At 44.7% G+C, this 57,671-nt stretch carries 56 protein-coding genes (1 of these 56 running past the window's edge); 29 read left to right on the top strand and 27 right to left on the bottom strand.

Annotated elements, in window-relative coordinates; all coding sequences use genetic code 11:
* The 9 genes from R7Z10_RS19945 to R7Z10_RS19905 all read left to right on the top strand — a co-directional run.
* A protein-coding gene (locus R7Z10_RS19945; RefSeq protein ID WP_318105691.1) for a YjbH domain-containing protein crosses the window boundary here: on the top strand, nt 1-2,167 show its 3' portion. The gene continues 26 nt to the left of window position 1, outside the view; the window shows 2,167 of its 2,193 coding nt (coding positions 27-2,193); its start codon lies beyond the left edge, outside the window; it ends in the stop codon at nt 2,165-2,167.
* Nucleotides 2,168-2,315: 148 nt separating this feature from the next.
* A complete protein-coding gene (rfaD, locus tag R7Z10_RS19940) occupies nt 2,316-3,257 on the top strand; it encodes an ADP-glyceromanno-heptose 6-epimerase (protein ID WP_017634969.1) in 942 nt (313 codons plus the stop codon).
* A gap of 127 nt (nt 3,258-3,384) precedes the next feature.
* The gene (gene lpxM / locus R7Z10_RS19935; protein ID WP_017634970.1) at nt 3,385-4,371 is read left to right on the top strand and encodes a lauroyl-Kdo(2)-lipid IV(A) myristoyltransferase; all 987 of its coding nucleotides are present in this window, start codon (nt 3,385-3,387) and stop codon (nt 4,369-4,371) included.
* A complete protein-coding gene (locus R7Z10_RS19930; RefSeq protein ID WP_005379459.1) occupies nt 4,368-5,090 on the top strand; it encodes a glycosyltransferase family 25 protein in 723 nt (240 codons plus the stop codon). The genes lpxM and R7Z10_RS19930 overlap by 4 nt, the downstream gene beginning before the upstream one ends.
* Nucleotides 5,087-6,142 (top strand): lipopolysaccharide heptosyltransferase II, encoded by a 1,056-nt coding sequence (gene waaF, locus R7Z10_RS19925; RefSeq protein WP_025768326.1) that lies wholly within the window; start codon nt 5,087-5,089, stop codon nt 6,140-6,142. Before R7Z10_RS19930 ends, waaF begins: the two co-directional genes overlap by 4 nt.
* Nucleotides 6,136-7,410, top strand: a complete 1,275-nt coding sequence (gene waaA, locus R7Z10_RS19920; RefSeq protein ID WP_213971431.1) for a lipid IV(A) 3-deoxy-D-manno-octulosonic acid transferase — start codon at nt 6,136-6,138, stop codon at nt 7,408-7,410. The genes waaF and waaA overlap by 7 nt, the downstream gene beginning before the upstream one ends.
* Before the next feature lie 103 nt (nt 7,411-7,513).
* The gene (locus R7Z10_RS19915) at nt 7,514-9,124 is read left to right on the top strand and encodes an aldolase catalytic domain-containing protein (protein WP_213971432.1); all 1,611 of its coding nucleotides are present in this window, start codon (nt 7,514-7,516) and stop codon (nt 9,122-9,124) included.
* Nucleotides 9,108-9,743, top strand: a complete 636-nt coding sequence (locus tag R7Z10_RS19910; RefSeq protein ID WP_017820717.1) for an HAD family hydrolase — start codon at nt 9,108-9,110, stop codon at nt 9,741-9,743. The genes R7Z10_RS19915 and R7Z10_RS19910 overlap by 17 nt, the downstream gene beginning before the upstream one ends.
* Before the next feature lie 2 nt (nt 9,744-9,745).
* Nucleotides 9,746-10,426, top strand: coding sequence for an acylneuraminate cytidylyltransferase (locus tag R7Z10_RS19905; protein WP_017634976.1), 681 nt, complete (start codon nt 9,746-9,748; stop codon nt 10,424-10,426).
* 48 nt (nt 10,427-10,474) lie between these two features.
* On the opposite strand, the gene R7Z10_RS19900 is transcribed toward R7Z10_RS19905, so the two are convergent.
* From R7Z10_RS19900 to R7Z10_RS19860, 9 genes are all read right to left on the bottom strand, one after another.
* The gene (locus R7Z10_RS19900; RefSeq protein ID WP_017820716.1) at nt 10,475-11,338 is read right to left on the bottom strand and encodes a hypothetical protein; all 864 of its coding nucleotides are present in this window, start codon (nt 11,336-11,338) and stop codon (nt 10,475-10,477) included.
* Nucleotides 11,335-12,267, bottom strand: coding sequence for a glycosyltransferase family 2 protein (locus tag R7Z10_RS19895; protein WP_017820715.1), 933 nt, complete (start codon nt 12,265-12,267; stop codon nt 11,335-11,337). Before R7Z10_RS19895 ends, R7Z10_RS19900 begins: the two co-directional genes overlap by 4 nt.
* A complete protein-coding gene (locus R7Z10_RS19890; RefSeq protein WP_017634981.1) occupies nt 12,267-13,376 on the bottom strand; it encodes a DegT/DnrJ/EryC1/StrS aminotransferase family protein in 1,110 nt (369 codons plus the stop codon). The genes R7Z10_RS19895 and R7Z10_RS19890 overlap by 1 nt, the downstream gene beginning before the upstream one ends.
* Entirely contained in the window at nt 13,376-13,897 is a 522-nt protein-coding gene (locus R7Z10_RS19885) for a GNAT family N-acetyltransferase (protein WP_017634982.1), read from the bottom strand. Before R7Z10_RS19885 ends, R7Z10_RS19890 begins: the two co-directional genes overlap by 1 nt.
* Entirely contained in the window at nt 13,884-14,297 is a 414-nt protein-coding gene (locus R7Z10_RS19880; protein WP_005489486.1) for an FdtA/QdtA family cupin domain-containing protein, read from the bottom strand. Before R7Z10_RS19880 ends, R7Z10_RS19885 begins: the two co-directional genes overlap by 14 nt.
* Nucleotides 14,298-15,164 (bottom strand): glucose-1-phosphate thymidylyltransferase RfbA, encoded by an 867-nt coding sequence (gene rfbA / locus R7Z10_RS19875; RefSeq protein ID WP_005379428.1) that lies wholly within the window; start codon nt 15,162-15,164, stop codon nt 14,298-14,300.
* Entirely contained in the window at nt 15,164-16,228 is a 1,065-nt protein-coding gene (rfbB, locus tag R7Z10_RS19870; protein ID WP_318075966.1) for a dTDP-glucose 4,6-dehydratase, read from the bottom strand. The genes rfbA and rfbB overlap by 1 nt, the downstream gene beginning before the upstream one ends.
* 144 nt (nt 16,229-16,372) lie before the next feature.
* A complete protein-coding gene (locus R7Z10_RS19865) occupies nt 16,373-17,083 on the bottom strand; it encodes a 3-deoxy-D-manno-octulosonic acid kinase (RefSeq protein WP_170893628.1) in 711 nt (236 codons plus the stop codon).
* A gap of 11 nt (nt 17,084-17,094) precedes the next feature.
* Complete coding sequence (locus R7Z10_RS19860; RefSeq protein ID WP_005395798.1) at nt 17,095-17,502, bottom strand: diacylglycerol kinase; 408 nt, start codon at nt 17,500-17,502, stop codon at nt 17,095-17,097.
* 107 nt (nt 17,503-17,609) lie between these two features.
* On the opposite strand from R7Z10_RS19860, the gene R7Z10_RS19855 reads away from it, so the two are divergent.
* From R7Z10_RS19855 to R7Z10_RS19845, 3 genes are read left to right on the top strand one after another with little or no spacing between them, the layout of a single operon-like run.
* Nucleotides 17,610-18,665, top strand: a complete 1,056-nt coding sequence (locus R7Z10_RS19855) for a glycosyltransferase family 9 protein (RefSeq protein ID WP_170893627.1) — start codon at nt 17,610-17,612, stop codon at nt 18,663-18,665.
* A 35-nt stretch (nt 18,666-18,700) separates the two neighbouring features.
* Nucleotides 18,701-19,468, top strand: a complete 768-nt coding sequence (locus tag R7Z10_RS19850; RefSeq protein WP_005395793.1) for a glycosyltransferase family 2 protein — start codon at nt 18,701-18,703, stop codon at nt 19,466-19,468.
* A complete protein-coding gene (locus R7Z10_RS19845; protein WP_213971433.1) occupies nt 19,465-20,253 on the top strand; it encodes a glycosyltransferase family 2 protein in 789 nt (262 codons plus the stop codon). Before R7Z10_RS19850 ends, R7Z10_RS19845 begins: the two co-directional genes overlap by 4 nt.
* Before the next feature lie 30 nt (nt 20,254-20,283).
* Here the strand turns inward: R7Z10_RS19845 and R7Z10_RS19840 are convergent, their stop codons facing one another.
* The 8 genes from R7Z10_RS19840 to R7Z10_RS19805 all read right to left on the bottom strand — a co-directional run bounded on the left by R7Z10_RS19840 (nt 20,284) and on the right by R7Z10_RS19805 (nt 26,625).
* Entirely contained in the window at nt 20,284-21,219 is a 936-nt protein-coding gene (locus R7Z10_RS19840) for a glycosyl transferase family 90 (protein WP_005379412.1), read from the bottom strand.
* Nucleotides 21,206-21,688, bottom strand: coding sequence for a pantetheine-phosphate adenylyltransferase (gene coaD, locus R7Z10_RS19835; protein WP_005379411.1), 483 nt, complete (start codon nt 21,686-21,688; stop codon nt 21,206-21,208). Before coaD ends, R7Z10_RS19840 begins: the two co-directional genes overlap by 14 nt.
* A gap of 86 nt (nt 21,689-21,774) precedes the next feature.
* Nucleotides 21,775-22,584, bottom strand: a complete 810-nt coding sequence (gene mutM / locus R7Z10_RS19830) for a bifunctional DNA-formamidopyrimidine glycosylase/DNA-(apurinic or apyrimidinic site) lyase (RefSeq protein ID WP_042522608.1) — start codon at nt 22,582-22,584, stop codon at nt 21,775-21,777.
* A 102-nt stretch (nt 22,585-22,686) separates the two neighbouring features.
* Nucleotides 22,687-23,163, bottom strand: coding sequence for a hypothetical protein (locus tag R7Z10_RS19825; protein ID WP_031777180.1), 477 nt, complete (start codon nt 23,161-23,163; stop codon nt 22,687-22,689).
* 276 nt (nt 23,164-23,439) lie between these two features.
* Nucleotides 23,440-23,610 carry a 50S ribosomal protein L33 gene (gene rpmG / locus R7Z10_RS19820; protein WP_004410866.1) on the bottom strand — a complete coding sequence of 57 codons (171 nt, stop codon included), beginning with the start codon at nt 23,608-23,610 and terminating at the stop codon, nt 23,440-23,442.
* A 13-nt stretch (nt 23,611-23,623) separates the two neighbouring features.
* Nucleotides 23,624-23,860: a 50S ribosomal protein L28 gene (gene rpmB / locus R7Z10_RS19815; protein WP_005384783.1), complete on the bottom strand. Its 237-nt coding sequence runs from the start codon at nt 23,858-23,860 to the stop codon at nt 23,624-23,626.
* A gap of 302 nt (nt 23,861-24,162) precedes the next feature.
* The gene (radC, locus tag R7Z10_RS19810) at nt 24,163-24,837 is read right to left on the bottom strand and encodes a DNA repair protein RadC (protein WP_017820707.1); all 675 of its coding nucleotides are present in this window, start codon (nt 24,835-24,837) and stop codon (nt 24,163-24,165) included.
* A 114-nt stretch (nt 24,838-24,951) separates the two neighbouring features.
* Nucleotides 24,952-26,625: a methyl-accepting chemotaxis protein gene (locus tag R7Z10_RS19805; protein ID WP_213885627.1), complete on the bottom strand. Its 1,674-nt coding sequence runs from the start codon at nt 26,623-26,625 to the stop codon at nt 24,952-24,954.
* Between the two features lie 193 nt (nt 26,626-26,818).
* On the opposite strand from R7Z10_RS19805, the gene coaBC reads away from it, so the two are divergent.
* From coaBC to R7Z10_RS19790, 3 genes are all read left to right on the top strand, one after another.
* Nucleotides 26,819-28,018 (top strand): bifunctional phosphopantothenoylcysteine decarboxylase/phosphopantothenate--cysteine ligase CoaBC, encoded by a 1,200-nt coding sequence (coaBC, locus tag R7Z10_RS19800; RefSeq protein ID WP_017820705.1) that lies wholly within the window; start codon nt 26,819-26,821, stop codon nt 28,016-28,018.
* Between the two features lie 171 nt (nt 28,019-28,189).
* Nucleotides 28,190-28,780: a nucleoid occlusion factor SlmA gene (gene slmA / locus R7Z10_RS19795; RefSeq protein WP_005379386.1), complete on the top strand. Its 591-nt coding sequence runs from the start codon at nt 28,190-28,192 to the stop codon at nt 28,778-28,780.
* Between the two features lie 6 nt (nt 28,781-28,786).
* On the top strand, nt 28,787-29,737 hold the full coding sequence (locus R7Z10_RS19790) for a Kdo(2)-lipid IV(A) acyltransferase (RefSeq protein ID WP_213971434.1): 951 nt from the start codon (nt 28,787-28,789) through the stop codon (nt 29,735-29,737).
* Nucleotides 29,738-29,821: 84 nt separating this feature from the next.
* On the opposite strand, the gene pyrE is transcribed toward R7Z10_RS19790, so the two are convergent.
* Both pyrE and rph read right to left on the bottom strand, forming a co-directional pair.
* A complete protein-coding gene (gene pyrE / locus R7Z10_RS19785; protein WP_104979943.1) occupies nt 29,822-30,463 on the bottom strand; it encodes an orotate phosphoribosyltransferase in 642 nt (213 codons plus the stop codon).
* A 104-nt stretch (nt 30,464-30,567) separates the two neighbouring features.
* Nucleotides 30,568-31,284, bottom strand: a complete 717-nt coding sequence (gene rph, locus R7Z10_RS19780; RefSeq protein ID WP_031780917.1) for a ribonuclease PH — start codon at nt 31,282-31,284, stop codon at nt 30,568-30,570.
* A 184-nt stretch (nt 31,285-31,468) separates the two neighbouring features.
* On the opposite strand from rph, the gene R7Z10_RS19775 reads away from it, so the two are divergent.
* A complete protein-coding gene (locus R7Z10_RS19775) occupies nt 31,469-32,335 on the top strand; it encodes a YicC/YloC family endoribonuclease (protein WP_047103771.1) in 867 nt (288 codons plus the stop codon).
* Between the two features lie 55 nt (nt 32,336-32,390).
* Here R7Z10_RS19775 and R7Z10_RS19770 read toward each other — a convergent pair whose 3' ends face one another.
* From R7Z10_RS19770 to R7Z10_RS19745, 6 genes are all read right to left on the bottom strand, one after another.
* Entirely contained in the window at nt 32,391-32,816 is a 426-nt protein-coding gene (locus R7Z10_RS19770) for a phosphate-starvation-inducible protein PsiE (protein WP_025768316.1), read from the bottom strand.
* A gap of 168 nt (nt 32,817-32,984) precedes the next feature.
* Complete coding sequence (locus R7Z10_RS19765; RefSeq protein ID WP_005379372.1) at nt 32,985-33,824, bottom strand: ABC transporter ATP-binding protein; 840 nt, start codon at nt 33,822-33,824, stop codon at nt 32,985-32,987.
* Between the two features lie 35 nt (nt 33,825-33,859).
* A complete protein-coding gene (locus tag R7Z10_RS19760; protein ID WP_005379371.1) occupies nt 33,860-34,717 on the bottom strand; it encodes an ABC transporter ATP-binding protein in 858 nt (285 codons plus the stop codon).
* A 9-nt stretch (nt 34,718-34,726) separates the two neighbouring features.
* On the bottom strand, nt 34,727-36,553 hold the full coding sequence (locus R7Z10_RS19755; protein WP_017634997.1) for an extracellular solute-binding protein: 1,827 nt from the start codon (nt 36,551-36,553) through the stop codon (nt 34,727-34,729).
* Nucleotides 36,554-36,591: 38 nt separating this feature from the next.
* Entirely contained in the window at nt 36,592-37,635 is a 1,044-nt protein-coding gene (locus R7Z10_RS19750) for an ABC transporter permease (protein WP_005379369.1), read from the bottom strand.
* Between the two features lies 1 nt (nt 37,636).
* Nucleotides 37,637-38,662 (bottom strand): ABC transporter permease subunit, encoded by a 1,026-nt coding sequence (locus tag R7Z10_RS19745; protein ID WP_005384771.1) that lies wholly within the window; start codon nt 38,660-38,662, stop codon nt 37,637-37,639.
* Between the two features lie 820 nt (nt 38,663-39,482).
* Here R7Z10_RS19745 and R7Z10_RS19740 point away from each other — a divergent pair.
* The 13 genes from R7Z10_RS19740 to R7Z10_RS19680 all read left to right on the top strand — a co-directional run bounded on the left by R7Z10_RS19740 (nt 39,483) and on the right by R7Z10_RS19680 (nt 55,496).
* Nucleotides 39,483-42,083 carry a TonB-dependent siderophore receptor gene (locus tag R7Z10_RS19740; protein WP_137281641.1) on the top strand — a complete coding sequence of 867 codons (2,601 nt, stop codon included), beginning with the start codon at nt 39,483-39,485 and terminating at the stop codon, nt 42,081-42,083.
* Nucleotides 42,084-42,148: 65 nt separating this feature from the next.
* The gene (locus tag R7Z10_RS19735) at nt 42,149-42,913 is read left to right on the top strand and encodes a DUF3450 domain-containing protein (protein ID WP_005379365.1); all 765 of its coding nucleotides are present in this window, start codon (nt 42,149-42,151) and stop codon (nt 42,911-42,913) included.
* Nucleotides 42,914-42,916: 3 nt separating this feature from the next.
* The gene (locus R7Z10_RS19730; RefSeq protein ID WP_017634999.1) at nt 42,917-44,278 is read left to right on the top strand and encodes a MotA/TolQ/ExbB proton channel family protein; all 1,362 of its coding nucleotides are present in this window, start codon (nt 42,917-42,919) and stop codon (nt 44,276-44,278) included.
* Between the two features lie 9 nt (nt 44,279-44,287).
* Entirely contained in the window at nt 44,288-44,815 is a 528-nt protein-coding gene (locus tag R7Z10_RS19725) for a MotA/TolQ/ExbB proton channel family protein (protein WP_005379363.1), read from the top strand.
* 25 nt (nt 44,816-44,840) lie between these two features.
* Complete coding sequence (locus R7Z10_RS19720) at nt 44,841-45,248, top strand: biopolymer transporter ExbD (RefSeq protein ID WP_005379359.1); 408 nt, start codon at nt 44,841-44,843, stop codon at nt 45,246-45,248.
* A 4-nt stretch (nt 45,249-45,252) separates the two neighbouring features.
* Nucleotides 45,253-45,885 (top strand): energy transducer TonB, encoded by a 633-nt coding sequence (locus R7Z10_RS19715; RefSeq protein WP_005379353.1) that lies wholly within the window; start codon nt 45,253-45,255, stop codon nt 45,883-45,885.
* A 9-nt stretch (nt 45,886-45,894) separates the two neighbouring features.
* The gene (locus tag R7Z10_RS19710) at nt 45,895-47,118 is read left to right on the top strand and encodes a lipopolysaccharide assembly protein LapB (RefSeq protein WP_005379348.1); all 1,224 of its coding nucleotides are present in this window, start codon (nt 45,895-45,897) and stop codon (nt 47,116-47,118) included.
* A gap of 448 nt (nt 47,119-47,566) precedes the next feature.
* Nucleotides 47,567-48,190: a guanylate kinase gene (gene gmk, locus R7Z10_RS19705; RefSeq protein ID WP_005379347.1), complete on the top strand. Its 624-nt coding sequence runs from the start codon at nt 47,567-47,569 to the stop codon at nt 48,188-48,190.
* 181 nt (nt 48,191-48,371) lie between these two features.
* Nucleotides 48,372-48,644, top strand: coding sequence for a DNA-directed RNA polymerase subunit omega (rpoZ, locus tag R7Z10_RS19700; RefSeq protein ID WP_005379346.1), 273 nt, complete (start codon nt 48,372-48,374; stop codon nt 48,642-48,644).
* A gap of 39 nt (nt 48,645-48,683) precedes the next feature.
* Nucleotides 48,684-50,804: a bifunctional GTP diphosphokinase/guanosine-3',5'-bis pyrophosphate 3'-pyrophosphohydrolase gene (gene spoT / locus R7Z10_RS19695; protein ID WP_005379340.1), complete on the top strand. Its 2,121-nt coding sequence runs from the start codon at nt 48,684-48,686 to the stop codon at nt 50,802-50,804.
* 52 nt (nt 50,805-50,856) lie between these two features.
* Complete coding sequence (gene trmH, locus R7Z10_RS19690) at nt 50,857-51,540, top strand: tRNA (guanosine(18)-2'-O)-methyltransferase TrmH (RefSeq protein WP_017635001.1); 684 nt, start codon at nt 50,857-50,859, stop codon at nt 51,538-51,540.
* A 253-nt stretch (nt 51,541-51,793) separates the two neighbouring features.
* The gene (gene recG / locus R7Z10_RS19685; RefSeq protein ID WP_033905919.1) at nt 51,794-53,875 is read left to right on the top strand and encodes an ATP-dependent DNA helicase RecG; all 2,082 of its coding nucleotides are present in this window, start codon (nt 51,794-51,796) and stop codon (nt 53,873-53,875) included.
* A 232-nt stretch (nt 53,876-54,107) separates the two neighbouring features.
* Nucleotides 54,108-55,496 (top strand): uracil-xanthine permease family protein, encoded by a 1,389-nt coding sequence (locus tag R7Z10_RS19680; RefSeq protein ID WP_033905917.1) that lies wholly within the window; start codon nt 54,108-54,110, stop codon nt 55,494-55,496.
* A 72-nt stretch (nt 55,497-55,568) separates the two neighbouring features.
* On the opposite strand, the gene envZ is transcribed toward R7Z10_RS19680, so the two are convergent.
* Together envZ and ompR are read right to left on the bottom strand one after the other, a co-directional pair.
* Nucleotides 55,569-56,861 (bottom strand): two-component system sensor histidine kinase EnvZ, encoded by a 1,293-nt coding sequence (gene envZ, locus R7Z10_RS19675; RefSeq protein WP_017820700.1) that lies wholly within the window; start codon nt 56,859-56,861, stop codon nt 55,569-55,571.
* A 102-nt stretch (nt 56,862-56,963) separates the two neighbouring features.
* Nucleotides 56,964-57,671, bottom strand: a 708-nt coding sequence (gene ompR, locus R7Z10_RS19670) for a two-component system response regulator OmpR (RefSeq protein ID WP_318105680.1), incomplete at its 5' end; no start/stop codon positions are given.

Raw genomic sequence — 57,671 nt, 5'->3', positions numbered from 1 at the left:
CCTTTCTTTAATGGGCCCAGCATTGGTTTGGGCTCAAGACATGCCGTTTGAAGCTCCCTCTTTACAACCTTCCCAATCTGATTTTGGTGGTGTTGGTTTAATGCAGATGCCAACAGGACGTATGGCACCAGAAGGTGAGTTCAACTTTTCTGTCACCGGAAGTGATGAATACCTTTTTTATAATGCAACATTACAAGTTATGCCTTGGTTGGAGACGACTATTCGTTATACGAGAGTAGCATCAATACCCTACGATCCAACTTTTCCTAATGTTGATAATGAGTACACCGATAAAGGTATAGACTTCAAAGTTCGATTGCTAAAAGAGTCTCAGTATATTCCTGAGGTCTCTCTCGGTGTCCGAGACTTTGCTGGAACAGGACTATTTGATGGTGAATTCATCGCAGCAACAAAACGTTGGTCCAATAGCAATATTGGAACATTCGATTTTACACTGGGGATAGGTTGGGGGTATTTAGGAACTAGAAATAACATATCTAATCCAACATGTAAGCTTTCTGAGAGTTTCTGCGAACGCCCTTCAGACACACTTGCCAGTGGAGGCACCACGAACCTAGATCGTGCTTTTAAAGGCTCAGCAGCTTTGTTCGGTGGGATAGAATATCAAACTCTACATTCCCCTCTTCGTTTGAAATTAGAATATGATAGCAACGACTATAGCGAAGACTTTCCAGCTGTAATGGCGGGTGTAGACATGTCCCCGCACACACCGTGGAACTTTGGAGTGCTCTACCGCCTAGGAATGGCCGATTTTCGTTTAAGCTATGAACGTGGAGACACGTTGGTCGCGGGCTTAACGCTAAACACTAATTTCAATGATATGCCATCATTCTGGCGAGACACACCAACCCCTGAAGTGAAAGATAACCAGCCTGAAGAACTATCTGATGTTGACTGGGAACGTGTAACAGAAGATTTAGATAAAATTGCTGGTTACCAAAACACGCGCATTTATGTCGATGATAATACAGTAACTGTCGTTGGTGAGCAGAAGAAATATCGTGACCGTAACGAAGCACACGAAAAAGCCGCAGCTGTACTCCATAATGAAATGCCTGACGGTATTGATATCTATGCGATCAATGAACGTAACCGAGGCTTAATCAGTGAGCAAACTATTATTTCTAAAGAGAAATATCGCGACTTTGCTCAAGTCAATTATATCAACCCGAAAATAGAAGATACCACCTCCATAGCTACTACTAAGCCAACAGGAGAGTCTGTCTATGATGGATTTGAGCGCTTTGATTGGGGCTTTGCACCAAAGTTAGTTCAAACACTGGGAAGCGCAGAAGACTTTTATTTGTTTAGTATTGGCTTGAGTGGCAGTGCTTCTTATTGGTTAGCTGACAACCTAGAGATCGGTGGCTCACTGTACTGGGATTGGTATAACAACTACGATAAGTTTATCTATGTAACTCCACCTGATGGCACTACAGTTCCTCGTGTTCGCACCATGTTCCGAGCTTACCAAAATGAACATGCTGTAACCATGTCAAACTTACAATTGACTTGGTTCCAAGAGTATTCCAATACGATGGACCAGCAATTCTACGCGGGTTATCTGGAGAGCATGTTTGCCGGAGTAGGTACCGAGTTTCTTTACCGACCACAAGGAGCTAACTGGGCGATTGGCGCTGACGTCAACGTAATTTCTCAACGTGATCCACAAAGTTACTTCGGTGTTTACGATGAGAAATGGCAAAACGTGCCAGAATATGGACGTCCGTTCCAAGTTATTGATAAAGGCTTCACTGGTTTTGTATCTGGTTACTACTACCCTCAATGGGATTTCCTACAAGATTTGATGATCCAAGTCGATGTTGGTCAGTTCCTAGCTGGTGATGTAGGTACACAAATCAATATTTCTAAGCAGTTCAAGAGTGGCGTAATTGCTGGCGCCTTTGCCTCATTTACAGACTTGTCTGCGGACGAATTTGGTGAAGGTAGCTTTACTAAAGGTTTCTACTTGTCGATTCCGTTTGACATCATGACCGTTAAGCCAAGTAACAATCGTGCGAACTTTAGTTGGCAGCCTCTTACTCGTGACGGAGGACAGAAACTCGGACGTAAATACAGCTTGATTGAATTGACCGATGAGCGAAATCCTTGGTATCAAAGGCCTAACCGTTCGGATGTGGAATAATAAAGTAATCAAGGGAGCTGCGGCTCCCTTTTTCATATCTAGATACTGAGTCATAGAAGACTAAAACCTATCTTCCTGCTTCCAATAGCGCTACTTTTCGTTTCTTGCTAGAATTCCTGAGAAAATTTTAATCTATGGTGGAAGTTCTATGATCATCGTAACTGGTGGCGCTGGCATGATCGGCAGCAACATTGTTAAAGCACTAAACGAAGCTGGTATTAACGATATCCTGGTTGTCGACAACCTAAAAAATGGAAAAAAATTTAAGAACTTAGTTGATCTGGACATCACAGATTACATGGATCGTGACGACTTTCTGACCCAAATTATGGCGGGCGATGATTTTGGTCCGATTGAGGCAATTTTCCACGAAGGTGCTTGCTCTGCAACGACTGAGTGGGATGGTAAGTACATGATGCTAAACAACTACGAGTACTCTAAAGAGCTGCTTCATTACTGTTTAGATCGCGAGATTCCATTCCTATACGCTTCTTCAGCAGCCACTTACGGCGATACAGATACTTTCGTTGAAGAACGCGAATACGAAGGCGCACTGAATGTATACGGTTACTCGAAACAGCAGTTTGATAACTACGTTCGTCGCCTATGGCAAGACGCTGAAGAACATGGTGAGACCCTTTCTCAAATCACCGGCTTCCGCTACTTCAACGTATATGGCCCACGTGAAGACCACAAAGGTAGCATGGCATCAGTTGCGTTCCACCTAAACAACCAACTTAACGCAGGTGAAAATCCTAAATTGTTCGCGGGCAGCGAATCATTCAAACGCGACTTCGTTTACGTTGGTGATGTCTGTAAAGTAAACCTGTGGTTCTTAGAAAACGGCGTATCAGGCATTTTTAACTGTGGTACTGGCCGTGCTGAATCTTTTGAAGAGGTAGCAAAAGCAGTTATCAAGCATCATGGCAAAGGCCAAATTGAAACCATCCCATTCCCTGAGCACCTAAAAGGCGCTTACCAAGAATTCACACAAGCGGATCTGACCAAACTGCGCACCGCAGGCTGTGATGTTGAATTCAAGACAGTTGCAGAAGGCGTTGCCGAATACTTGACTATCCAAAACAGTTAAGCACCACAAGGTGGTAGAACCATAACCTGCCACCTTTACTCAAATGCAATAGCCTGTATCATTCCTAACTATCTTTTTTCTCATTTAAACCACTTCGCCCGTACACGAATAGGTAACTAGACACGCCATGACCATAAAACGTGATGACTTCGACCCCAAAGCATATAACCCTGAGTTTAAGCGCCACTTTCTGTCGCCTAAGTACTGGGGCACGTGGTTAGGTGTTATCTTATTTTTACCGTTATCATTAATGCCACTGGGTTTACAAAAGTGGTTGGCGAAAACCATAGCCAAAAAACTGTCTAAATCCCACAAAGGTCCAGCTCATCGAGCGAGGGTTAACTTTGAGCTGTGTTTTCCGGAAAAATCGTTCCAAGAACGTGAAGCTTTGATAGAAAAAACACTCTACACAGCGGCCATGTTCTTTTTTCGCTTCGGGTTACTAAGTTTACGCTCACCAAAATGGCTTCAGAACCGTTGCCAAATTCGCGGCCTAGACATTTTACGACAGCACATTGATAACAACGAAAATGTAATTTTAATGGTTCCCCACTCTTGGGCTATTGATGTGCCTGCTATCTTGCTCGCTTCAATGGGAATGCCAGTTTCTGCAATGGCGAAGAAGCAAAAGAATGATGTTGCTGACTGGCTGATGCACAAGCAAAGGGTCCAATACGGTGGTCGTGTTTATGAACGCTCAGGTGGCATTAAGCCTTTTCTGAAATCCATTCGAGATGGCTATGTAGGGTATTATCTACCTGATCAAGATCACGGCCCAGAGCATAGTGTGTTTGTGGATTTTTTTGCAACACGTAAAGCAACGCTACCTGGTTTAGGCAAAATTGCGAAACTATCACGCTCAAAAGTACTGCCTCTATTTGCGTCGATGAACACTGAAGATGGTACGTTTGATATTGAGATTTTACCAGCGTTTGAGCTGGATAAAGGCGAAGAGCAAGACGCTCGTACCTGTAATGAAGCCATTGAATATTTTGTCGGTGATAAACCCGAACAATATATGTGGGTACTACAGTTGCTGCACTCTCAAGAAGACGGCAATAACTATTACAATTTGTTTAAACCAAGATATAACAGCGACTGGAAAGTGCAGTGAAAGTATTTGTCGTAAGCTTGGCTCGATCGCTAGATCGCCGAGAACGTATTGAAGAAAAGTTAAAACAACAAGACATTACGTTTGAATTTTTTGATGCAGTAGATGGCTCTGTTGACCGTTTTCTTCATTCAGAAAAAAGTCGTCCTACCATTACTCTACGCCGCAAAGGGTATCAATTAAAAACCAGTGAAGTCGCCTGTTTTGCAAGCCATTACGAGTTGTGGGTTCGCTGTGTTGAGCTTGATGAACCGATCGTCATCTTAGAAGACAACGTCGACCCCGTAGAAGGGCTGAAGCAAGTACTCGAACATACCCTTCCATTGACTTCTAATTATGACTACATCAAGTTGTCTGCCACTCAGAAGCGTGTATTCACCCCAATCGTACCGATTGATGATAATCATATGCTAGGGGGATACTCAGCAGGCACTTGTGGTACCACCGCTTATATCGTTACACCTAAAGCAGCCTCAAAGTTTGTTATGCATGCTCAAGAGTTTATTGAACCAGTCGATGACTACATGGAAAAACCATGGAGACATGGTGTTCAAGTCTACAGCGTGTCTCCAGATCTCTTTACTAGAGCAGAGATTGCTTCGACGATTGGTGGTAAAAGAAAAGATAAATCCAAAATGACTCTTGCGAATAAAATATACGCTGAACTTTTTAGAACTTATGAGTCAATTTTGAAATTCCTATACTGGAAAAACAAAGCATGAAGATTTTAGTCATTGGCCCTGCATGGGTCGGCGATATGGTAATGTCGCAATCGTTATATATCGTATTAAAGCAACGCCATCCAGATAGCCAAATTGACGTTATCGCTCCAGGATGGTGTAAACCGATTCTTGAGCGTATGCCAGAAATCCATCAAGCGATTGAAATGCCTATCGGTCATGGTGAGTTTAACTTATTAGGCCGCAGGGAAATTGGCAAATCATTACGTGAAAAGCAATATGACCACGCCTATATCTTGCCTAAATCAGCGAAATCGGCACTGATCCCATGGTTTGCCAACATTCCTCTTCGTACTGGCTGGAAAGGAGAAATGCGCTATGGTTTATTGAATGATTTACGCCCTAACATGAAGTCTTTTCAGTACATGGTAGAGCGCTATGTAGCGTTAGCTTATCCAAAAGCAGAAATGGTGGACTCTAACTCTCTTGGCGGGCTTGAAACCTTACCTCGCCCTCGCCTTGCAATCAACGCGGCAGAGCAACAAGCCACGATCAAAAAGTTCAACTTAGCCCAAGACCAACCAATTATCGGACTGTGCCCAGGAGCAGAGTTTGGTCCTGCCAAAAAATGGCCCGAAACACACTACGCTGAAGTTGCGACGCAAATGGCTCGTTCTGGACATCAAATCTGGTTGTTTGGTTCTCAAAAAGACTTAGAGACTTGTAACAATATTCGCGCACTTGTTCCGACGCAATTCCATGAGCACATTCATGTTCTGGCAGGCCAAACCAGCTTAATTGAAGCGGTCGACCTACTTGCTGCATGTAAGACTGTTGTCGCGAATGACTCAGGCTTAATGCATGTGGCAGCTGCGGTTGGTTGTAATGTTGTTGCAGTGTATGGCTCAACTTCACCGAAGTACACCCCCCCACTCGCAGAAAAAGTGGAGATTGTTCATACCGATATTGATTGTCGCCCTTGTTTCCAGCGTGAATGTCAGTACAAACACCTTAAGTGCTTGACAGAACTTTCGCCTAAGCAAGTGCTAGATAGTATCCAAAAACTTGACGCCATTACGATAAGCTCATGTTAGTTCGCATTATTTATACCTTACTACTCGCCCTAGCGTCACCGCTGCTTTTATTTGGTTTGTACAAGAGCAAACCAAATAAGCCTAAGTTCGGCTCTCGCTGGAAAGAGCACTTTGGCATAACCCCCAAGTTAAAAAGCAACGACAAACCTATTTGGATACATGCCGTATCTGTTGGTGAAAGCATAGCAGCAACACCTTTAATCAAAGCCCTTAAGGAACAAAACCCCGAACAATCTATTCTAGTTACAACAACAACAAGTACGGGAGCTGAACAGATTGCTAAGTTGGGTGATTTAATTGAACACCGCTATATGCCAATTGACTTTGGGTTCGCTATCAAAGGTTTTCTTAAAGCAGTGCAGCCAAAACAGATGTTGATCATTGAGACTGAGCTGTGGCCAAACACGCTTCACAATGTTCACAAAGCGGGTATCCCTATAACTGTCGTGAATGCGCGCCTATCTGAAAAATCGTGTCAGAACTACGCCAAAATACAGCGGCTTTTTAACCAGCTTCATCCATGCCTAACTCAAGTACTCTGCCAAACGGATTCAGATGCAGAGCGCTTCGAACGCTTAGGCGTTGAGAAAAAGAAACTATCCGTTACTGGCTCGATTAAGTTCGATATTCAAATATCAGAGCAAGTGAAACAGCAAGGACAGCAGCTTCGAGCCCAACTTGGAAACGATCGTCCGATTTGGATTGCAGCTAGCACCCACAAAGGCGAGGACGAACAGGTATTAGATGCACATAGACAAGTTTTAAAATCTCATCCAAATGCTTTACTCGTTTTGGTTCCTCGCCATCCAGAACGATTTGATGATGTATTCACGCTTTGCCAACAGCAAGGATTTAAAACTGTGCGTCGTACTTCAACGCATGCAGTAGAGACGAATACTCAAGTATATCTCGGCGATACAATGGGTGAGATGCTAACGTTGATGGGCGCAGCGGACATCTGCTTTATGGGTGGAAGCCTAATTGGAGATAAGGTTGGTGGGCACAATGTGCTAGAGCCTGCCATGTTAGAAAAAGTCATAATCACTGGCCCTAGCTATTTCAACTTTAAGGAGATTGTTGAAAACTTACTAGCTGTGGATGGTATCTTAATTGTGCCAGACTCAACGACCCTTGCCCTAAGGACTACAGAGATCATTTCTCAACAAGATAAATATTTACTCCGAGCTTTGCATGCTAATAAATGGGCCTCATCCAATCAAGGCGCTCTAAACCGAACAATGAGCTTACTCCCCCAAAGTGATAAGTAATAACTTAATAATTAGTTTGATAAATACCTCACTTTTACTATTAAGCTTGTATGTTTTACTGTACTAAGCACTTTACCTGTTTAACTTAAAAAGAATATCCATTATGCAAAAAATTTTAGACTGTACTCTTCGCGATGTTGGCTACTATAACCACTGGGACTTTTCACCAGAAGTCGTTGACGCTTACCTCACAGCAGTTGCAAAAGCTAAAATTGATTATGTTGAGTTAGGGCTTCGTAACTATCCTAAGTCTGTTTACAGTGGTCCATTTGCTTATACGACTGAAGAGTTTCTAAACACGCTACACCTACCGAAAGGTCCGACATACGGCGTAATGGTTGACGCAAAAACTTTGCTAGATGCGGGTAAACCTGTTGTCGCTGCCATCAATGATCTTTTTGTACCAGCACAAGAAAGTAAAGTTGATCTCGTTCGTATCGCGGCACATTTCAATGAAGCAGAGCAGTGTGAAAGCATGATTAAAGCTTTCAAAGAAATGGGGTATATCGTTGGCTTAAATCTGATGCAAGCGGGCGGAAAACCATCCGTGGTTATAGCGGAAAAAGTACAGGCGGTAGCAAAAGCAAACCCTGACGTCATCTATTTTGCTGACTCTCTCGGTAATATGGATAGTGCAGAAGTCACTCGCATTGCCGAAATTGTAAAGCAAAACTGGGATGGCGACATTGGCATCCACACCCATAACAACATGGGTCAAGCAATGTCTAATACGATGACAGCTCGTTCGAATGGTGTTACATGGTTGGATGTGACCGTTACCGGAATGGGACGAGGCGCTGGGAACGCCCAGACCGAAAACCTGCTCGCCGAACTTGATGGACTAGATAAATACTTGCCAACAGCAATATATGAACTAGTTATTCGCCATTTTGAGCCAATGCAAAGAAGATACGGTTGGGGCTCAAGCCTTCTATATTACTTGGGAGCCAAAAACGATATTCACCCAACTTATATTCAGAATATGCTTTCTAATCCTAATTACGGAACAGAAGAAATTGTTGGTGCTATCGAGCATTTAAAAAAGCTAGAAGGTACGACAAGCTATAATGGTGATGTCTTAGAAGAAGCGCTTACTGTAGGGAAAATAAGCCAACCAACTGAAAGCCAATCAGACCTATCAGGGATCTTTTCAGGAAAAGAAATTTTACTGGTCACTAATACGCCTAATGCTGCAACACATAAAATCGCGATCGAGACATACATTAAGACTCGAAAGCCTATCGTAATTGGCATCAATACAAAGCATGAGATTAACACTGAGCTTTTCGATTACTTTGCTGTATCTCATAACTCTAAATACTTGTCAGAAAGCAGCCATTACTCAGAGGTAGCCAAACCCGTATTTTTGCCAAAGAACCGCTTTGACGAAGACGAGCTAAGTAAATTTAGTAATATTTCTATGATTGATTACAGTAGCACCATAGAGAAGGATACTCTCACCGCCCATAAAAACTACTGTACACTACCGTATGATAATACCGCTGCATATGCGTTATGTATCGCTTTTATAGGTCAAGCGCAGAAGATATCTCTCGTTGGTTTTGATGGTTATGATGTGACTGACCGACGCCAAATGGAAATGAATGAGATCTTTAGCATGGTTAGTCAGCAGTTTGGAAGTACATCAATTCAAGCGTTAACCCCAACCACTTATCCAGTAAAAGCAGGGTCTATTTATGCACCCGCTATTTAATGGCTATGATACTGTTATTTTTGACTGCGATGGCGTGATCCTAGACTCAAATAACCTCAAAATTGATGCCATGCGTAATGCTTTACGCATGGCCCAAGTATCAGAGCTCGAAATAGATAAGTGTTGCACTTATTTTAAAGCTAATTTTGGCAAATCGCGTTTTCATCATGTGAGTTACTTTGTTGAACATTTCATCACAAATGCAGATGAAGCATTGTACGAACGTATACTAAACTGCTACTCAAAGCAGTGTGAAGAGCTATACATGGAAGCTCAACTGACGCCTAATTTTATTGCAGCAATTACAGGTTGCCCAGCCAAACTCTATGTAGCGAGTGGATCTGCTCAAGACGAATTACGAGAAGTATTTGTTAAAAGAGAGCTGGCGCAATATTTTACGTTAATTCTAGGATCACCTACCGCGAAAGCAGATAACGTTGCAACCATCCTAAAGGAGTCTTCAGGCGCGGCTCTAATGATCGGTGACGCATTATCAGACTTTCACGCAGCCAAAGAGAATAATATTGATTTTCTTGGCTATCTTCCTTTTTCAAATGTAAAAGAAGAGCTTGAAAGCTTATCAAAAAGTGAAGGTTTCAATATTCTAAGGAGTTGGTAAGCATGAGTGTCCATGTTTTTCTACCATGCCGGAAAGGCAGTGAACGTATCCCAAACAAAAATACCAAAGACTTTGCAGGTGTAAAAGGTGGGTTATTAAAAATCAAACTGGATCAGTTAATCAATATAACTGACCTAGATTCGATAGTCGTATCTTCAAACGATGACTTTGTACTGGATTTTGCTTCAACATATAAAGATTCTCGCATACGAATAGATGAACGCCCAGAGCACCTAGGGGCAAGTTCAACAAGCACTGATGATCTTATTAGATATGTTCCTTCGATTATTACTACGGGTCACGTACTTTGGACTCATGTAACCTCACCATTCTTAGACGAGTCAGGTTATAGCGCTATTATCAAACAGTATAATCAAGCACTCACGGAAGGTTATGATTCATTAATGACGGTCAAAGAACTACGTGGGTTTATTTGGAATAAAGATAAGCCAATTAGCTACGATCGTAATATAGAAAAATGGCCTAGAACTCAGACAATTGAACCTCTTTATGAAATCGATAGCTCAGTCTTTTTAAATAGTGTAGAAAACTACAAAAAGCTAAATGATCGAATTGGACTAAAGCCTTCGATGTACATACAGGATGCAGAGAGCTCAATTGATATAGATTGGCCAGAGGACTTTACTTTCGCTGAATCTATGTGGTTACAGAAAAATAAATGATCATCGGTAAATAGACATTACAATTGTAGCGTCTATTTACCTGTCATTTCATCGTCTAGGATAAGCATCGATCATAGAGAAACTAGACCTATTCACGATTTTTACCCCTTTGAGATCGGCCCATTTATTTAACAGTTGATGTGCATAAAACGTCAAGAAAGTTAATCGCATCAAGTCCGTCATATTAAAAGGTTTGACCTTTTGAGGATTTTCTAGGAGCGGCAACTTCTCTTCTTTTCCATAGAAATGCTTGTAGACCATATAAAGCTGGTTGCTCTCTTGATCAACATGGACATCATTATGGAAGCTCATATCCGCTCCAAATATTTCCACTGAATCATATTCACATAGAATTGCTACATACACAGCAAAGATAAGCACATTGACAGCTGGAGGTGCGACGATACCAGAAGATAGTGCCATTGGGCCATATTTAATATTAGTTACATTACTAGGAATTGCTCGCAGCACTTTTATCGCTATGTTGCTGTTTTTGATATTGCCTTGAATGAACTCTCTGTCAGCAAAGTCAGGAATAATCAATTGCATTTCCCAAGACACAAGTTCATTTAGATCTTTAAACAATTTATCTCTTTTTTCCACCAGAGAGCTATGGGTGGTTTCATCCCAGAAATAGCTATCAATTAAAATATATTTATTAGGTTTCAACGCCGTAAAATGCTCAGACTCTGAGAAATGATTAACAGCAATCACATCACTATCTGTACCAATACTATTAATATCTGACTTTAAGGATGGTCCATTACCTAAAACCGTACATTTCTCATGTGTACGATAAAAGTCTTTAGGTGAATCAGTGCTTTTATCGCTTCGCTTTTTGAATGAACGGAAAGTTGAAGAAAAATGCCTCTTCATACTTATCGATTGCTTTATATTTTTAATTTTATTCATCTTAACCTACGCAAAACTTTTAAAACCGTTCGATAATCCAGCGTTTTAACAAAATAACAAATCGCTTCGCTGTACAAAGCAGACTTTGATTGTGAAAGTGATGCCATAAACTCAGCGGTACACATACGCTTTTTAATCGCACTCACAACTTTAGTGGCGTTTTTACTCTCTGCATCTCGCAAGTTCATTTTAAGATCTTGCAGTTCACGCTGAGCATTAATTACTGTGTTGTCATACCTTTCTTCACGTGTTTCTTTTGCGAACGTTGATATGCCACCCAATCGATATTGGATCCATTTTTTGTTTTCATGATGAATACCATTTAACAAAAAGGCTCGAAGGACATTGATGCGATCTTCATTGATGATGTCTTTGTTGTAAGGAGCAAACTCGTTCAGTACATCAGAGGTAAAAGCGGCGCAACAACCATCTACTGCACACTTTCTATTAATAATATTTTCGAGTGTGTACGGCTTTTTATTTTGCTTAATCGATTCGAATGACTCAATAACATCGCCTTGCTCAGAAATTTTGTCGTAACCACCAATAATTAAGCTTGGTTTGCCATTTTTCAACCAGGCTTCATAAGTTTCCTCAACTCGGCTCGGCATCGCTATATCATCGCCAGCTTGTACAATAATAAGCTTATTTTGGTATTGCCCCCGCAAGGAGTTGATTTGGCTAACTAAACCAACATTTTGCTTATTGTGGCGATATTCAATATTTAATCCTTTAGGCGCAAACTCTAAAAGCGATAGAATTATTTTATGACTATCATCAGGTGAACAGTCATCCAAGATCAATAATTGGCTTGGCCACACGGTCTGGTTCAATGCCGCTGGCAATGTTTTCTCAAGATAACGAGATTGTTTATAACAAAAGAAGACATAAACCACGTCTTCTAATACTTGCACATGCTCTTGTGTCATTACTCAACCTTAAAAGAGTTGATTGCATCGACTACTTCTTGACTCTCGTCTTCACTCAAGTAGGACGACATTGGCAATGACAGCACCTCATTTTGTAACTGCTCAGTCAACGCTAATGACAGATGACCAAACTCTTTATAAGCCTGCTGTTTATGCGGCGCTATCGGGTAATGTACTTGTGTTTGAATACCATGCTCTGATAAATGCTTAACCAATGCATCTCGGTGTGAAGTTCGCACCACAAACAAATGCCATACATGTGCCTCAGGCTCTGTCACTTCCGGCAAGATAATATTCGGGTTGTTGATTTCGCGTAAGTAAAATGCCGCCAGCTCCTGACGCGCTTTCGTCTGCGCTGGAAGGTAGTTCAGTTTCACTGACAACATCGCCGACTGAATTTCATCCAAACGACTGTTCAATCCTTGATAAAGATTCTGGTATTTAACATGTGAACCGTAGTTTCGAAGGGCACGCAAGGTTTCGGCAAGCTCTTCATCGTTGGTCGTAATAGCGCCACCATCACCCAATGCACCTAGGTTTTTACCCGGATAGAAGCTAAAGCCTGAGGCGTCACCCCATGCTCCAGACTTCTTACCATCAAGTGTCGCACCATGAGACTGGGCGCTGTCTTCCAACACGAGAAGATTGTGTTTTGTTGCCAACGCCATAATCGCTGGCATATCGGCCAACTGGCCGTACAGGTGCACCGGCAAAATGACTTTCGTCTTTTCTGTAATCGCCGCTTCAATCGCTTCAGGACTGATATTGTGCGTCTGCTCATCCGGCTCCACAAACACCGGAACCAAGTCCGCTTCGGTGACCGCCAATACCGATGCGATATAGGTATTACCCGGTACGATAACTTCATCACCTTTGTTGATTTTTCCTAGCTCTCGCCAAGCCTTTAACGTCAGTGTTAAAGCATCTAAGCCATTCGCAACGCCTATACAGTGTTTAACACCACAGTAGTCAGCAAATGCTTGTTCAAACTGTTCCGTTTCCTTGCCAAGGATATACCAGCCAGATTCAATCACGCGTGCACAGGCTTGTTTCAATTCGTCTTCGTACTCGGCATTTAAGCGCTTTAGCTCTAAAAAATTAACGTTCATTATCTACCTAGGATTTTTTCACACTTCAATTTCATTGGCTCAATATCTGACGGGTATATTTCATAAAGATAATCCAAGTCTGTATCGCCAACGAGTCGAGCACCGAACTTTTCATGGAATTTGTTTACCGCATGGTTATCTTTGCGAACATCGAAGTGGCATTTTTTAAAACCCAACACATCAAAGCCAAATTGATAAACTAAAAGAGCACTTTCGAGGGCAGCGTAACGTGTTTTTTCATGATTCAGGATCCAACTTCCCCAACAAAAAGAAACACCTTTAAAGTCGTAAAGTCTAACTGTTCCGCATTTGGTTCCATCTAGCCTCTCTATAATGAAGTAAAACTGCTTCTTTTGTTGCTCGTCCTCTTTATACGCTCTTATCCATAATCTTTGTGCTTCAACACTCGTATCGCATTTGGACAAGTGTGTATTGTATTTTTCATCACCTCGAAGCTGAGTTATAAACTCTGCATCATCTTCTTGAACAAGGCGAAGTTGTATTGTCTTACTTTTCAGCATGTTTGTTTACCACATTCAAAAATTCAGCATAATCGCGTATGTAATCGGCTTCATCATACAATTCACTAGCGACAACCATTAGCACACAATCTTCAGAAAAGTCGTGCATCTCACGCCATTTTAAGCCTTTGATATGCAGTCCTACATCGGGAGATGAAAGCGTCACTTTCTCTTTCGTGGTGCCATCATCAATGACGAAAGTCACGCTACCTTTCATACAGATAGCGACTTGCTCTAAGTCGTAGTGTGCATGAAAGCCCCTAGCTAAACCGCTTTGTGTATCAAAAATGTAGTAAATACGTTTGATATCAAACGGAATGTTTTTGTGTTGCTCTAACGAGATTAGTGAACCTCGCTCATCACCCATTTTCTGAAAAGATATTAGCGGTATATTCGACATTTATTCTTCCAATAACTCTAGAAGATAGCGGCCATAATCGTTTTTAGATAAGGCTTTTCCTGCAGCTTGAATGTGCTCTCGCGTTAACCAGCCTCGGCGATACGCAATCTCTTCTAAGCAAGCCACTTTGTAACCTTGGCGTTTCTCGATCGTTTCGACAAAGTGAGCAGCTTCAAGCAAGCTGCCATGTGTTCCCGTGTCTAACCACGCAAAGCCACGCCCTAGCACGTCAACCGTCAACTTCCCTTGCTCTAAGTAAGCTTGGTTAATACTCGTAATTTCTAGCTCGCCACGATGGGACGGTTGAATAGTTTTGGCAATGTCCACAACGCGGTTATCGTAGAAATACAGTCCGGTCACGGCGTAATTGGATTTTGGCTTGAATGGCTTCTCTTCAATCGATAGCGCTCGCATCTCTTCATCAAATTCCACCACACCAAAGCGCTCAGGATCTTTCACTTTATAGCCAAAGACCGTCGCACCTTCCGTTAAAGCAGCGGCTTGCTGCAACTTTGGAGTGAACCCTTGCCCATAAAAGATGTTGTCACCCAGCACCAAACATACTGAGTCATCGCCAATGAATTCTTCACCAATGATGAAGGCTTGAGCTAAGCCGTCTGGGCTTGGTTGAATCGCGTATTGCAACTCAATGCCAAACTCTGAGCCATCACCCAATAGGCGCTGAAATCCTTCCTGGTCTTCTGGCGTGGTGATGATCAAGATTTCACGAATACCAGCTAGCATGAGTACCGACAACGGGTAGTAAATCATTGGTTTGTCATAAACCGGCAGTAACTGCTTAGAGACACCGCGTGTAATAGGGTAAAGGCGAGTGCCCGAGCCACCTGCTAAAATAATGCCTTTCATTATTCGCCCGCTCCTAATCGCTCTAAACTGTATGAACCATCAAGCACGCGTTGCCACCATTGCTGATTATTGAGGTACCATTCCACGGTTTTGCGAATACCGCTTTCAAACGTTTCTTCTGGCGTCCAGCCAAGCTCTTGAGCAATCTTGGTGGCATCAATTGCGTAACGCACATCATGACCTGGGCGATCTTTCACATACGTGATCAAAGATTCATAAGACTCAACACCTGCAGGTTTGTTTGGTCGCAGCTCTTCAAGCAAAGCACAAATGGTTTTCACCACTTCGATGTTGGCTTTTTCGTTATGGCCACCAATGTTGTAGGTTTCACCGACTTCACCTTCGTTGACCACTTTGTACAGCGCGCGAGCATGGTCTTCCACAAACAGCCAATCTCGGATCTGCATACCATCACCATACACAGGCAACGGCTTGCCATCGAGGGCATTTAAAATCATCAGAGGGATCAACTTCTCTGGGAAGTGGTACGGGCCATAGTTGTTGGAGCAATTAGTGATAAGTGTTGGTAAGCCATAAGTACGTTGCCAAGCGCGAACCAGGTGATCGCTCGAAGCTTTAGATGCAGAATATGGGCTGCTCGGCGCGTATGAGGTGGTTTCGGTGAACAAATCGTCCGTACCCTCTAAATCGCCATACACTTCATCCGTAGAAATATGATGAAAACGGAATGCCGATTGGCGCGCTTCATCTAAGCCCGACCAATATTGACGAGCCGCTTCAAGCAAATGGTAAGTGCCCATCACGTTGGTCTCAATAAAAGCAGCAGGACCATCAATAGAGCGATCGACATGAGACTCGGCGGCCAAATGCATCACCCTATCGGGTTGATGCTCTGAAAACACGCGATCTAGTTCAGCTCGGTCACAGATATCCACTTGCTCGAAGTGGTAACGTTCACTCTCTGAGACATCAACCAGTGATTCTAGATTCCCTGCGTAGGTCAGTTTATCTAAATTGATAACGGTATCTTGGGTGTCACGAATGATATGTCGGACAACGGCTGACCCAATGAAGCCAGCTCCACCGGTTACTAATATTTTCATTACAAATGTTACCTACGTTAATTTTTGTGCCATCAGATACACATGAATACTTTATGATTATTGTAGTTTATAGACTCACTCGAGCATCGTGAGACTCAAGAAGGCTTACTTAGAGCAATTAATATAAAATGATAAAAAACTCAATTAAGATTGAGAAGTATAACCGTCCTGAAAATGTTCAAAATCGGATTCTTGCCAAATAATCTGTCGCTTTAAACGCTCTTTATTAAATGAACGCAGAAGTCTATTTAGATTTTGATGCTTCCAGTCACCAGAAGTTTCAAAACGACACTTATCAAAATCGATAATCCATACCTTATCTTTGTCGTCGATCAAGATATTGTGGATATTCAAATCGGTATGGTTAACGCCAACCTGATGCATCTTGGCAATTTCTTGCCCTATTTTCTGATACATTTCTACCGATAAAGACTGTTCTTGCAAGATACTAACCAGATCTCTGGCGTTTGGGATTCGCTCACTTAATAAATCAGCTTGATAGAAGAGTCCTGACTTTACGGCTCTTGCTGCAATAGGACGAGGAACGTGCACCCCAGCCTCAATTAGCGCCAACAAAAGCTGAAACTCTTGCGCACAACGGGTGTTATCCCAGCCAGAGAACCAATAATGATCGTTAACTAACTTCCCAAACAAACCGCCACGACGGTAATGACGTAGTGCCGCTTGCATGTTCTCTAGTTGGATAAACCATGTCGTGCCTCGCCCCGTCGCACTGCCAACCACCTTGTCTAAGGACTGCCAGTATTCCGCATCAAATATCGGTTGGCTAGGGTCTGTAATGATCTCGTCATCAAACCAGATCACTTGGTTGTTGTTTTTATACTGTTGAGTCATGCGCTCACCCTCTAGCCTAAATACCGGCTGGCTAATATATACAACCAAGTAAATGCAGCAAACGCCAAAGCAACCATAACGGCAGCAGAGCCTATATCTTTAGCTCGCCCACTGAGTTCATGCCGTTCAATACCGATACGATCCACTACCGCCTCAATCGCTGAGTTTACAAGCTCTACAATCAAGACTAATACCACGACCCCGATCATTAAGATACGCTCAACCATGCCGACATCCACTAGCCAAGCCAAAATCACAGCAATACTCAACAGAGCCAACTCTTGTCGAATGGCAGCTTCATGCTTAAAAGCCGCTTTTAATCCTTGGATCGAATAACCCGTCGCTTTAACGATGCGCTTTAGTCCGGTGTTACCCGGCTTGCCAGATTCTTGCGATTGATGTGGTGTTGTCTTTGACATTGCAGAACACTTATCAGTACTTAGCTATATTCGAGCCGTGTATTTTACATTTATTGGGGATGTCTGCATAATTTACCTGCCTCTATTCATCGAATCAGACAATAATTATGTTCACTTCTGCCCCATCGTCACTATGCGTCTTGCGTTTGTCCGCTATCGGAGACGTTTGCAATACTATCGCCACCATTCAAGCTATTCAGAAACACTGGCCTTCGACCCAGATTACTTGGATAACGGGTAAACTTGAAGCCCAGTTATTAGCCGCCATCGATGGTGTAGAAGTGATTGTTTTTGATAAAAAAGCGGGACTTGATGGCTACAAATCACTTTGGCGACAGCTGAAAGGCAGAGAGTTTGATGCGCTATTGCATATGCAGTACGCGATTCGAGCAAGTGTCGCAACGTTGGGCATTAAAGCAAAATACAAACTTGGTTTCTCTTCTGATAGAAGCCAGGACTTTCAAACACTATTTACCAATGTCAAAGTGCCTTCCCCGCAATCTCTGCATGTCGCAGATGGCTTAATGGCCTTTGCCCATCAAATTGGGGTACCAAAGGCAGAACTAGACTGGGTACTTTCTTATTCAGACCACGACCAAGCTTGGGCAGAGTCTCATATTTCTCGTAGTAAACCTAACCTGCTGATTGTGCCTGGTGCGAGCAAAGCTTATAAAAACTGGAACGCGGAAGGTTATGTGGATGTGATTCATCACGCCAGAGCAAAAGGCTGGAACGTGATTCTGGCAGGCAGCCCTGCTCAGGTAGAATTGGATCTGGCAGAAGTCATTCAATCTCGCTTGGAAGAGCCGTGTCTAAATTTAGTTGGACAAAGTTCAATTCTACAAATGCTTGCGTTAATAGATAAGGTTGAAATAGTCATCGCCCCCGATACCGGACCAGCACACATGGCGAATGCCATGAAAACGCCAATCATCGGGCTCTATGCACACCATAATCCGCTGCGAGTGGGACCTTACCGCTACCTAAAATACGTTATCTCAGTGTATGAAGAAACGATCTTTGCGGAAACAGGTAAAAACAGTCACGAGTTAAGCTGGCGAACTCGCGCTAAAGATGAAACGGCAATGAACCGCATTACCAGCACTCAAGTAATGAGCATGTTCGATCAAGTCTTAGAAGATTTGTATCCTCAATACCAGTAAACTTACTGTCTTGATTTGTTAAGAAGGAAATGACCTTGTCCAAACCAACCTTAGCCGTTGCCTTAATTGTAAAAAATGAAGAGAAGCACTTACAAGCTTGTCTAGACACAGTAAAAGATTGGGTCGATGAGATTGTCCTTCTAGACTCGGGCAGCACCGATCGCACCGAAGAAATCGCCCGACAATACACAGATAAGTTTTACACCAATCTAGATTGGCCAGGTTTCGGTAAACAACGCCAACTTGCGCAGCAATACGTTACGGCAGACTACGTTTTATGGCTTGATGCAGACGAACAAGTCACTCCAGAGCTAAAAGAAAGTATCTTACACGCGGTATCAGCCAATAAGCCGAACGTTTTATACAAACTTAATCGACTAAGCTCAGCGTTTGGTAAGTTCATCTACCATTCTGGTTGGTCTCCAGACTGGATTGTGCGCTTATATCGCACCGAATATACGCAATATAATGATTCGCTCGTTCATGAAAAAGTTGATGAGAAAAACTATCAAACTGAAAAACTGGATGGTCGACTGCATCACTACACTTACGAGCACCTTCATCATTACATCAATAAAACCACTGGATACCTCAAGGCCTGGACAGATGAACGGGAAGGAAAAAAGAAAGCGGGGTTAACGACCGCTATCGTTCACGCTCTTGCGAGCTTTTTGAAGATGTATGTTCTCAAACGAGGTTTCCTTGATGGCAAACATGGCTTCATTCTAGCTTGGCTAAGCATGCACTCTACTTTTGTAAAATATATCGATCTCTACTTACGTGAACAGGCAAAAAAATCATGAAAACGACTTTAATTATCACCACTTACAACTGGAAAGAAGCATTAAAAGCGGTGTTAGAAAGCGTGAAACGTCAAACCGTTTTGCCTGACGAAGTAATTCTTGCAGATGATGGCTCTCGAGAAGACACCAAAGCAATGGTTGACCAAATGCGTGAAGGTTTTCCGGTTCCACTGATTCATAGTTGGCACGAGGATAATGGCTTTCAGCTTTCAATGAGCCGCAACCGTGCGATCGCCAAAGCATCAGGTGACTACCTCATCATGATTGATGGCGACATGGTGCTGTCCCAAACGTTTATTGAATCACATAAGCAAGTCGCAAAACCAAATTGGTTTGTGCAGGGTGGACGTGTGTTAACGGATGAAAGCTGCAGCAAGGCCATCATGGAAAACGGCTTAGTGCCTTCCATTTTCAGCAAAGGCATTCGCAATCGTAAAAACTGCATCACCAACGCCTTGCTATCGAAATGGTTCTCTTACGAGCGTAATAACGATAAAGCCACTCGCGGCTGCAACATGGCGTTTTGGCGACAAGATGTCATCGAGGTGAATGGCTTCAACCAAGATTTTGTTGGATGGGGACGCGAAGACAGCGAGTTTGTTCATCGCATGTTGAATGCGGGTAAGTCACGTCTTTACCTAAAATTCGCAGGTGTAGGCTACCACTTGTACCACGTAGAAAACTCTCGTGCGTCACTCGGACAAAATGACGAGATTTTAGAAAACACCATTAAAAACAAGCTTAAACGCTGTGAGAATGGTGTTGATCAATTTCTAGAAGCTTAAGATTATAAAAAGGGGCGTTTCGCCCCTTTTTTATTGTTGCTGAGATAAAGCGAAGTACTTATCGGCAACCATCAATGAGATCAAACGCTCTTTAGGTTTATCTTTGAACTGCTCAACCCACTGGTGCGCATTTTCAATGATCGCTAATGCTTCTTGCTCATTCGCTAGGTAATAATCCATCTTTTCGGGCAAATCCGAATAGTCATCCTTCACTTCAACATAGTGGACGCCTGCCTCTAACTTACCTTCCATAAACCAAGTCTCATATTTTGGCTTTGACATAATAACCAAGGAGTTAGACGACATAGCCCACTTAAGGTTGGTGGCCACATCATTGCCTTCTATACAGAGCAAAAACTTATACTGCAGTTGCTCTTCAATACTCATAAAGCCCTTTTCCCATGGTTCCCCTTCTACCGGGCGGGTCTGGCCAATATTGCATTGCGGATGGTTGTAAAACGCATGAATCACCTTTTTACGATGCGGCTGAAAACCCACGCCGCGCCACGCTACCATGTCCTTTTTATCTTGATAGCGAACAGGATCATCAATAAATTTAAAATGACGAACTTGATTAAGTTTCAACACCACTGAATTTTGGTTGTTACCAAAAATAGGGCGGCTTTTTATAAAGCTCGGTACATTGGGGATGTGTGTAACATCGCCGTTGATGTAGTTAAACGCAAAACTGGAAGGGAAATAGCGTACAACTTGGCGAAGATCGAAAAAATACGTCCAGCCTTTCGTTTTTTTGAATGTATCGATGGTCGAGTAATTTTGTTCTCGGCTATCGACTGAAAACGGCGTTTCACACTTATTGTAATAGTTCACTCGCTCAAGACAGCGGTGCTGCTCTGCTTCGGTCAGATTCGAAAGTAAACGCTTGGCTTGTGCTCGATATACAAAGCGAGGGATAAGTATCGAGAGAGCGTTTGAGAAATAATAAGGGAACTTACTGTCTTTCATTCAGTTTTTCCCCAATCGCGATGGCTACTGGCTTGGGAACGAATTGTTCGATACTTCCGCCATGAATCGCTACTTCTCTCACGATAGTCGACGACAAAAACGCAAACTCTTCTTCAGGAGTTAAAAATACGCTCTCGATTCCTGGTAATAGCTTTCGGTACATGTTGGTCAGTCCAAACTCGTATTCAAAGTCTACCGTTGTTCGTAAACCACGAATAAGAACCTTAGCTTTCTCATCTCTCGCGAAATCCACTAATAACCCGGAGAACCCCTTTACCGTCACACCAGGTAAATGCGCTACAACGTCCTGCATCAGTGCAACGCGCTCTTCCAATGAAAACATAGTGTTCTTCGATGGGCTTGCGGCTACGCCAATCACAACCTCATCAAACATTTCGTGAGTACGTTCTATTAGATTGAGGTGACCATTAGTCACTGGATCAAAAGTGCCCGGATAAATGACTTTCATATAATTTACTAAGTTATTCGAAACTGATTGAATTATTGAGGCTCGAACGCAAGATTACAACAACTTAAGCTCGATAATAGCTCGACTTACTTCTGACACTCACTACAAAAGAAGGTATTACGTTGGCCAATCTTTAGCTCTTGAAGTCGTTCGCCACACTCTGGGCATGGCTCTCCGGGTTTTCCGTAAACCAATAACTCTTGTGCAAAGTAACCCGGCTTTCCATCGGCTTGCGCAAAATCTTTCAGAGTAGTCCCACCTTGCGTAATGGCAATCTCAAGTGTCATTTTGATATTTTCAACAAGTAACCTCCACTCTTGAGAAGTCAACTTACCTGCGGGCCTTGAAGGGTGAATTCGAGATTTAAACAACGACTCATTCGCGTAGATGTTCCCAACACCAACCACGACTTTGTTGTCCATGATGAACTGCTTGACGGCGACACGCTTATTTTTAGCTTTCTCCGCTACATATTCCGCATTGAACTCTTCAGTTAAAGGCTCAGGCCCCATGTTTGCTAGCACAGCATGTGACTCGCCAGGAGCACACCACAGCCATGCCCCAAAACGACGCGGATCGTTATAACGCAGTATTTTTCCACTGCTTAGTTTGAGATCCACATGATCGTGCTTTGCTGGCGGAAAGTCGGCATCTAGGACACGTAAAGACCCAGACATGCCCAAGTGAACAATGGCTGTACCTGTGTTTGTCTCGATCAGTAAGTATTTCGCACGACGGCTAATCGCACGGATCACCTGCCCTTCCAATTTTTTAAGCTCTGTAGGAATATCCCAGCGCAATTTAGGCGTTCGAAAAGTAAACGACTGGATCGTTTGTCCAACCATGTGGGGGCTAATCCCCATACGGCTCACTTCAACTTCTGGCAACTCAGGCATTAGATTCTCCAATTCACCGGCTAATAGTTCTCGCTGCTAGCATAATCGAAAAGAAAAACGATAAATAGGGAAGCTTATTAGGGGTATAGGCGCAAAAAGGCTCTACTCTGGCATAAGGTAGTTTTCATCGACGGAGATAGCGACCCATTTGTCTTGCCAGGTTTTAAATAGCCAAAAATCAGGTAAACGAAAGAAAGTCACCCGCTGCGGCTCTTCGAGATCCTGATACCAAACTTCTACCGTTTCAGGTACCGTCAGGTTAGGTTTTAAATGATCGTACTGTTCTGAGGTGAGCTCGGTCCCTTCCAATGATTGCCAGCGTGATACAAGTTCACTGATCGGTGCATCAACTTTGATGTTGGATTGCCATCGTCCATCATGCAGTTCAAACTCCCAGCCACTATAGTACAAAGACTCCACCGTATAGTCGGAGCGAAGTACATTTGGGTAAGGGTCTGCTTGGTCTGTTAATAGGTAAGTTTTGATCCACATCGGCGCATTTAAGATCACTATAAACGCGATAATGCCCAGAATAAGAATATTGTTCCATCGGCGGCGACGAGCCGGACTCACACGCATAACCATCTCTACTCTCTTATCGTTATGAGTAAACTACCAAAGAGTATTGAGCTTGACTAGAACAACGGTGTGCAAGTGTGTAGGGAAGTGGTAACGAAGCGGCAGAGAGCGATCAATCAAAAATTCGAGTATAGAGTCGGACCAGTAAAATAACTTCAGCAGTACTTTATAATCCGATGACGTACTGAACACTTTATCTTCAGCACTTTTATTCAGGTAATAAAAAACCCAACTCGAAAGTTGGGTTTTTCAATTCATCAAAGAGACTGAAACCAATTATTTGATTTTTGCTTCTTTGTACATAACGTGCTGGCGAACTACTGGATCAAACTTTTTGATCTCAAATTTGCCTGGCATGTTACGCTTGTTCTTATCAGTTGTGTAGAAGTGGCCTGTACCTGCAGAAGATACTAGACGGATTTTCTCACGAACGCCTTTCTTTGCCATTGCTTATTTCCTCTTAAACGTTTTCGCCACGTGCACGCATGTCTGCAAGAACAGTATCAATACCTTTCTTGTCGATGATGCGCATACCTTTAGCAGATAGACGTAGTTTAACAAAACGTTTTTCGCTCTCTACCCAGAAACGATGAGTTTGTAGGTTCGGCAGAAAACGACGCTTAGTAGCATTTCGTGCGTGTGAACGGTTGTTACCCGTTACTGGACGCTTACCAGTTACTTGGCATACTCGTGACATGAATGTCTTCTCCAAAATCGTTTCAGCTCGATATCAACCTTGGTGGCCGAACCTCTCTATCTCTCGAAAAGAAGTTAGAGGTTAAGAACCGCTATGGAAAATCCATACAAGGCTATCAAAGGTCGCGCATTATACTAACTTGATATGCATTGCTCAAGACCCGAACAGATCCTTTTTACAGGTTTTCGTGATCTTTTTTTAGACAGCAGATTTTTTTAGCAGTCCAAGCTGAATTCAGTTAAAAATTTAGTGGCGTGGATGATAGCAGATTTTTAGCAACTAACAACCTAAAAAACGCACAGTTATATCCAGCCTCTTTCAGCAAAAGAGACACTTTCCCCATCTCCGATGACGAAATGGTCCAAAATACGAATATCCACCAATGCTAATGCGTCAATGAGACGCCTTGTAATCCTTCTGTCAGCTTGGCTCGGCTCAGCAACCCCTGAAGGATGATTGTGCGCCAAAATCAAAGCCGCCGCGTTATGATGCAGAGCACGCTTAACAACTTCTCTCGGATACACCGACGCTGCATCCAACGTTCCTTCAAATAAAATTTCATCTTTTATCACTCGGTGCTGGTTATCGAGAAAAAGAATATAAAAAGCCTCTCTTTGCCGATCCCTTAAAATAGAAGACAGATATAACTTAGTTTGGTCGGGGCTGGTTAAGGCATCACCACGCTTTAGCGTCTCCGCCAAGTAACGTTGTGTCATTTCTAGTACAGCTTGCAATTGAACATACTTGGCTTGCCCTAATCCTTTGTGACGACAAAACTCTTCTTCTGATGCTGAAAATAGTTGTCTGAGCGAACCAAAGTCTTGAATAAGGAAGTCTGCAAGCTCAATCACGTTCATTCCGCGGGTGCCTGTGCGCAAGAAGATGGCCAGTAGCTCAGCATCGGTCAAAGCTTGCGGCCCTCGTTGCAGTAGCTTCTCTCTGGGCATGGACTCATTTGGCAAAGCTTTCAGTATCATCTGATGTCTCTTTATATGGAAAGTGTCCCTATTCCACAAAACAAAAAGCGAAAGTCGAGTATGACTTTCGCTTTCTTCGTACTATCAGTGCTTTCCATGCAACTTAACAGTTCATCAGAGTTTAAAGTTGCCAACCAAGCCGTGAATTTCCGTTCCAGACTGTGATAGCTGCGTGCTGATTGACTCGGCATGCTGCAACGTCTCATTAATGTTGTTCACGATCTGTTGAATAGCCACTAAGTTTTGGTTGATGTCTTCTGCAACCGCACTTTGTTCTTCTGCGGCAGACGCGGTTTGAATACCCATATCTCGAATTGTTCCGATAGAATGATGAACACCAGAAAGAGATTGCTGAATGAGCGCAGATTCTTCCGCCGTTTTGACACCTCGTTTTTGGCTCACCGACATCGTACTGACCGCTCTTGACACACCATTTTGTAGCTGCTTGAGCATGTCGCCAATTTCATGAGTACTATTTTGCGTACGACTGGCTAACGAGCGCACTTCATCCGCAACGACGGCAAACCCTCGACCTTGCTCACCGGCTCTAGCCGCTTCAATCGCCGCATTTAGGGCCAACAAATTCGTTTGCTCGGCTATCTCGCCAATCACATCCAGCACTTGGGTTATTTTTTCGGTCTGTAAACTCAACTCAGAAATTGCATCTGACGTGCTGTCTATCTCCGTCACGAGTTCGGTAATGCCTTCTATTGCTTGCTCGACCTCATGCTGAGCGGCGGTGACTTGACTGTTGGCATCGTCAATTGCCTGCGCGGTCGCATTAGTATTGCTGGCTACTTCTTTGGCAGTCATGCTCATTTGCGTCACTGCCGTCACGACTTTGTCCGTCTCTAAACAGTGATCCTGCATTTGACCGCTCGCTTGGCTGGTCTGAGTGTTCAGGCTTTGGGAAACGGTCTGTACTGTCGTCGCAGAGCGATGAATGTCCTGCATCAGTGGGTGCAGCTTATCCATAAACTCATTAAACGCCGCCGCCACTTCACCGACTTCATCCTGACTTTCGACTTTTAAACGAGCCGTTAAGTCACCGCCGCCTGCGGCAACATCTTTTAATGAAGCCGCGACATGTTGTAATGGCTGAATACCTTTAGACACCACGATACTGGTGAGAACACTGGTAATGATCAATCCAATAACGGAAATCAACACGGCAGATAATGTATGCTCTTTTAGCTCTTGAGTCTTTAACTCTCTGTGCATCGCAACTTGCTGGTCGATGTCATCAATATAAACGCCAGTACCTAAAACCCAGTCCCATTTCGATAGATATTCTGCATAGCCCAACTTAGGCGCTTGTGCGTCAATGGTCGGTTTGTGCCACGAGAAATAGAGAAACCCATCCCCTTTTTGAGAAGCGTCAATCAAGCCCGCAATAACTGCGACCCCATTTTCATCTTTTAAGTCGTAAAGGTTTTTACCCTCTAATGCAGGTTTGATGGCATGCAACGTATTCACACCTTGAGAGTCGTAGGCAAAAAAGTAACCATCGCTTTCAAAGCGCATGGCTTTCAGAATTTCTTTTGCTGCCTCTTTATTACTTCCATTTACATCCGTGTCGTATAACGGTTTTATCGCCGTCACGCCCATCATCATATAGGCTTGTAACTCTTTCTTTTTCGTTTCGATGAGCTCTTGCCTGTCTCTTGCCAGCTCTGCTTCCAAACTTTTACTGCTGTTGATGTAATACACCACTGAGATCAACGTGGTGATCAACAACAGCGGAATTAGGGTTATCAGCAGCAATTTGTTTCGACTTTTCAACACCATGGTTTCCACTACCTCTTTTTCTTTTCAGACTTGCAAACTCCGCGCAACTTGTCTGTGAGGTAGGCGAGAATTTTCCCTTCCTCGGTCAGATTAATACTCTGGAGTTTGATGTGAATTATCTTCTCGTTATATATGCTCGGGCGGTCAGACTTTGAATTGTGTTAAAATCCGGTCATCAAATTGGAGATCTCACATGCAAACACTAGCAGGAAAGAAAATTCTACTCGGCATCAGTGGCGGTATTGCCGCGTATAAATGTGCGGAGCTAACCCGTCGCCTCATAGAGAGAGGAGCGCAAGTTCAAGTTGTAATGACGAAAGCCGCAAAAGAGTTCATTACCCCTTTAACCATGCAAGCCGTTTCGGGCCGTCCTGTCTCGGACAGTTTATTAGACCCAGCAGCGGAAGCCTCTATGGGCCATATTGAATTGGCCAAATGGGCAGATTTAGTGCTATTAGCGCCCGCGACCGCGGACTTAATCGCGCGCATGTCCGCAGGCATGGGGAACGATTTACTTACTACGCTCGTGCTCGCGACGGATTCCCCTGTTGCTGTTTCTCCTGCGATGAATCAACAGATGTATCGCAATATCGCAACCCAAGAGAACATCGCTACGTTAGCGCGTCGTGGTATGCACATCTGGGGCCCTGCGGCAGGAGAGCAAGCCTGTGGTGATGTAGGACCAGGTCGAATGCTGGAACCAATGCAGCTAGTACATCTATGTGAACAGTTCTTTCAACCAAAATTGCTAGAAGGTAAGTCGATACTCATTACCGCCGGACCAACTCGCGAAGCGATTGATCCAGTGCGTTACATTACGAACCATAGCTCCGGGAAAATGGGCTATGCATTGGCGAGCGCCGCAGCGCAGATGGGAGCAAAAGTCACCCTCGTGAGCGGTCCTGTCAGTTTAAATACGCCCGTAGGTGTTGAGCGCATAAATGTTTCCAGTGCACAAGAGATGCACGAAGCCGTTATGACACATGCAAACCAGCATGATGCCTTTATTAGCTGCGCTGCCGTAGCCGACTACCGCCCACAAACGATCGCGTCTCAAAAGTTGAAAAAGACAGAAGACAACGACGAAATGGTCATTAATATGGTTAAAAATCCTGATATTGTTGCATCTGTGGCAGCAATGACGGAGAAGCGTCCGTTTACCGTCGGTTTTGCGGCTGAAACCAATGATGTAGAGACCTATGCTCGAGGCAAGTTAACAAAGAAAAACCTCGATATGATCTGTGCAAACGACGTTTCGGTTGCAGGGCAAGGATTTAACAGCAACGACAACGCGATTACCCTTTACTGGCCTGAAGGTGAACTTGCGCTCGCTTTAGAATCAAAAGAAGCATTGAGCTTTAAAATTCTCGAAAAAATGCATCAATTGATGTAACTAACGTTTGAAAACCCTGCCAATTTTTTACAAAAGCTGGCATAAATTTGGTACAAAAATGACAACTAAGGGTGTTAAATCTCCCATTCCACCCTTAGTGGTCTAGTTTGAGGCGAAATAGCGTCTTATAATCCCCTCCGCTCAACTTTGTATTTTGAAAGGAAGTAACTAATGGCCGGCAGTAAAAAATCCAACCGTCGTGAAGAGATCTTACAAGCATTGGCAGAAATGCTTGAATCAACAGATGGCGCTTCACGCATTACTACGGCAAAACTGGCCAAGCAAGTCGGCGTTTCAGAAGCCGCGCTGTATCGTCATTTCCCAAGTAAAGCGCGCATGTTCGAAGGGTTGATTGAGTTCATTGAAGAAGCCTTGATGACACGTATCAACCGTATTCTAGACGACGAAAAAGATACACTAGAGCGTATTCGTATGGTGATGCACCTTATTTTGGCGTTCTCTGAACGTAACCCAGGTCTGACACGCATTTTGTCGGGTCATGCTCTAATGTTTGAAAATGAACGTCTACGTGAACGCATCAATCAACTCTTTGAGCGTATAGAAACACAATTGCGCCAAATCCTGCGTGAACGTAAGATTCGTGAAGGGAAGTCCTTCCCTGTCGAAGAGCGCATCCTAGCCGCGCAAATTCTGGGACAAGTTGAGGGGAGCCTAAACCGCTTTGTGCGTAGCGACTTTAAATACCAGCCGACTGCAAACTTTGACGAGTACTGGGCGCTTTTGAGTGCACAAATAAAGTAAAAGACTATGAGTAAAGACAAATACACGCAGCCCGAGTTTTCTCTTTCACTTCTTCACCCTCGTAACTGGGGCGTATGGCTTGGTTTTGGTCTGTTGGCCATCCTCGTCAATATTCTTCCTTATCGGCTGCTGCTTTCATTAGGTCGTTCACTCGGTAAACTTGGCATGCGCTACGGTAAAAAGCGTGTCCACGTTGCTCAGCGTAACTTAGAATTGGCCTTTCCAGACAAAACACCTGAAGAGATTCAACATATTGTTGAAGAGAACTTCAAAAATACCGGTATGGCACTGATAGAAACCGGAATCACTTGGTTCTGGCCGACTTGGCGCTTTAAAAACCTGATCGTCGAGAAAGCTCTCGGCGCACTGCGTGAAAAAGCCAAAGAAGGTAAAGGCGTCCTACTTTGTTGTGTCCATGCTCTAAATCTAGAGATCACTGCGCGTGCTTTCGCCGTGTTAGGCGTGGCCGGGTACGGCGCGTTTCGTCCGCATAATAATCCTGCTTATAACTTTATCCAGTATTGGGGACGGACACATAACGGCAATAAACTGATTGATCGTAAAGATGTAAAAAAGATGATTCGTGTTTTACGCAGCGGTGAGCGCCTGTTCTATTTACCGGATCACGATTACGGTCGCAAAAAATCAGTATTTGTGCCCTTCTTTGCCGTAGACGATGCGTGTACGACAACAGGCACGAGCATTCTGGCGTATACCTCAAAATGTGCGATCATCCCAGGCTCAGGGTTTCGCAATGACGAAGGAAAATACGACATCATCGCCGATAAGTGCATTGAAGCCGATTATCCACAAAAAGACGAAGTCGCCGCTGCCGCTTATATGAACAAGTATGTGGAAGAAGTCATTCTACGCGCTCCAGAGCAATGGATGTGGCTCCATAAACGCTATAAAACCATGCAAGATGAGCATGTCGAGAAAGGCATTCGCTATAAGTAAGTGGTCAAGGCGATGAATCCAAAAACAAAAAAGGGCAGATGAATATCCATCTGCCCTTTTTACTTTTTCAGAAAAAGTAACCAATTAAATGCCGTATTCTGCGCGGTACGCTTTGACTGCTTCTAGATGCTCTTTGTCTGTGCCTTTCTCTTCAAGGAAAGTCACAAGGTCAGTCAGGCTAATGATTGAGATGATTGCACAACCAAAGTCACGCTCCACTTCTTGAATCGCAGACAACTCACCTTTGCCTTTTTCTTGGCGGTCAATCGCAACCAACACACCAGCAAGGTCTGCGCCATTTGCTTGAATGATTTCCATCGATTCACGAATCGCAGTACCTGCTGTGATTACGTCATCTACTAGCATGATACGACCTTCAAGCGCAGAGCCTACAAGGTTACCGCCTTCGCCGTGATCTTTCGCTTCTTTACGGTTGAAGCAGTAAGGCGTGTCGATATCGTGGTGATCCGCCAGCGCGACTGCTGTTGTCGTCGCGATTGGGATACCTTTGTACGCCGGGCCAAACAGCACATCAAACTCAATGCCAGAATCAGCGAGCGCGGCTGCGTAAAAACGACCAAGACGCGCTAGGTCACGACCAGTATTGAAAAGACCAGCGTTAAAGAAGTACGGGCTTTTACGGCCAGATTTCAAAGTAAACTCACCAAACTTAAGAACTTCTTTCTCAAGTGCAAACTCAATAAATTCACGCTGGTATGCTTTCATTATTTTCTCTCTATATCCTTGGTTTCTTGTGTCTCTTCTCGACAATCATTCATTTATCTATTGTCGAGATAAAAAAATAGCCCCCATAATGGGAGCTATCTAAATCAATTGGCTAACGCCGCCTTCTGCGCTGCGACAATTTCCGTAATGCCGACTTTCGCCGACTCGAGCAATGCCATCAGCTGTTCGTGACTGAACGGTTCACCTTCTGCGGTGCCCTGAATTTCAATCATCTTACCTTCTTCGGTCATTACTACGTTCATGTCTGTGTCTGCCGCTGAATCTTCAACGTATTCAAGATCACACAATACTTCATCGCCTAGCAAGCCGACAGAAACTGCCGCTACGTGGCCTTTCATTGGATTCGCTTTTAGCTTGCCGCTATCTACTAGGTGTTGGAATGCATCGGCCATTGCAACACTTGCGCCGCTGATGGATGCAGTACGCGTACCACCGTCAGCTTGGATAACGTCACAGTCAACGGTGATCATGAACTCACCCATGGCTTTTAGGTCGACAACAGCGCGTAGGCTTCGCGCGATAAGACGCTGAATTTCCATCGTACGGCCGCCTTGTTTGCCACTTGCCGCTTCACGACGAGTACGCGAATGTGTTGCTCGAGGTAGCATGCCGTATTCAGCTGTAACCCAGCCTTTACCTTGACCTTTTAGCCAACGTGGCACAGATTCTTCGACGGTCGCATTACACAACACTTTGGTGTTACCGAACTCAACTAGCACTGACCCTTCAGCGTAAGCTGTGTAGTTACGAGTAATTTTGATAGGGCGAACTTGATCCGCCTTGCGATCGTTTGGACGCATGGGCATCTACCTTAAATATGAGGAGAAGACGATTTGGTTGGGCGAAGATTATAACGGAATCGATTCCGGATTCATAGGTTACGCCGCTGGCACAACATAAACAATCCATACATCCCGCGCACCTATCGACGCAGCGTGATACACTCTTGAAGTAATTTTCAAAAAATGAAGACAGGAAAATTCGATGATTTACAGTATGACAGCGTATGCACGCAAAGAAGTAAAAGGCGATTGGGGTTCTGCGGTATGGGAAATCCGCAGCGTGAACCAGCGTTATTTAGAAACATACTTCCGCATGCCAGAGCAATTTCGCGGGTTAGAGCCCGTTTTACGTGAGCGTTTTCGTAAGCGCTTAGCGCGAGGCAAAGTAGAATGTAATCTACGTTTTGAAGCAAACCCTGCCGCAAAAGGTGAGCTTAGCATCAATGAAGCGCTTGCTAGCCAGGTAATTAAAGCCGCTGAACAAGTCATGCACATGACTGGTGAACTGAGCCGAATCAATCCATTTCAAGTCATGCAATGGCCGGGGGTAATGGAAACGCCAGAGCAAGACATGGATGCGGTAAATAAAGTGCTACTAGAAGCGTTTGATGGCGCAATGGATGAATTTATTGAAGCGCGCGCTCGTGAAGGCGAGAACATGAAGGCGCTGATTGAACAGCGTTTGAACGCCATTTCTGCAGAAGTCGTAAAAGTGCGTGCGCGCATGCCAGAAATTTTAGAATGGCAACGTGAGCGTCTGTTCTCTAAATTTGAAGATGCGAAAGTAGAGCTAGACCCATCTCGCGTTGAGCAAGAGCTTATCCTTCTGGCACAGAAATCAGACGTAGCAGAAGAGCTAGACCGTCTTGATTCTCACGTAAAAGAAACCACAAACATTCTGAAAAAAGGTGGCGCAGTCGGTCGTCGTCTAGATTTCATGATGCAAGAGTTCAACCGTGAATCGAACACGCTAGCGTCAAAATCCATCAGCACCGACATCACCGCATCGGGCGTTGAACTGAAAGTTCTAATTGAACAGATGCGTGAGCAGATCCAAAACATTGAATGATCTAAAAGTCATCGAGTATTGAAACAAAAAAGCCCCGCTAATACGGGGCTTTCTTTTATTCGTCTTTTTCCAAGGTACTGTTATCAACGTAGGGCCAATAATGGTGCCCAATTCTGATCAGCAAAGTAGCCGCAGCCAAAATAAACGCAGCCAGAGATAACCACACAACCAAAACTGCATCCAGCTCTTTCATTCCGAGAGTGATATAGCGGGCGATTGCCATCATCGCGATATAGATAGGATAGCGTACCGGAATTTTACCGTTCATCACGAACTGCTGCACCATGGCGAGCACTTCCAGATAGATAAACATCAAAAGAATATCTGTGAGTAAGACACGCTTCTCTACAAATACGTGCACAAACTCTTGCATCATGGCGTACAACGTCGCCAAGGTAATAGAGACTAATAACACCGCCTCCAAAATATGGAAGATTTTCAGGAAAGGTCGACTAAAGGATTTCGGTAAATTCGACGGCATGGTCCATTATCCAAACAAAGAAAATAGGCCTTGAGTTTAGCATGCAACGATCTTCAATCAATCAGAATAAACATCAGTGCGAATCGACTCCAAGTCCTGGCATTGGCTTATAAAAATGCTCCGCTTATTTGGCGGAGCGCTTTTGTGTTATAGGACCTGTGGCATCACTTACGCCACTTGCTGCTTTTTTTCAGCTACGCGCTTTTTCTTCCGATATTTAGGGTGAGTGATCGGAATCGCAGATAGGAGTTTTTTGGTGTATTCGTTTTGCGGGTTTGCATAAATTTCTTTAGCGCTGCCTGCTTCTACCACTTTACCAAAATACATCACGGCAACTTTGTCAGAGACATGTTTCACCACAGAGAGATCGTGAGAGATAAATATGATCGCCAAGTTCATTTCTTGTTGCAGTTGTAGCAATAGGTTCAAGATTTGCGCCTGTACCGACACATCTAACGCAGATACCGATTCATCACAAATCAGCAGTTTAGGCTTCAATGCAATCGCGCGAGCGATACCGATACGCTGCCGTTGTCCGCCTGAAAATTCATGTGGATAACGGTTTACTGCCGTTTCTGGTAATCCCACTTTGATTAAAAGCTCTTTTACCCATTGTTTACGCTCTGTTGGCGTGCCAATTTTATGAATAACAAACGGTTCTTCCAGAATCATACCGATGGTATGACGCTGATTGAGTGACTCCATTGGGTCTTGAAAGACGATTTGCATGTCTTTACGCAGCGAGCGCATCTCTTTCACAGACAGTTTAGTGATGTCTTTACCTTCAAAGAAAATCTTACCTTCTGTTGGCTCGTATAACTTTAAGATCGTGCGACCAAGAGTGCTTTTACCACAACCTGACTCACCAACTAGCCCCAGTGTTTCACCTTCAGAAACAGATAGTGAAACCCCGTCTACCGCTTTGATGGTGTAGCCTTTCTTGAACAGCCCTTTACCAGAAACAAAGTGCTGCTTAAGATTTTCAATTCTTAATACTTCTTTTGCCATAACATCCTCTTTTATGACTGGTTCACTTTGCTCAGTTAACTGGCAAACATACTGGCATCAATAGGCTTGATATCGATCATCTGCTTTGGCTCATTATCTAAGCTCGGCATCAACCCCATCAAACGCTCTGTGTATGGGTGCTGCGGGTTATCAAACAACTCAAAAATTTCTGCTTTTTCGACAATACGCCCACCATACATCACGGCAACATCATCACACACTTCTGCCACAACCCCGAGGTCGTGAGTGATGAAGATCATTGCCATGCCTGTTTCTTCCTGAAGCTCGTTCATCAGTTCAAGGATAGACGCCTGAACCGTAACATCCAACGCTGTAGTCGGTTCATCACAAATCAGAATATCCGGCTTACAGGCCAATGCCATCGCGATCATGACACGCTGGCGCATACCACCAGATAGGTTATGGGGATACTCATTCAATCGCTTCTCTGGCATTGGAATTTTTACTTTTGCCAGCATTTCAATCGAGTACGCCTCCCGCTCCTTTTTGTCGAGCTCAGGTCGATGGAGCTCTAGCACTTCACATATTTGACGACCAATGGTGTGCACTGGGTTGAGCGCAGTCATCGGGTCTTGGAAGATGATCGAAATGCGATCGCCACGCATGGCGTACATCTCTTCCGCAGGCAAATCAACTAGGTTGGTGCCGCGATAATTCACTTCACCTTTGATAATGTTGCCATATGGCTTAGGTAATAGCCCCATGATCGACATTGAGGTTACGCTCTTGCCACTACCTGACTCTCCCACCAGGCCGAGTGTACGTCCAGCTCTCACATCAAAGTTCACACCATGCAGAACCTTCACTGGCCCATCATCGGTGGTAAATTCAACTTCGAGATCTTTAACACTTAGGATTACATCGTTTTCCATAACCAATCCTTACAGCTTATAAGTGTCATCTACGACAACAACAGGTTCAAAAGCTTTGCCTGATTTCATCGCTTGTTTCGTTTCTTTTTTGATATCACTATCAATCCAGTAAGTGCCATCGCCTATGATTGCACCACTGAACAGCGCCTCTGTCATGCGATTCATTGGCTTATCTGGAAACTTTAACCAGCGCCAGTGACCATAGCGGACATAAGGAACCATGTAGCCTGGGACGATAACGTGAGCATCAATGATGTCACGCTGAATCTCATGACCTAGCTGGATCTTTTTATCCATATCCATGCCAAAACGATACTCGATGATCTTTTCATCCAGTTCTGGCGTGCTGTAGTTTGTGAAAGAGTTAGTTTGCGGCTTGTTCGCATTGACTGAATGGAAGTACTCCCAATACGTTGGGATCTCAGACGTACCCATATCTAAGAAAGCCAAATCGTGCTTTTTCTCACGTACGTATTTGAACATGGATGAGCCATCAACTAACTTGAGCTCAATATCCAGCCCTGCTAGCTTGGCTTGCTCACGCAAAAAGGCAATACGAGGAGTATGAACAGGTGTTCCGTAGGTCAGCTCGAAGCTTAAGCGCTCACCTTTATCATTGACACGAATACCATCAGAACCAATTTTGTTAAAGCCTGCGGCTTCGAATGCCTCGGCCGCTTTTGCGGGATCAAACTTCGGTGCCTTAGCATCTGGTAGGGTGTATTTACCATGACCATAACCGGTCGGGTTCGGTTTACGGGAGTAGTCGCCACGCATGACATTCTCTATCATGCCATCAAAGTCAATCGCGTAAGTAATGCCCTTGCGAATGTTTAAATCATCCAGCAAAGGCATCGCGGTGTTCATCCATACACCACCAGCCCCAACTGGGAATTGGTTGTAACCCCAGAACTTTTGAATGTATCCCTTTTGGTAAGGTTCCGTATTCGATTTATCATGCCATAAGCTTGGTAAAACAAGACCAAATGCGTCCAGCTTCCCTTTCTCAAAGTGCTTCATCGCGATATCACTGTCGCGAATCACTGTGATGCGGATTTTGTCGACATTATAGCGATGTTGATAATACTTATTGCTGTAACCCCACCAGTCTTCACCGACATGTTTGAAGGTCACACTTTTACCTTTTTTAATGTCATCTAGGTAGTATGCACTGGTCGTTGGTTCACTTTTAAAATTGTAGTAGCGGACAAAGTTGTCATGTATACCGTCACCATTTTCATCTTTTGAAGGGTTAGCATAAAAATGTGCGGGACGTGGGCGCAGAGCCCCCATTCGTAACAGCAATTCTTCCGGATTAAACTCTTTCGCCGCCTTAACAGCAAACGTATGAGTGTCGTACTTGATAACATCCGCAATCGTTTTGTTGTAGTAATCGTTGTACCAAGGTTCCAAGATGTCTTTGGAACGATAAAACTTCAGCATGAACACGAAATCGTCGGCAGTCACAGGTTTGCCGTCCGACCATTTGGCTTCAGGGTTGAGTTTGAAATAGACCGTTTTGTTGTCACCTGCTAACGCCCACTCGTTAGCAAGCTCAGGGATGAACTCTAAAGTATCTGGGTGGCGGACCACCAAGCCTGGTGTTTCATCTAAGATAAAAGAACGTAGCCCTGCATTAGCGTCTGGACCAACACTACGTAACGTCTGCGGGAAACTTGACATAAAGGTGCGATAAGTCCCTCCACGTTTCGCTTCTGGCGAACCATATTGAGGCTCATCCCAGTTTGTTTGCCAGTTTAAGTCAGTCGGAAGCGTTGCTGACATTGCACCAAAACTCAGGGCGCTCAGCGTGGACGCTAAAAATAATTTCTTCATAAAACTTCCCTTTTTTATGTTTTGCTCACAATGCTCGCTTAAACATAGCGTGTGAATTTTTTCGGGTCGAAAGCCGCTCGAATGGCTTCACCAATAAAGGTCACCATTACCAGAACCAGAACAATAGAAGTCACTACTGACGCAACAATCCATGGCGAATCTAAGTTTGACTTACCTTGTTGCAGTAGTTCACCCCAACTTGGCGTTGGTGGCATCAAGCCTAATCCTAGGTAATCGAGAGCAGTCAGTGCTGTGATGTTAGCTGCAATAGTGAAAGGCGCTAGGGTTACAATCATCACCATCGTATTTGGCAAGATGTGATTAAACAAGATACGTCCGGTCGATGCCCCTAAAGCACGAGCCGCCATTACATATTCTCGTGCCGCTTCTTTATAGGTCATGGTCCGCATGTACCATGTCATACCCATCCAAGTGAAAAGCACGTTAATAGCGACAAAGAGAGCAAACGTCGGTTGAACGATTGAGACAAGAATCATAATGACGTACAAAAACGGGACCATTGACCAGATTTCGATAAGTCGCTGTACAAACAAGTCAAATTTACCGCCCCAAAAACCCATAGCACAACCGACTGCAGTACCGATCGCGTAGGAAATGGCCATCGTAAGCAACGCAAATCCCATCGCCGTTCTGAATCCGTAGACGAGTCGCGCCAAAATATCGCGACCTATCACATCTGTACCTAAATAATGCTTATTTTCGGCACTAGGTGCTGTTGGCGGGAAATCACCACTAAAATCTTGTTCATATGGGTTCCACGGCACAAGCGGCAAAATAACAAAGTTGTCGCCCCCTTCAGCCTCAAACGCTTTTTGCAGTACACGATAATCGGCTTCACTGGATGACTCTTGGCCGAATTCGCTACCTAAACGTACGTCACTGACAACAGGAAAATAGTAGCTACCATCGTACTTGACGACTAGCGCTTTACTGTTGATCAAAAGTTCGGCGAATAGAGAAAGGATCAACATGATAGAAAGAGCAACAAACGACCAATAGCCTCGTTTGATCTCTTTAAAGTGACGAATTTTCTTTTGAGTTAATGGACTAACTTTAATCATGTTACGCTCCAAACTTCACACGTGGGTCGACTAAAGCAACACAAATATCTGAAATGATGTTACCAATGAGCAGTAACAACGCATTAATGGCGACAATACCCATAACAACAGGGTAATCACGCTCCATGATTGATTCGTAACCCAATAAGCCAATGCCATCAATATTGAAGATAACTTCAATCAGGAAAGCACCGGTCATGAAGAACAACAAAGAGTTACCAAAGTGACTCGCGATTGGAATTAAGCTGTTACGCAACGCGTGCTTACGAACTGCTTTTTTGAAAGGTAATCCTTTCGCAATTGCGGTGCGGATGTAATCTGAGGAAAGGTTTTCCATCAGGTTATTTTTCATTGTCATCGTCAGCGTGGCAAAATCACCAATGAGGTAACAGATCAAAGGCAACACCGCATGCCACATAATGTCTTTAGCGCGTTCAAAGAAGGTTTCGTAATCGTCGAAGTCATCGCCGACAAAACCTCCCATCGGAAACCATTCCAAGTGATAACTAAATAACGTGATCAGCAATACACCCACCACATAACCTGGTAGCGCGTAGCCTACGAAAATGAGTACTGAAGAAGCGGAATCAAACACAGAACCGTGCTTGAGTGCCTTATAGTAACCAAGAGGAATCGAGATAAAATAACTAATAAAGAAGGTCATGCCGCCATAAAACAACGACACTGGCAAACGCTCTGCGATCATGTCCGAGACAGGCTCGTAGTAACGCGTCGACTCGCCAAGATCTAGCATTACCAAACGACTTAACCACTCGACGTACGCTTCCGTTACTGGTTTATCCAGGCCATAAAACGCATTCAGCTCCGCGATTTGATCGTCAGAAAGGGCCGTATTACCACCCGCAGACGTCATTGATGCGGCGCCGTCCCCCTGGGACTGCATTTGTGACAACATGCGTTCAACAGGTCCGCCAGGCACGAAACGAGTGATAGCAAAGATGAGAATAGTTATCCCGAGAAACGTTGGGATAACCAACGCCAAACGGCGTAAAAAGTACGACAGCATATACAACTTGCTCCTTGTCTACTGTCCAGTTCAAACGGAGTGAAAGAGAATATTTTCCGCCCAAAATGGTGCATATTTATCTCGTAGTAACTAAAACTGTTGAAGCACACTCCCTGCGCCTCAAGAGCTAGACTTTTCTACTACTGCAATAATTTCAGCGTCATATTTATCTTGAATCCACATCAGCTTCAAGTGTTTGAAACCAAAACATGACAAACTTCCTTCGATGTCGAAAAACAGAAATGTTTTTGTAAAAAATTATAAAAAACCACAAAAATAATTCATACAGAATATCAATCTAGGCTGTTTAGAGCCAAAACCCTACATAAAAATGCACCCTACACACATAAATAGACATATAATCCAAGGTTATATTTGACCTAAAAATACGAGTGAGCCCTTTAACCGCAATGGGTATCATATTTTGATACCACCTAATAAGTTCGAGCTAACAAAGTATGGATTCGATATAAAACTCATCTCAGAACAATTCACTGGAAAAATATCTTTTTCCAGATTCAATTACCCACTAAAAAACCATAGGCAAGATAAGTCATTAAAGTTTATAAGAAACACAAAATACGGTGTTTTATTGAAATTTAATATCGATTCATAAATATTATTCGGTTTTTTATTCCGCCTTTTAAATAAAGCCTGGTTATTTACATCTTTTTTACATTTAAGCATCCCCGTTTACCACTGGTTTGACTTCCTTTTTTCATCTCGGTTATACATTGGCCGAACGTTAACGAAATATTAACGTCACATTTGGCCGCTATGCGGCCAGACATAGGAAATAATAATAATCGGAGCAACAAGGATGTATAAAAACACAACCGCTTTATCTGTTGCGATAAGCCTTGCTTTGGGGACAGCAGCAGTTGCAGCCCCAGCAACAGCACTGGCAGAAGAGCAGCAAGTTGAAAAACTTCAAAAGATGAAAGTTACTGGTTCGCGTATCTCCACGACGGATATGGAAGGTCCTTCACCAGTTACTGTTATTAATAGTAAAGACATTGAGTCTAAAGGCTTTAACAGCGCGCAAGACGTATTGAACAGTTTGACCCAAAACACAGGTGGTGTAATGGCTCAAACAGACTCTTTCTCGTTTACACCAGCAGCGCAGTCAGTCAACTTACGTGGCCTTGGCGCGTCGCGCACATTGATTCTTATTGATGGCCGTCGTCTTCCTCAATACCCGCTAGCACAAAATGGTACATCTAACTTCCAAGATATCGGCCAAATCCCTGTCGCCGCCATTGAGCGTGTTGAAGTAATGACCGACTCAGGTTCTGCTATCTACGGCTCCGACGCAATCGGTGGTGTCGTAAACTTCATTTTAAAGAAAGACTTTGATGGCGTTTCTGTAAAAGTACGCGCGGGTGACGCGACGGATGGTGGTTACCAAAATGGTCGTTTAGACGTTGTAGCTGGCAAAAACTTTGACGACAAACGTATTCTCTTCGTTGGCCAATTTGCGGGCAACGAAATGCTAAAGCAATCTGACCGAGATGATTGGGCTGGCGATGACGGTTCTAGCCGTTCTCAGCTAAGTGGCTACTCTAGCTACGGTGCAAACTTTGAAGGCGCCAACGGAACACTCCTAACACCAGCTGATGCTGGTTCTTCATGTAAAGAAGTCGTTGGTGATGCCGCGATTGAACGAGCGGATGGAAAGTGTGGTGTTAACCGCTCTGCGTACCGAACATTAAAACCAGAAAACAAACAAGTAGACCTACTTTTACGTGGTGAAATGGACATTAACGACAATGTCACTGCCATGGCAGAAGCCCGTTTTGGCTACAAGTCTACAGAATCTGAATTCGAACCTAACCCTTACAGCGTAGAAGTTGATGCCACTCACTTCCGCGGCGAAGGCGAATACACTCGCCGTATGGTCGAATTTGGACCACGCGAAAGTAACACTGAAGCCGATTCTTTTGGCTTAACCTTAGGCTTGAACGGCCTGCTTGCTGATACGTATGATTGGGACCTATCCGCTGGTTACTCTGAGCAAAGCGTTGAAACAAGCAACCCAGCAATCTTTCTAACTCTCGACCAAGCTGTACAAAATGGTGATGTCGATCTTCTAGGGCCTATCTCACAAGACGTTGTAGACAAATACAGCGGCACTTCAAGCAAAGAAGCTTACTCAAAGCTTTACTCTGTTAACGGCTCACTGGCTGGTGATTTGGTTGAACTTCCTGCAGGTATGTCTGGCTTTGCTGTTTATGGTGAATGGAACCGTACTGACTACAATGAGACGATTGATGCTACAACAGCAGCTGGTGGTTTCTCTGGTCTAGGTGGAACATCAGGCGGCGGTGACCGCGATCAGATTGGTCTTGGTGTTGAAGCTCTTATTCCTATCATTGAAGATTTAGAAATGACTGTCGCTGGTCGTTACGACCACTACTTCGACGACTCGGCAACTGGTGGCGCATTCACTCCTAAAGTAGCCCTAGCATACCGTCCTACTGACACCCTATTGCTACGTGGTAGCTACGGTCTAGGCTTCCGAGCTCCAGACTTGAAGCGACTATTTGGTGATCAAACTCGAGGCTTTGGTTCTGGCTTTGACCCAGAGCTTTGTGCCAACGCTGGTGGTAGCGGCCCACAAGATAAAGACAAGTACCCAGAGTGTGATACTCAGTACTTCGATACGCTTAATGGCCCTAACTCTGAGCTGAAAGAAGAAACAAGTACAAACATTAACTTGGGCCTAGCGTGGGAGCCTGTGGATGATCTTGGTGTAACTGTTGACTGGTACCACATCAAGATGGAAGACGTCGTAACAGCACCAACTTACCAAGACGTAATTAACGATCCAGGTAAATACCCAGGTACTGAAGTCGTTCGTAACCCAGATGGCACCATCAAGTCGGTATCCTATGGTCCAGTGAACCAGTCGTATGAAGAGCGTTCTGGTATTGACCTAGCGATCAAATACGCATACGACACTAATGAGTTCGGCTCATTTAACACGCGTGTTGCTGTAACGAAGATCTTGATTGCTGAATATCAAGAAAACGACAGCGAGCCTGTAACGGATGAAAGAGATTTCATGCCTGAATACACCGCAACGTTAAATCTTGGCTGGGCATATGAAGATGTCGCTATCAACCTATTTGGTAAATACCGCGACCGTATGTGTTCAAGCTACGCTAACCGTTACTACTTTGATGACTGTGATTCTGCTAAAAAAGCGGGTTACAAAGCAGAAATCGCTAGTATGACAACGTGGAACCTAACGGCTTCTTACCAATTCAACGAGAGTGGTCGTGTAACTCTTGGTGCTATCAACATGTTTGACAAAGTACCGCCTGCAGATCCTCTAAGCGATACCTCTCCATTCTATGCAACTGGGTATGACGATCCAATCGGACGTCAGCTATACGTCGAGGCATCATACGACTTCTAAAAAATATTTGGCGCGGGTTTTCCGCGCCCTTTTCGACTGACTAAAACACTGACAAGGATGCAACCATGAAATTCAAGGAATTTGGTCTCAGTGCCATAGCTGCAGCATTGCTTACTATCAGTAGTAGCTCTATAGCGGCCAACTCTGGTGCTGTCGTTTCCACACAAGCAAAAGCAAATCAATCTTCAGAAGCTTCGCAACAAAAAATCGACAATTATGCCGAAAGTACTGAAGGCATGTTGGCAGAATACAAAGGCTTACTACGTCAAATCGACAGCATGAAAGTCTACAACGAGCAAATTAATCGTATGGTTCAATCACAGCAAGGTGAATTGGACTCATTAAATAACCAAATTGCTCAGATCGATCAAACGGCAACAGAAGTAGTGCCACTAACACTTAAAATGATCGATGCACTCGATGAGTTTGTGACTCTCGATCTGCCTTTCCAGAAAAAAGAACGTAATAAACGTGTCCAAGAACTGCGTCGTCTCATGGATCGCGCCGATGTAACGACTTCTGAGAAATTCCGTAAAGTGATGGAAGCCTACCAAATTGAAGAAGGCTTCTCTCGCTCAATTGAATCTTACAAAGCTAGCCTAGATAGAAATGGGGAAACCGTGACTTACGATTTCCTACGTATTGGTCGCACGGCGCTTTTATTCCAATCTCCAGACGGTGGTGAGACAGGTATGTGGAACCAACAAACACGTCAATGGGAAACATTACCGGAAAGCTACCGCATAGCGGTACAGCAAGGCCTTCGTATCGCGAAGAAGCAAGCGCCACCAGCGCTAATCAAATTGCCTGTATATGCTGGGGAGGAATAAGAGATGAAAGGATTCAAAACTCTAGCCGCTGGTCTACTAGCGAGCTTATTTATGGCTTCAGGCGTACAAGCAGAAACGCCTAAGAACCTATCTGAACTACTCAAAAACGTAAAATCAGAAAGCATCGTTGAGTCAAAAGAGAATAAAGCCCGTGAAGCTGAGTTCAAGAACAACCGAGATAAGCAAGCGGCATTATTGCAACAGGCTCGTGAAGAGCTAGCTTCACAGCAAGCACTGGGCGATCAACTTAAAGCGACATTTGATGAAAACGATAAGCAGCTGACTGAACTAACAGAAACCTTACGTGTTCGCTCTGGTACTTTGGGCGAAATGTTTGGTGTGGTCCGCCAATATGCGGGCGAGTTTAAAGGCTTATTTGCAGCCTCTCAAAACGCAGTTCAGTTCCCAGAGCGTGACGCTCTACTAACGAAACTGGCTGAAAGCAAAGAACTGCCATCAACACAAGAGCTAGAAGCATTCTGGCATACCATTCTTCAACAAGTGGTTGCCTCAGGCGAGACAGCAACAACCCAAGCAACGGTTGTTTATGGCGAAGGTAAAGAAGCGGTTCGCGATGTTACTCTTGTCGGTGAATTTAACGCGATTGCCGATGGTAAGTACGTTACTTATGTACCTCAAACAGGTAAGTTCGAAGAACTCTCTCGACAGCCTCGCACCAATATTACACGTCATGTTGCAGGCTTTGAGTCAGCGTCAAACAGCTATGAGCCACTGTTTATTGACCCATCCCGTGGTGTAATTCTGTCTCTACTTGTACAAAGCCCTACCGTTCAAGAACGTATTGATCAAGGTGGCATTGTAGGTTACGTCATCCTTGGTATGGGTGCAGTTGGCGCTATCATTGCTCTAGTTTGCTTCCTACGCCTTCAAGTGATTGGCGGTAAAATGCGTAAGCAAGCGAAATCAGAAACCGTGATTCCTGGTAACCCTCTGGGTGAAGTTATCCAAGCTTACCAAGAACACAAAGGTGACAACCTTGAAGATCTTGAAGCGAAACTGGACGAAATCATCCTACGTAACGCACCGAGCATTGAACGCTTTATCAGCTCAATCAAGCTATTTGCTTCTGTAGCACCTCTACTTGGCCTACTGGGTACGGTAATGGGTATGATCGGCACATTCCAAGCCATTACTCTGTTCGGTACCGGCGATCCTAAACTGATGGCTGGCGGTATTTCTGAAGCTCTTGTTACCACTATGCTAGGTCTGGTTGTCGCAATTCCATTGCTGTTCCTGTACACCATCGTACACAGTAAAGGTCGTCGTTTGGTTCAAACTCTTGAAGAACAGAGTGCAGGCTTCATCGCTCGCTATCAGGAAAAACTACATAAAGCCGAAAGCTAAGGAGGCGTTATGTGGTGGTTAGTTGGAGAACTTGAATCAATTAGGCGCTTCTTGGGAATGGGTGGCGATGTACTCGTCGCCATCTTCATCCTCAGCTTTATGCTTTGGGCAGTATTGTTAGAACGTTGGTTCTATTTTGCTGCCGTCGCTCCAAAAGCCATGAAAAAAGCCGTTGGCTCATGGCAGGGGCGATCAGAGCACCAGAGCTGGAACGCTAAGATGATCCGACAAGAAATTGTTTCTCGTCAGGACATTGAGAATAAAAAGGGCCTGCCAATCGTGAAAGTGTTGATTGCGCTTTGTCCCTTACTGGGTTTGCTCGGCACCGTTGTTGGCATGATCCAAGTATTCGACATCTTAGCGGTAACAGGAACAGGAAGCCCTCGAGCAATGGCCTCGGGGATCTCAAAGGCAACAATCCCAACTTTAGCCGGGATGGTGGCTTCTCTATCAGGACTGTTCTTTAGTTCACGTCTTGATCATTTAGCCAAAGTCACAACGCAAAAGCTGGAAGATAAGCTAAAGCATATTGCCTGAGTAAATGGAATTAGAGGTATAGGTCATGAAAAGACGCTATAGCAGTGATAGCAGTGATGAAACCGCTATCGATATGACACCGATGCTCGACATCGTATTCATCATGTTGATCTTCTTTATCGTAACAACATCGTTCGTAAAAGAAGCTGGTCTAGAAGTAAACCGCCCGACAGCAAGCTCTGCGCAAACCGTGAAAAAAGGTAACATCATGGTCGCAGTTGGTGCGGCGGGTGATGTTTGGGTTGATAAACGCCGCATCGAAGTGGACGCGGTTCGCGCGAATATTGAACGTCTTCGTGCAGAAAGCCCTGATGGCGCAGTTGTTATCCAAGCCGACACTGAAGCAAATGCTGGCGTAGTCGTGAAGGTTATGGACCAGATCAAAATGGCAGGTGTAGAAAGCATCTCCATTGCCGCAACCAATAAGGATTAAGCTTATGCGGTATCTGGCCTCAATTGCACTGGCGCTCATTGTCTCCCTCGGGTTGTTCTGGGGGATGGACAAGCTAGTAAACAAAGAGCGCCACGAGTTAGTGTCGAATGATGACCTGCGTATGGTCGAGTTTATTCGCATTAAACCAGACGAAAAAATACAGGAGAAAAAACGCGAACTTCCAAAACCACCACCGCCTAAGCGTCCGCCGCCACCGCCAGAAATGAAAGTGACAGCGACAGTAAAACCGGTGATGGAGCAGACCCCAATGGATATGCCAAAGCTTGACCTACCCGTAAATGTTACAGGTGGTTCGGTGCTTGGACATTATAGCCAGGGTGGAGGTGCGCAACTCGCGGGTAGCGGAGGTCCAACACCTCTAGCGACATTCCAACCTCAAATGCCTAGGAAGGCTGCGAAAGCAGGAATAGAAAAAGGGGTCGTCTTATTAGAGTTTACTGTCAACGCACGTGGTGCCGTAGAGGACATCAAAGTTCTTAAAGAGCAACCACGACGCTTAGGCCTCGGTCGAGCGGCAAGAAAAACAGTCTCTAAATGGACATTTAAACCAAAATTGGTTGACGGGAAACCTGTTAGCTCGCGCCTATCGCAAGAAATAGAGTTCTCAACCAATTAAGGAGTCACGATGAAAAGTTTATGGAAAAGCAAAGTGGCTTCTTTAATTCTCTTCGCAGGAGTGGCAATGGCCGCTCCTACGATGGCAAAAGAAGCTCCTCAGTTATCAGATCGGACATTTCGAACCGTTAACAAAGTGCAAGAGTTGATCGCAACTGAAAAATATTCAGCAGCGAAAGAAAAACTAGCAAGCGCTTTAGAAAGCACAAGTTCGAAAAAATACGACCGAGCAGTTTTACTTCAGCAGACTGGCTTTTTGTATTCGCTACAAGACAATTATGTGCAAGCAGCAAAATACTTTGCCGAAGCATTACAGCTCGACGCACTTCCCGTTCCGGTTGCTCAACAAGTTCGCTACAGCTTGGCTCAGCTTTACCTAGCTGAAGAAAAGTATACGTTGTCTGTAAAAACGATGAAGGAATGGTTCAAGGTTGCAGAAACAACCAAAGAGAAGCCTCAAGCTCATGCTTATATCACGTTAGCGAGCGCTTATGTTCAGTTGGAAGATTACAAAAATGCAATCCCGCCAACCAAAAAAGCCATCGCGATGAGCAAGAGCCCAAGTGAATCTTGGTACTTAATTCTCGTTGCATCTCACTACGAGTTAGGCCAGCTGAAAAGCGTTGCCAGTGTACTCAAAACTCTGACTTCAAAGTACCCTCAGAAAAAGCGTTACTGGATGCAACTTTCTGGTGTCTACATGGAGCTAGGTCAAGAACGCAACTCTCTAGCCACCCTAGAAATGGTTTACAAAATGGGGAAACTAGAAGGAGAGAAGGAATATTTACGCTTTGTAAACTTCTTGGCTTATCAAGGTATTCCATATAAAGCAGCCAAAACTCTTGAAAAGGAAATGGCAGCTGGAAACATTGAAAAGACGAAGGAAAACTATGACCGCCTAGCCAGCTTCTGGCAGCAAGCTAAAGAGCTAGATAAATCAATTCTCGCTTATAAAAAGTCATATAACCTCGCTCCTTCTGCTAAAACGCAAATTCAGATTGCTCGCTTAATGATACAAGACAAGCAGTATTCTGAAGCAACTCGTTTTGTAGAAAGCGCGGCATCCAGTGCCTCTAAAGAGCAAAAGGCAGAACTTGAATACATTCGCGGGATGGCCTATTTCGAGCTTAAGCAGCCACAAAAGGCCTTGCAGGCGATGAAAGGCGCTGCTCAATCGCCAAAATTCAGGTCAACCGTTAGCCCTTGGATAAATTTCCTAGAGTCTCAAGGATAATTCGAAGATTAAGTGTGAGTCAGTCGCACGCCTGGGGAAGTGAAAGCTTCCCCTTTTTTCCGTTTTATCTTTATTAACCCCTATTTTTAACCAGAGTCACTCACGCGAGCCAAATCGGGACTCTAAACCTAAAATCAGCACACTAAACGGTTGTAGAAATGGTTTTAATAACAGAGTGCGCGGATGGTAAGTCCTGTATCACGCTCCTTCTTCGCTGTTTAGGAACACTCTGGCGTAAGTAACTATTTCATCTGAGACGATCACAGACAGAAAGATCAACTGGTAACAAAATAGAGATCATGATACTCTTCGCCTCCATTTTTCTGGCGGGATTATCACCAATATCCACCCCTTTGGTGGTTGATTTCTCAATGCCAGTGCTATCGTTATAAGAATGTCGAACTTTCCTTCGGCACTCAATCAATCCAATCAAAAGTGGAACAGTACAATGGGCAAAGGTACTCTCTATATCGTATCTGCACCTAGCGGCGCAGGTAAATCTAGCTTGATCTCAGCGATGTTGGAACGCAACCCAACCTACGCAATGAAAGTGTCTGTGTCTCACACCACGCGCAACATGCGACCTGGTGAAGAAAATGGTGTCCACTACCATTTTGTAGCGAAAGATGAGTTTGAAGCCCTGATCGCTAAAGGTGACTTCCTAGAATACGCAGAAGTGTTTGGTAATTATTACGGCACATCTCGTGTATGGATTGAAGAAACACTAAATAAAGGTATCGACGTTTTTCTAGATATCGACTGGCAAGGCGCACGCCAAATCCGTGAACAAATGCCAGAAGCCAAAAGCATCTTCATCCTGCCACCATCAAACGGTGAGTTAGAGCGTCGCTTGAACACTCGTGGTCAAGATAGCGATGAAGTGATCGCAAAGCGTATGGCTGAAGCCAAGTCGGAAATCTCTCATTACAACGAGTACGACTACGTGATCGTAAACGACGATTTTGATACCGCTTTGATGGATTTTAAAGCTATCTTGCGTGCTGAAAGATTGAAGGAAGAAAAGCAAGCTGCTAAATATAAAGGTATGCTTGACGCGTTGTTAGCAGAGTAACTTCAAAAAAGTCACGCTGTAAAACATAAAGAATTTCCCGTTTTTTGCCCAGTGCGAAAAACACAATAAACTACCTGAGAAAGTCCACAAACGGTGGCTTGTCTAATTGCTAGTAAATAAAGTAGTTAGGTTGTATACTTTCTCGTCATTCTAAAATTTTAGTTAACTATTTGGAGTCCTCATGGCACGCGTAACTGTTCAAGACGCTGTTGAAAAAGTTGGCAACCGTTTCGACCTAGTACTGATTGCGGCTCGCCGCGCTCGTCAAATGCAAACTGGCGGTAAAGATGCACTAGTGCCAGAAGAGAACGATAAGCCAACGGTTATCGCTCTACGCGAAATCGAAGAAGGTTTAATTACTAAAGAAGTTCTAGACGCTCGTGAACGTCAAGAACAGCAAGAGCAAGAAGCGGCAGAGCTAGCGGCAGTAAGCAGCATCGCTCACAACCGTTAATTCTGACTTTAGAATTCAACAACCTCCCGGGCCTATAATTTGTATCTATTCGATAGCCTCAAAGACGTTGCCCAAGAATACCTAACAGAGCCTCAGATTGAGGCTCTGCGTCAATCTTATGTGGTAGCGAGAGATGCCCATGAAGGGCAAACCCGCTCTAGCGGTGAACCATACATCATCCACCCTGTCGCTGTGGCTCGTATCTTGGCCGAAATGCGCCTTGATATCGAAACCCTCCAAGCTGCTTTGCTGCATGACGTCATTGAAGACTGTGATGTAACTAAAGAAGATCTCGAAGAGAAATTCGGCAACACTGTCGCAGAATTGGTTGATGGTGTATCTAAACTGGACAAACTCAAATTCCGCGATAGGAAAGAGGCTCAGGCTGAGAACTTTCGTAAGATGGTTCTGGCCATGGTGCAAGATATCCGCGTCATTCTGATCAAACTGGCTGACCGCACGCATAACATGCGTACGCTTGGCGCGCTTCGACCAGATAAAAAGCGTCGTATTGCTCGTGAAACGTTAGAAATTTACGCGCCCCTCGCTCATCGTCTTGGTATTCACAATATCAAAACCGAACTCGAAGAGTTGGGCTTTGAGGCGCTATATCCCAACCGCTACCGCGTACTGAAAGAAGTGGTTAAAGCCGCACGTGGTAATCGTAAAGAGATGATCCAACGCATTCACAGCGAAATAGAAGGCCGTCTGCAAGATTTTGGCTTGAATGCTCGCGTCGTTGGTCGTGAGAAAAACCTGTTCTCTATCTACAACAAGATGAAAACCAAAGAACAGCGCTTTCACACCATCATGGATATCTATGCGTTCCGAGTCGTTGTTGATACCGCTGATACTTGTTATCGCGTTTTAGGCCAAGTACACAGCTTGTATAAGCCACGTCCTGGTCGCATGAAAGATTACATCGCGGTACCAAAGGCGAACGGCTATCAATCGCTACACACTTCCATGGTTGGCCCACACGGCGTACCTGTTGAAGTTCAGATCCGTACTGAAGATATGGATCAAATGGCGGACAAAGGTGTCGCGGCACACTGGTCTTACAAAGACAAAGGCGACAAGTCTGGTACCACTGCGCAAGTGAAAGCTCAGCGTTGGATGCAAAGCCTGTTAGAGCTACAACAAAGCGCGGGTAACTCATTCGAATTCATTGAAAACGTAAAATCCGATCTTTTCCCAGATGAGATTTACGTCTTCACACCAAAAGGTCGTATCGTTGAACTACCTTTAGGCGCAACGGCTGTCGACTTTGCCTATGCCGTACATACCGATGTAGGCAACTCTTGTGTTGGTGCTCGTGTTGATCGTAACCCTTACCCATTGAGTAAGGCATTGAAAAACGGTCAGACAGTGGAAATTATCAGTGCCCCTGGTGCGCGTCCGAATGCGGCATGGCTGAACTATGTCGTGACTTCTCGTGCCCGCACTAAGATTCGACAAGTACTGAAAACGATGCGTCGTGAAGAGTCGATTACTTTAGGTCGTCGCCTACTTAATCACGCACTTGGCCGTCACTCGATTGATTCAATTTATCCAGAAAATATCCAAGAAGTCTTGAATGATCTTCGCCTAGAAAGCATCGATGATTTATTGGCTGCTATTGGATTGGGTGAGTTGATGAGCATTGTGATCGCACGTCGTCTCCTTGGTGACACCGAAGAGCTCACGACAACAAGTTCAATCCCAACGGACTCGAAGAAGAAGCTTCCGATTCGTGGCGCAGAAGGCTTATTGCTGACGTTTGCAAATTGTTGTCATCCTATCCCAGATGATCACATTATTGCTCACGTATCGCCTGGTCGTGGTTTGGTTGTTCACCGAGAAACATGTCCGAACGTTCGTGGTTATCAGAAAGAGCCAGACCGTTATATGGCTGTCGCTTGGTCTGAAGACTACGATAAAGAGTTCATTGCTGAACTTAAAGTCGACATGCTTAACAACCAAGGTGCTCTTGCAGAACTTACCAACGTGATCTCGAAAACAGGATCAAACATTCATGGCCTTTCAACGGAAGAACGTGATGGTCGTCTATACACTGTGACTGTGCTGTTGACGACGAAAGATCGTGTCCACCTTGCTGGTATCATGCGTAAGATTAAGGCAATGCCTCAAGCAACCCGAGTCAGACGCAGAAAGAACTAACCTCTATCGCCACCTACTCTGTTAGGTGGCGATTTTTTATACCTCAATAAATATGAACCTAGAACGTTACAACCGTATTCACCAAGTCCTAAAAACTCGCCAAACTGATCTGACACTTTGTCTCGAAGAAGTACATAAGCCAAACAACGTCTCTGCTGTGATCCGCACCGCTGACGCGACAGGCTTACACAAAGTTCACGCAATTTGGCCAGACAAAATGCGTACGCTGAGCCATACCTCAGCTGGCGCGCGTAACTGGGTTGAAGTGGATACTCACGATTCGATTGAAACTGCGATTACCGAACTCAAAGCGCAAGGTATGCAGGTTTTGGTGACCAATCTTTCGGACACCGCCGTCGATTTTCGCGAGATCGACTACACCAGACCAACGGCAATCATTTTAGGCAGTGAAAAAGTTGGCGCTTCGGAGCAAGCCAAACAGCTTGCCGATCAAGACATTATTATCCCAATGGTGGGCATGGTGCAGTCACTAAACGTATCGGTTGCCAGTGCCGTAATTTTGTATGAAGCGCAACGTCAACGTGAAGCCGCAGGCATGTACGACCGAGAAGAAAGCGCTCTGCCTAAAGAGACAATCAACCGTATTCTCTTTGAACGTGGTCACCCAGTGCTGGCAAAGGTCGCGAAACGAAAAGGGCTCGTTTACCCACCACTCGATGAAGAAGGTCAAATCATCGCCGATGACGCGTGGTGGCAAGAGATGCAAAGCAAGTAACAGACTTTCGTCATCCTGAACGGCGGCGAAGGAGCGTGGTTCAGGATCTAATTCTCAAATATACAGATGCTGATAGTGTTAACTTCAGCGACATACTTGTTGAAAATAGAATCCTGATGTCGCTAAAGCTCCTCGGAATGATAGGTTATCAGTCAAATCATGACACTAACTAAAGCATGACTATTTTTTCCTGTACAAAAACACAGCTCCATGGTTAACATACTGCTATGTTAACCATTTTCTTGAGCCCTCTATGTCCGCCCAAATGTTATCTGGCGTCCCATTAACCTCCCTTTCTGGAGTTGGCGCGAAAGTCGCAGAAAAACTCGCCAAAGTTGGCTTACATAGCGTTCAAGATTTGCTGTTTCACCTTCCGTTACGCTACGAAGATCGTACTCGTATTTACCCTATTGCCAAACTGCATGCTGGCCTTTGGGCGGCCGTGCAAGGTAAGGTCATGGCAGTCGACACCATCTTCGGTAAGCGCAAAATGCTAACGGTAAAAATCAGCGACGGTAATGGCACTATCACGCTGCGCTTTTTCAACTTTACCGCAGCCATGAAGAACAATTTCACGCAAGGTAAGTTAGTACATGCTTACGGTGAAATTAAGCGCGGTGGCATGGGTTTGGAAATTGTTCATCCTGACTACAAGTTTTACGTCAGCGAGCAAAAGCCCGATGTAGAACAGAGCTTAACCCCTGTTTATCCCACCACCGATGGATTGCGTCAAATCACATTGCGCAACCTTACCGAACAAGCTTTAGCCCTGCTTGATAAAACCGCAGTGCAGGAATTACTTCCAGCGGGGTTGTATGACCATCAAATCACGATGTCGCAAGCACTGCACACCATTCATCGCCCACCACCAACCATTAATTTAGATGAGTTTGACGAAGGCAAACATCCTGCCCAAATCCGCTTGATCATGGAAGAATTGCTCGCACAAAACTTATCGATGCTGGCGGTGCGTAGCAAAGGTCAGAAGGATTCAGCGCTACCTCTCGGTCCTTGTAATAAACTAAAAACGCAGCTTTTAGCCCAACTGCCTTTCTCTCCTACAAACGCTCAAACCCGAGTCGTACAAGAGATTGAAGCCGATCTAGAAAAACCGCACCCAATGATGCGATTAGTGCAAGGCGATGTTGGTTCGGGGAAAACATTGGTTGCCGCCTTGGCCGCTGTTAGAGCCATTGAGCATGGCCATCAGGTGGCACTCATGGCGCCAACCGAACTATTGGCCGAGCAACACGCTATCAACTTCGCAAACTGGTTTGAGAGAATGGGCATTCAAGTCGGTTGGTTAGCGGGCAAACTCAAAGGTAAGGCAAAGGAAGCCGAGCTGGCTCGTATTGCCAGTGGTGAAGCGCAAATGGTAGTGGGTACTCACGCGCTATTCCAAGAGCACGTTGAATTTCATCACCTTGCTTTGGTCATCATTGATGAACAGCACCGCTTCGGTGTCCATCAGCGATTAGAATTGCGTGAAAAAGGTGCAAAACAAGGCGCTTATCCACATCAGCTCATCATGACAGCAACGCCGATTCCGCGAACGTTAGCCATGACTGCCTATGCTGACTTAGAAACGTCGGTGATTGACGAGTTACCGCCAGGTCGAACACCAATCCAGACTGTCGCGATTCCAGACACCAAACGCAATGATATCGTCGAACGTGTCCGAAATGCCTGCTTAAACGAAGGCAAGCAGGCATATTGGGTGTGTACCCTGATTGATGAGTCGGAAGTATTAGAAGCGCAAGCCGCGGCAGATACCGCAGAAGAGCTTCAACGTAAGCTACCGGACGTAAAAATTGGTCTAGTACACGGACGAATGAAGCCGGCAGAGAAACAAGCGGTGATGCAAGATTTCAAAGACAATAAACTGCATTTGCTGGTCGCAACGACAGTGATTGAAGTTGGTGTGGATGTGCCAAACTCTAGCTTGATGATCATAGAAAACCCTGAACGTCTTGGTTTGGCACAATTACACCAGTTAAGAGGTCGCGTGGGCCGAGGTTCCGTTGCTAGCCATTGTGTGCTGCTGTACCACTCTCCGCTGTCAAAAACCGCGCAAAAACGTCTCGGAGTACTACGTGAAAGTAACGATGGCTTCGTCATTGCGCAGAAAGACCTAGAAATTCGTGGCCCTGGAGAACTATTGGGTACAAAGCAGACAGGTCTTGCTGATTTCAAAATCGCAGACTTAGTTCGAGATCAACGCCTGATTCCCGAAGTTCAGCGTATTGCGCGTCATATTCATGACAATTACCCGACTAACGCAACAGCAATTATCGATCGCTGGTTGGGTGAGCGGGATATTTACTCCAAAGCGTAATGATTGAAAGCGAGCCAAATGGCTCGTTTTTTAATACGCCAAAAACAAAGCAAACGTTTGCTTTTTGAGTAAATCTCTCTATAATCGCGCACAAATTTTTAAGTGTGTTAGATCACACTCCACCAACCTGAGTTGACTCTGATTAACAGCAATCACAGGTAACGACGTCAACTCCACCCTGCTCTCCCATTCAGCGAGAACTAGGGAAATATTGCGACTAGCGAGACAAACAATGACAACTTCAAACCGATCTTCGGAACTGGTCTATCAACTCAACGATCGACCACCTTTGCCTCAAACCATTTTTGCCGCACTTCAGCACTTATTGGCGATGTTCGTCGCGGTTATCACTCCGTCACTGATCATCTGTCAGTCTTTGGGTGTACCTGCAGACCAAACGAACACCATCATCAGCATGTCTTTATTTGCGTCAGGCGTGTCTTCGTTTATTCAAATTCGCACCGTTGGCCCAATTGGCTCTGGTTTGCTCTCTGTTCAAGGCACCAGCTTTAACTTTTTAGGTCCTATTATTGGAGCAGGCCTATCGCTGAAAGCCGGTGGAGCAGACATCAGCACCATGATGGCTGCCATTTTTGGTACGATTTTAGTCGCATCATTTGCAGAAATTTTCCTATCTCGCGTATTGGAGCATGCCCGCCGAATCATCACTCCGCTCGTTTCAGGCATCGTCGTCACTCTTATCGGTCTCACACTGATTCAAGTCGGCTTAGTATCAATGGGCGGTGGCTACGCAGCATTAAATGAAGGAACCTTCGGCAGCTTAGACAAACTTGCTCTGGCTGGGACGGTACTTGGATTAATTGTGATTTTAAACCGCTCGAAAAACCCATACATCCGTGTGGCTTCAATCGTGATTGCGATGCTAGTGGGTTACATCATGGCGTATTTTATGGGGATGGTAGATACTTCTCAGCTAGGCGCAACTGAGATCGTAGCACTGCCCGTACCAATGCAATATGGCTTATCGTTTGACTGGTCTCTGTTCATTCCGCTGGTACTGATTTTCTTTATTACCGCACTAGAGGCCATCGGTGATATTACCGCAACATCTGAAGTGTCTGGTGAGCCAGTAAAAGGCCCAGTGTACATGGAACGCATTAAGGGCGGTGTGTTAGCAGACGGCTTAAACTCCGCAATCGCAGCCGTTTTCAACAGCTTCCCGAACTCAACGTTTAGCCAGAATAACGGCATCATCATGCTAACAGGAGTCGCGAGCCGCTACGTGGGTTACTTTATTTCTGGCATGTTAGTGATTCTTGGCTTGTTCCCAGGTGTCGCTAGCTTTGTTCAGCTGATTCCTGAGCCAGTACTTGGCGGCGCAACGATTGTCATGTTTGGTACGATTGCTGCCGCTGGTGTGCGTATTATCTCTCGTGTTGAGCTCGATCGCCGCGCAATTCTGATCATGGCCTTATCCTTCTCAATGGGACTTGGTATCGCACAAAAACCAGAGATCCTGCAATTTATGCCAGAATTTATTAAGAGTATTTTCTCAACTGGTGTTGCAGCAGGTGGCATCACAGCGATCATTTTAAATCTACTTCTGCCAGAGAAACTGGAAGACGAAGATGAACTTCCTCAGGAAGTGAAAGAGTCTTAAGATTATTGAGAATAAGAAAAGCCCAACCTAATTAGGTTGGGCTTTTTGTTTTAAAGGGTGCGGGCCATCGACTTACTTGGTAGGAAAGCTGATTTGAGCGATTAAACCGCCTTCACTGCGATTACGCATCACCACAGAGCCTGAATGTTGGCTGATTATACGCTTCACAATCGCCAACCCTAGCCCAGTGCCTTCACTACCGCGAGCGGTGTCACCACGCGTAAAGGGTTCAAATAACCTCGCGATTTGAGAATGCTCGATACCCGGTCCGTTGTCCTCTACTGAAATCCACACTAGCTGCTTATCTGCTGTCACACCAGTGCTGATTTTGACCCAGCCATTGCCATAACGTAGCGCATTCACAACTAAGTTACTGATCGCCCGCTTAATCGCAATCGCACTTCCTTTGGCTGGCGGCAAGTTAAGATTAAGATCTGTTTCAATTTCAACCTCATAACCACCTTCAGAACTGGCGACGTCACTGGCAATCGTACTGATATCAACCGCTTCAAACGATTCTTGGTTCACCGGTTTGAGATAATCCATAAACTGACTGATGATCTCATTACATTCTTCCGTATCGCTAATGATCCCCTCCGCAAGATAGCTGTCCTCAGGAGACATCATTTCTGTCGCTAGGCGAATACGCGTCAGAGGCGTTCGTAAGTCATGGCTAATCCCCGCCATTAATAAGGCTCGGTCTTCTTCTAGCTCTTGAATACCTTTCGACATTTGATTAAAGGCTCGAGTTACAGAGCGAATTTCCGATGCGCCTTTTTCTGCCAACGGTGGCGGGATTTCGCCTCGACCGACGTCTTTCGCGGCTCTCTCTAAAGCCAAAAGTGGGCGGTTTTGTAAACGAATAAACAACCAACCACCAGCAATGATCAGCAGCGCCATAATCAAACTGTTACGAAACAGCGGTGCAAAATCTTCTTCTTGCAGCTCAGATAACGGAATACGAATGATGGAGTTCGGCAACTTTTCGATGTGCATCCACAAAATGTAACTTTCATCGCCAAGCAATAAGCGTACTTCTGTAGGCGAACCCAGCTCTTGGCTCATTTCTTCAGACATCAAATCAATCGACATTGCGTGATGAAATTCAATCGCCTTATCGCTGTCAAGGCTGTGAACCGTCACCCCTAATCTTTCTAATAATTGACGCCTTAACGGTGCATCAGACTTTAAAGGTCCTTCATCATCAAGCACCAAATTGAGCTCATGGGCGAGAATTTTATTGAACTGCTGCAAACTCGGCATCAACGCGTAGTTAAAAACGGCGTAGTAAGAGAAAACTTGGCTCGCGAGAAGCAAAGAGATGAACAGCAGAATAGATTGTGTCAGTGAACTTCGGATGCGCATGGAACGTTCCTAGTGGTCCTAATCGCGAAATTTCAGCCTTCAAAGGGAAGGTAATGAAGGCTGAAGTTGCTATAGCCAAGTGCTGGCTATGGAGTGAAGAGGTTACACCTCTTTGCCGTCTGGGACGAAAACATAACCTAGGCCCCATACGGTTTGAATGTAGCGCGGCTTGCTCGGATCGTCTTCTAACATGCGACGTAAACGTGAGATTTGTACGTCAATAGAGCGTTCCATTGCAGAATATTCACGGCCACGCGCCATGTTCATCAATTTATCTCGTGACATTGGCTCACGCGCATTCATCACGAGCGCCTTTAGGACAGCAAACTCTCCAGAGGTGAGTGGCATTGCCTCGTCACCGCGGAACATCTCGCGAGTGCCTAGATTGAGTCGGAACTCCCCGAACTCCACCACTTTTTCTTCCGTGCTTGGTGCGCCCGGCAACTCTACAGTTTGGCGGCGTAATACTGCCTTGATGCGAGCCAACAATTCGCGTGGGTTAAACGGTTTTGGCAAATAATCATCCGCCCCTACCTCAAGACCTACGATGCGGTCCACTTCATCACCTTTCGCGGTGAGCATTAAGATTGGCAACATATTGTTCGCGTGGCGTAGACGACGACAAATTGACAAACCGTCTTCACCTGGCAACATTAGGTCCAGCACCATTAAGTGAAAGTTTTCGCGCGTTAGTAGGCGATCCATCTGTTCGCCATTGGCGACACTTCGTACCTGAAAACCTTGCTCAGAAAGGTAACGCTCCAATAGAGCACGTAAACGAGCATCGTCATCAACCACTAAAATTTTATG

This window comes from Vibrio sp. Vb1018, from assembly GCF_033338775.1.
Taxonomy (GTDB): domain Bacteria; phylum Pseudomonadota; class Gammaproteobacteria; order Enterobacterales; family Vibrionaceae; genus Vibrio; species Vibrio alginolyticus.
This window is presented reverse-complemented; position numbering and strand designations above follow the sequence as displayed.

Coding starts and splice junctions, on each gene's coding strand:
- rfaD (WP_017634969.1), top strand. CDS start 2,316: ATGATCATCGTAACTGGTGGCGCTGGCATGATCGGCAGCAACATTGTT.
- lpxM (WP_017634970.1), top strand. CDS start 3,385: ATGACCATAAAACGTGATGACTTCGACCCCAAAGCATATAACCCTGAG.
- waaF (WP_025768326.1), top strand. CDS start 5,087: ATGAAGATTTTAGTCATTGGCCCTGCATGGGTCGGCGATATGGTAATG.
- waaA (WP_213971431.1), top strand. CDS start 6,136: ATGTTAGTTCGCATTATTTATACCTTACTACTCGCCCTAGCGTCACCG.
- R7Z10_RS19915 (WP_213971432.1), top strand. CDS start 7,514: ATGCAAAAAATTTTAGACTGTACTCTTCGCGATGTTGGCTACTATAAC.
- R7Z10_RS19910 (WP_017820717.1), top strand. CDS start 9,108: ATGCACCCGCTATTTAATGGCTATGATACTGTTATTTTTGACTGCGAT.
- R7Z10_RS19905 (WP_017634976.1), top strand. CDS start 9,746: ATGAGTGTCCATGTTTTTCTACCATGCCGGAAAGGCAGTGAACGTATC.
- R7Z10_RS19900 (WP_017820716.1), bottom strand. CDS start 11,338: ATGAATAAAATTAAAAATATAAAGCAATCGATAAGTATGAAGAGGCAT.
- R7Z10_RS19895 (WP_017820715.1), bottom strand. CDS start 12,267: ATGACACAAGAGCATGTGCAAGTATTAGAAGACGTGGTTTATGTCTTC.
- R7Z10_RS19890 (WP_017634981.1), bottom strand. CDS start 13,376: ATGAACGTTAATTTTTTAGAGCTAAAGCGCTTAAATGCCGAGTACGAA.
- R7Z10_RS19885 (WP_017634982.1), bottom strand. CDS start 13,897: ATGCTGAAAAGTAAGACAATACAACTTCGCCTTGTTCAAGAAGATGAT.
- R7Z10_RS19880 (WP_005489486.1), bottom strand. CDS start 14,297: ATGTCGAATATACCGCTAATATCTTTTCAGAAAATGGGTGATGAGCGA.
- rfbA (WP_005379428.1), bottom strand. CDS start 15,164: ATGAAAGGCATTATTTTAGCAGGTGGCTCGGGCACTCGCCTTTACCCT.
- rfbB (WP_318075966.1), bottom strand. CDS start 16,228: ATGAAAATATTAGTAACCGGTGGAGCTGGCTTCATTGGGTCAGCCGTT.
- R7Z10_RS19865 (WP_170893628.1), bottom strand. CDS start 17,083: ATGACTCAACAGTATAAAAACAACAACCAAGTGATCTGGTTTGATGAC.
- R7Z10_RS19860 (WP_005395798.1), bottom strand. CDS start 17,502: ATGTCAAAGACAACACCACATCAATCGCAAGAATCTGGCAAGCCGGGT.
- R7Z10_RS19855 (WP_170893627.1), top strand. CDS start 17,610: ATGTTCACTTCTGCCCCATCGTCACTATGCGTCTTGCGTTTGTCCGCT.
- R7Z10_RS19845 (WP_213971433.1), top strand. CDS start 19,465: ATGAAAACGACTTTAATTATCACCACTTACAACTGGAAAGAAGCATTA.
- R7Z10_RS19840 (WP_005379412.1), bottom strand. CDS start 21,219: ATGAAAGACAGTAAGTTCCCTTATTATTTCTCAAACGCTCTCTCGATA.
- coaD (WP_005379411.1), bottom strand. CDS start 21,688: ATGAAAGTCATTTATCCGGGCACTTTTGATCCAGTGACTAATGGTCAC.
- mutM (WP_042522608.1), bottom strand. CDS start 22,584: ATGCCTGAGTTGCCAGAAGTTGAAGTGAGCCGTATGGGGATTAGCCCC.
- R7Z10_RS19825 (WP_031777180.1), bottom strand. CDS start 23,163: ATGCGTGTGAGTCCGGCTCGTCGCCGCCGATGGAACAATATTCTTATT.
- rpmG (WP_004410866.1), bottom strand. CDS start 23,610: ATGGCAAAGAAAGGCGTTCGTGAGAAAATCCGTCTAGTATCTTCTGCA.
- rpmB (WP_005384783.1), bottom strand. CDS start 23,860: ATGTCACGAGTATGCCAAGTAACTGGTAAGCGTCCAGTAACGGGTAAC.
- radC (WP_017820707.1), bottom strand. CDS start 24,837: ATGATACTGAAAGCTTTGCCAAATGAGTCCATGCCCAGAGAGAAGCTA.
- R7Z10_RS19805 (WP_213885627.1), bottom strand. CDS start 26,625: ATGGTGTTGAAAAGTCGAAACAAATTGCTGCTGATAACCCTAATTCCG.
- coaBC (WP_017820705.1), top strand. CDS start 26,819: ATGCAAACACTAGCAGGAAAGAAAATTCTACTCGGCATCAGTGGCGGT.
- slmA (WP_005379386.1), top strand. CDS start 28,190: ATGGCCGGCAGTAAAAAATCCAACCGTCGTGAAGAGATCTTACAAGCA.
- R7Z10_RS19790 (WP_213971434.1), top strand. CDS start 28,787: ATGAGTAAAGACAAATACACGCAGCCCGAGTTTTCTCTTTCACTTCTT.
- pyrE (WP_104979943.1), bottom strand. CDS start 30,463: ATGAAAGCATACCAGCGTGAATTTATTGAGTTTGCACTTGAGAAAGAA.
- rph (WP_031780917.1), bottom strand. CDS start 31,284: ATGCGTCCAAACGATCGCAAGGCGGATCAAGTTCGCCCTATCAAAATT.
- R7Z10_RS19775 (WP_047103771.1), top strand. CDS start 31,469: ATGATTTACAGTATGACAGCGTATGCACGCAAAGAAGTAAAAGGCGAT.
- R7Z10_RS19770 (WP_025768316.1), bottom strand. CDS start 32,816: ATGCCGTCGAATTTACCGAAATCCTTTAGTCGACCTTTCCTGAAAATC.
- R7Z10_RS19765 (WP_005379372.1), bottom strand. CDS start 33,824: ATGGCAAAAGAAGTATTAAGAATTGAAAATCTTAAGCAGCACTTTGTT.
- R7Z10_RS19760 (WP_005379371.1), bottom strand. CDS start 34,717: ATGGAAAACGATGTAATCCTAAGTGTTAAAGATCTCGAAGTTGAATTT.
- R7Z10_RS19755 (WP_017634997.1), bottom strand. CDS start 36,553: ATGAAGAAATTATTTTTAGCGTCCACGCTGAGCGCCCTGAGTTTTGGT.
- R7Z10_RS19750 (WP_005379369.1), bottom strand. CDS start 37,635: ATGATTAAAGTTAGTCCATTAACTCAAAAGAAAATTCGTCACTTTAAA.
- R7Z10_RS19745 (WP_005384771.1), bottom strand. CDS start 38,662: ATGCTGTCGTACTTTTTACGCCGTTTGGCGTTGGTTATCCCAACGTTT.
- R7Z10_RS19740 (WP_137281641.1), top strand. CDS start 39,483: ATGTATAAAAACACAACCGCTTTATCTGTTGCGATAAGCCTTGCTTTG.
- R7Z10_RS19735 (WP_005379365.1), top strand. CDS start 42,149: ATGAAATTCAAGGAATTTGGTCTCAGTGCCATAGCTGCAGCATTGCTT.
- R7Z10_RS19730 (WP_017634999.1), top strand. CDS start 42,917: ATGAAAGGATTCAAAACTCTAGCCGCTGGTCTACTAGCGAGCTTATTT.
- R7Z10_RS19725 (WP_005379363.1), top strand. CDS start 44,288: ATGTGGTGGTTAGTTGGAGAACTTGAATCAATTAGGCGCTTCTTGGGA.
- R7Z10_RS19720 (WP_005379359.1), top strand. CDS start 44,841: ATGAAAAGACGCTATAGCAGTGATAGCAGTGATGAAACCGCTATCGAT.
- R7Z10_RS19715 (WP_005379353.1), top strand. CDS start 45,253: ATGCGGTATCTGGCCTCAATTGCACTGGCGCTCATTGTCTCCCTCGGG.
- R7Z10_RS19710 (WP_005379348.1), top strand. CDS start 45,895: ATGAAAAGTTTATGGAAAAGCAAAGTGGCTTCTTTAATTCTCTTCGCA.
- gmk (WP_005379347.1), top strand. CDS start 47,567: ATGGGCAAAGGTACTCTCTATATCGTATCTGCACCTAGCGGCGCAGGT.
- rpoZ (WP_005379346.1), top strand. CDS start 48,372: ATGGCACGCGTAACTGTTCAAGACGCTGTTGAAAAAGTTGGCAACCGT.
- trmH (WP_017635001.1), top strand. CDS start 50,857: ATGAACCTAGAACGTTACAACCGTATTCACCAAGTCCTAAAAACTCGC.
- recG (WP_033905919.1), top strand. CDS start 51,794: ATGTCCGCCCAAATGTTATCTGGCGTCCCATTAACCTCCCTTTCTGGA.
- R7Z10_RS19680 (WP_033905917.1), top strand. CDS start 54,108: ATGACAACTTCAAACCGATCTTCGGAACTGGTCTATCAACTCAACGAT.
- envZ (WP_017820700.1), bottom strand. CDS start 56,861: ATGCGCATCCGAAGTTCACTGACACAATCTATTCTGCTGTTCATCTCT.